We start from the raw sequence: 56,738 nt of genomic DNA on the forward strand, positions 1-56,738 counted from the left end.
GCGTACGCAGCGCTGGCACATCGACATATGGAAAACAACGGCTACGGTGACCGTGTCGAATACCGTATCGGACCCGCAGCGGACAGCTTGAAGGAACTTCAGGAAGAGGGAAGAACTTTCGATTTTTTCTTCATAGATGCAGATAAGGAAAATTACCCGGTGTATCTGGAATATGCGATTGCTCTGGCGAATCCGGGTGCCATTATTGCGGGAGACAACTGTTTCCTTCGCGGACGGACGCTGAATACGGATAAGAACGGCCCTGCCGTCCAAGCCGTGAGACGGTTTAACGAAACGATAGCAACAGATCCGCGGCTGGTCAGCACGCTTTTGCCAGCTTACGATGGATTGGCGCTAGCTCGAGTTAAATAGCATGCATTCCATATGTATAGCTATGTAAAAAAGAACCTCCTTGTCCACAGCAGCGTGAATAAGGAGGTTCTTGTCTGTTAAGGCAGGCTTGTCTTACCCTAAGATTATCTTACCTGAAATCAGGCGTAGCCTTACGATCAAAGAGCTTCATGCGTACCCAGAATATGTTGACGATTAACAGGACACCTGACATGATAAACAATCCTTCGATGCCAATAAACCCGGATAGTACCCCGCCAATGACAGCACCCAGCATATTGCCGAGCGCCAGCGAACTGGTATTGAAGCCGAAAGAACGGCTTTCCATTCCTTCCGGTGTATACGTGCGAATCAGCGCATTTACGCTTGGTAGCAGACCGCCCATAAATACACCCATGAAAAAACGGATAATGACAAGTTGCCATACTTCATTGACAAAAGCCTGCGGAATAAGCATAACCGCCGTTCCAAGCAGTGCAATGGTCAAGATCTTGTGTGCTCCTATCTTGTCACTCAGTCTTCCAAGGAGCGGTGCAGCAACCATATTGGATACACCTGTAATAGCCGTAACAAACCCGGCAATCAGCGCAATTCCTTCTGCCGATCCATACAGCTTTTGCACATACAACGGCAGCAGAGACACCGTACTGATCATGGCAAACTGGAGCAGAAACGTTACGGTGAACAAAGCCGGAAGCTGGGGCGTATGGCTTAACTCCTTTAATCCGGCAAGAACCGAAATTTGTGGTATGCGTGCAGCTTCCGTTTTGCTGAAATTTTCTTTAACCAGAAACATTGCGATAAGCGAGGCTATAAAAATTAGAGTGCCTGTAATATAAAAGATCGGTCTGAAACCGACCCAGTCAGCCAAAAATCCGCCTAGCAGAGGGCCGAGAATCGTGCCAGCCATCTGACCGGATTGCATAATTCCCATAGCGAATCCGGTTCGCTCTTTGGGAGTGGTACCCGACACTAAGGAAATCGATGCCGGATTGAAACCCGAAATCGTACCGTTCAGCAGGCGAAGCGCCAGCAGTTGCCACGGGTGGGTGACCAAACCCATACATCCGATGACCAAAGCCATACCAAAGCCTGAGCGAAGCAGCATGACTTTACGTCCATATCGGTCAGCCAGCTTCCCCCACAAAGGCTGGAACATAAATGAGGTCAAAAAGTTAGCGGCAAAAATAACTCCGGCCCATAGACCAATATCGTGCTCTCCCTTCACATGAAGGTCCTGAGCCAGATACAGGGCGAGGAACGGAGTAATCATCGTAATACCCGCATTGACCAGAAACTGACCGAACCAAAGCACAATGAGATTGATTTTCCATGTCTCCCACGTTTTCAATGTGCTTTCACTTCCTTTCTGCCCATTCTCATCCTGTTGTAAATTCCTACTTATCAAAGCATAACTTCTCCCGAGCTTTAAAAAAGCCATTTCTCTAGTATAGCACACTTCATTGAAACTTTATCCAAATGTCATGGGTTTGTCATGGTTTGTTCGAGAGCTGCGGTTGTTACGACTCTTGAAAAAGGGCATAATAAATATAGTATTTATGATTCGAACTGGAGGCTGAAGTCATGACCTACAATGATACTTTTATCCGCGCTTGCCGCAAGCAAGCTGTGGATCATATTCCCGTATGGTACATGCGGCAGGCCGGAAGGTATGACCCTGAGTATCGCAAAATTAAAGAAAAATACACGTTGCTTGAAATATGCCGCCAGCCCGAGCTGGCCGCAGAAGTGACTTTAATGCCCGTGCGCAAGCTTGGGGTAGACGCTGCAATTTTATATTCTGATATTATGAATCCGGTAGCCTCGCTAGGGGTTGATTTTGATATTGTCAAAAATATTGGTCCGGTTATTGATAATCCGATCCGGTCAGCTGCAGACGTAGACAAGTTGCGTCCGATTGATGTGGAACGCGATTTGGGTCATATTTTGGAAACGATTCGTATTTTGGACCGTGAACTGAACGTGCCATTAATTACATTCGCTGGAGCGCCTTTTACCATTGCAAGCTATTTAATAGAAGGAAGACCCTCCAAAGGATATATTCGCACCAAAGCGATGATGTATGGAGAGCCTGAGTTGTGGCATCGCCTGATGGATAAGCTAGGGGACATGGTTATTACATACGTGCGAGCTCATATCGCTAATGGCGGTAAGGCTTTTCAATTGTTTGATAGCTGGGTAGGTGCGCTCTCGCCTTATGATTTTCAAACTTTTGTGCTGCCGACTATCACACGTATTTTCCATGAATTATCTGATCTGGATGTACCTAAAATTTATTTCCCGGGCGTAAGCTCTGGTGAATTGCTTCCACACTTGAATGGGTTAAAAGCCGATGTGATTGGACTGGACTGGCGGGTAAGTATACCTGAAGGACGTCGTCGCTTGGGGAACAGTTTTGGTGTACAGGGAAATCTGGATCCTTATGTGCTTACTGCGCCAATCGATGTGATCAAGCAGTATGCGAAAACCATTGTAGATGAAGGCATCTTGGAGCCGGGTTACATTTTCAATCTCGGTCACGGCTTATTTCCCGAGGCCTCGCTAGATAAGCTAAGAGAGCTTACTAATTATGTACATGAGTATTCCCGCTCGGTTTTGTCAAAAAATTAATACATTAGAAATGTTAAGAGGTGATCTGCTAATGAAAACCAAAGTGGGTGTACTGGTCATGTCCTACGGGACGCCGGAGAGTCTGGATCAGGTGGAAGCCTATTATACACATATTCGTCGCGGTAATGCTCCTTCGCCGGAGCAGTTAAAGGAATTAAAGGATCGTTATGAAGCTATTGTGGGCGGTGTGTTTCCGCTGCGTCAGAATACGGATCGGCAGGTTCAAAACCTGCAGGAAACCTTAAATCGGGAAAATCGCAACCCGGACATTGAATTTGTCTGTTATCAGGGACTCAAACATGCCAAACCGTTTATTGAGGACGGTGTGGAAGCCATGGTGCAAGATGGCATCCGTGCAGCGGTAGGTGTCGTGCTGGCTCCGCATTATTCTGTTATGAGTGTAGGCACTTATATTAAGCGCGCGCAGGCTAAGGCACAGGAACTGGATCTGGCCATATCATTTGTGGAGAGCTATTATCTTCATCCTAAGTTGATTAAGACGCTGACTGAGCGTGTGAACGCCAAACTGGCGCTTTTTGAAGAAGCTGGAGCCAAGCGGGATGAGGTTCGTGTTCTGTTTAGTGCGCACAGCTTGCCTGAACGGATTTTGGCTATGGGTGATCCTTATGTGGAGCAATTAATGGCGACTTCGCAGGCTGTTGCGGAGAAAGCGGGAATTACCAACTGGCAGTTTACGTGGCAAAGCGCTGGTCGTACAGCCGAGCCATGGTTGGGGCCAGACATTTTGGATACCATGCACAGCCTTAATGAGGAGCAAGTGGAGTATGTGCTGGCTGCGCCAGTTGGCTTTGTTTCTGATCACTTAGAGGTGTTATACGACCTGGATATTGAAGCACAGGCGTTGGCGAAGGAATTGGATATGCGTTTTCAGCGTATTGATTCACTCAATAGTGATCCACTGTATATGGAGACGCTTAGTGATGTCATCATAGACCAATGGAAAAAGGGATGAGGACATAATGGAGCAAAAGTTACGTAATATTGTGATTGTAGGCGGAGGCTTGACCGGGCTTAGCACTGCTTTTTATACACGAAAAATGTACAAAGAAGCTGGCTACACACCTCGAATCACGCTGGTGGAGAAAGCTTCCGTGCTGGGCGGGAAAATTGAAACGCTGCATAAAGATGGTTTTGTAATTGAAAAGGGGCCAGATTCCTTTCTGGCCCGTAAAACGGCCATGATAGACCTAGCAAAAGAGCTGGAGCTGGATCATGAGCTAGTGAGCACAAATCCTGAGGCTAAAAAGACATACATTTTGCATGAAGGACAGCTTCATCCGATGCCTCCTGGCCTGGTGCTGGGGATTCCAACGGAGCTGAAACCCTTTTTGCGCAGCGGATTGATCTCTTTAGGCGGGAAAATGCGGGCTATGATGGATTTTGTCATTCCGCCTCGCCGTGTACCGGGAGATGAGGCGTTGGGTGATTTTATTGAACGCCGACTGGGCAAAGAAGTGCTAGAGAATGTAACCGAGCCACTGCTGGCAGGGATTTATGCTGCCAACATGAAGACGCTAAGTTTGCAAGCGACCTTCCCACAATTTGCTGAGGTAGAGCAGCAATACGGAAGCCTCATTCACGGGATGATGACAGGTCGAAAACCAGCTGAAACACATACGGGGACGAAAAAAAGCGCCTTTTTGACCTTCCGTCAAGGCTTGCAAAGTTTGGTGCATGCGTTGCTGAATGATTTGTATGATTGTGATTTACGCACCGGAATTGCTGTTACTGAATTCACAAAGACAACGGAAAGTGAAGGCAGCCCATATCGCGTTATGCTGGACAATGGAGAGACGCTGGAGGCGGATGATATTTTTGTAACGACTCCCAACTTTGCTGCTGCGCCGCTATTGCGAGATCATGTCAATGTGGCTGCACTGGAAGCCGTTAATTACGTCTCCGTAGCAAACGTGGTCATGGCCTTTGATAAAACAGATATTGAGAACGTCTTTGACGGCTCTGGTTTTCTGGTTCCTCGCAAAGAAGGACGCAGCGTGACCGCTTGTACATGGACGTCTGCCAAGTGGCTACATACTAGCCCGGACGATAAGGTGCTGTTGCGCTGTTATGTAGGGCGAGCAGGAGCTGAAGAAACTGTAGAGTTACCGGATGATGAGCTGACTGCACTGGTACGTAAGGATTTGAAAGAGATGATGGGAGTTAAAGCAACTCCGCTGTTCACGGAAATTACACGTCTTCGCAATTCCATGCCGCAATATCCGGTAGGGCACCCGCAGGCTATAGCTGATTTGCGGGAAGAGTTACGCACTGCCATGCCGGGAGTATATGTTTTGGGCGCTGGCTATGATGCGATTGGTTTACCGGACTGCATCCGTCAGGCTAAGGAATGGGCCTCTAATGCCGTCCAAACGACACAGCAGGAAGCGGTTAAGGTAGAGGTGTAAATGTTTGATGATGAACCCTTCGCGATCCATGCGAGGGGTTCTATTTATATTGAAATTTGATATATAATGGAGAAGGTGTAAAATTCGCCAGCTAATAAAGAAGTTATGCAAATGCAATAGCATAGAAGGAGTGAAGAATGTACCCTCCCAGATCACAGCGAAATGAAGGTCGCAAGAAAGCAAGAAAACCAAAAATAGGCAAGGCTTGGATCATTACGAATCTGGTCCTACTGCTTATGATCGTAGGTCTTTTCGGTTATTATTACATATTTGAACACGACAACAGTGGCTCTCTTGCGGAAAATGGCGGGTATTCGCAAACGGAGAAGAAAATCCAAACGGGATCTGCTAGTGAAGAGAGGTCTACTCCCTCGGTCAGTGAAAGTGATACAGCCTTGTCAAATAAACAGCTGGACGAAGGCCCACATGCAGATAAGCAATTTGCTGACGATGAAACGAAGCATTCTGCTGCTTCAGACACAAGCCATCGTCCCGCGACAACGTCTGACACAAATGCTCCCGAAGGCAGCTCTTCAGGAGCAAAATTATCCTCGGGGAAAGACGGGCAGGCAGGGAACGATATGTCCAAGGATGTATACGACGGTAATCCATCCGCCGATAAGGGAGGAACGGAGGATGTAAAAAAATCAAAAACAGACGATGCAGATTCTCCGACAGTTACGCTTCACTTTGTAGGGGATGTGCAATTTTCCGGTAAAGTTGAGCAGCGATTGGAGCAGAATGGGTTTGATTTTCCATATCAATATCTCGGAAACTTGTTTCATAAAGACGATCTGACGATGGCCAATCTGGAAACGCCCGTGACAACGAATGGTGTGGGTGCGTTAAATAAAACGTATGTGTATAAATCTTCGCCCAAGGCGTTAACTGCGTTGGCTGAGGCAGGGATAGACGCTGTCAATTTGGCCAACAATCACATTTTGGATCAGGGCACAGGCGGATTACTGGATACACTGAAATATCTGGATGAAAAAGGTATTGCCCATGCTGGAGCTGGACGTAATGCAAAAGAAGCGTATGCGCCGCATTATTTTGAACGTAAAGGGATTAAAATTGCGTTGTTGGGGACTACACGTGTCATGCCTGAAGCCAACTGGAATGCGGGCGCCAAACTGCCCGGTGTAGCAGGAGCCTATGATTCGACCGCTATCGTAAAGTCCATCCGTGAGGCACGAATGCAGGCCGATCTGGTGATTGTCATTGCCCATTGGGGGAAGGAGCGCGCTACTGCACTTGAGCCTCATCAAACCGAGTTATCGCACGCTTTTATTGATGCTGGAGCTGATCTTGTCATTGGCGGTCATCCACATGTGCTTCAAGGGATGGAACAATATAAAGGTAAATGGATCGCATACAGCACAGGCAATTTTATTTTTTCTAAATCAACGGTGCCAGCCACTTGGGATACAGCGATATTTCAGGCAACCTGTACCCGAAAAGGGGCTTGCGAAATGAAGCTGACCCCTTACCGGGCGGAGCTAGGTCAACCAATCCCATTGAAGGATACGGAGGCCAGCAAAATTTTGCAAAGAGTGGCGGCACTGTCACCGGGAAATGTCTCGATAGGGACGGATGGTACAGTAAGCGCTCAATAGAAATTCGAAAAGAAATTTTTTATATGGGAATTGACGGAACGATCGTATGAGGGACTCCTTTGTGGATGGAGGTCATAACAAGATGAATCATTTGTGCGTGGCTCACCGCGGTTTTTCGGGGATTGCTCCCGAGAACACGATGGCAGCCTTTAAGCTTGCGTTGAAGCAGCCATTTGTACACTGGATTGAGCTGGATGTACAGCTGTCAAAGGACGGTGTTCCGGTGGTAATTCATGATTTTACGCTGGAGCGAACGACGAATGGTACAGGGAGAGTAAAGGATTCGGACTGGAAAGCATTGCAACAACTTGATGCTGGTAGCTGGAAAAGTGCAGAATACCGTGGAGAAATGATCCCTTCCCTCGCACAAGTACTGGATTTATGTCGTGGCCGCGTATCGCTCAATATTGAGCTTAAAACAGCGGGAGATATGTATCCAGGATTGGAGAAAGCCGTACTCCGTGAAATTGTGATGAGAGGGATGGAGGGAGAGGTGGTATTAACCTCTTTTGAGCGTGCCGCATTCCGCCGGGCTAAGGAGCTGTCTCCTGAGATCCGGACCGGATTGATTATCGATGCGCGCCCAGATGATTTGGCAATGCAACTGGAGCAGCTACAATGCACTTTTTTATCCATGGGCTATCCGCGTTTGGATCGAAACCTGATGAAAGATCTCACCGCACGCGGTATTACTGTTATGGCGTGGACGGTGGATGACCGCCGTATAATGCGAAGATTGTCCTCATTGCATCCTGAATTGATGATTTGCACCAATTGGCCGGATCGCTGGGAGCAGGTTTTTTTGCTTTCCAAGCACCGGATGTGGCACTATATACGTAAACTTATTCGTTAATCAATTGAACTACATACGCGGGAAGGGTGACGGATCGTGATGAACGTGGATATTCGTAATGTTTACTGTGTCGGACGCAATTATAAGCTGCATGCGGAGGAGCTGGGTAATGAGGTTCCCGCAGAACCGATGATTTTTTTGAAGCCGTCTCATGCAGTCGTGCCGCTGGATGGCGCCACGCTGGAGCTTCCTCAGGGGCAAGGAGATATTCATTTTGAGACTGAGCTGGTTGTGGCTGTAGGACGTAAATACGAACCAGGCATGTCCGCAGATACATGTCTGAACGCATTTGCATTCGGGATTGATTTTACCCTGCGTGATGTACAAAGTGTGCTCAAGAAAAAAGGCCACCCATGGACCGCCGCCAAAGGCTTTAAATCGTCTGCACCCGTGACACCATTCCTGCCTTTAGAAAAATTGGACATGCTGGAGCAGCAGGATTTTTCCTTGCTCAAAAATGGACAGGAAGTGCAGCGTGGACATGTTAAGGATATGATTTTTTCTATTCAGCATATCGTTGAATATATAGCGACTCATTATGGACTGGGCGAGGGAGATATTATTTTCACAGGTACTCCAGCAGGAGTAGGGCCTACAGCAAGTGGGGATCGCTTTGAGCTTTTCTGGGGAAGTGATCGTCAGGGAAGCTTCACCATCGCATAAATTTGTGAATGGCATCCATGAAGAGGATTAAAAAAGGGAAGTTCTTGGTGGATGAGAGTAAAGAGAGATTCCCGTAGATAAGCATTGTGAAGGCCGTGTCCTGTGCCAAAGCATGGGACACGGCTTTTATATAAGCGTAGAGCGTTGTACAATAATATCAGAACGAAAAAAGAAAAACGGAGATTCATTTCAAAAGCGGGGGTATATCATGGACTGGATCATCGGATTGCTTTGTGCTGCTGTGGTGGCCGGAGCTGCATTTTATAAAAAATCCTTAACCTTATCTGGCTTTGCCGCGGCTGTACTGATGGGAACTGTATATTATGGGGCGGGTAACCTGTTCTGGTTCGGCACATTGCTCTTGTTCTTTATCACGTCGACCCTTCTGTCGAGGTTCAAAAAGGAGCGCAAGGCTGAACTGGAAAAATCGTATGCCAAAACCGGAAACCGGGATGCAGGCCAAGTATGGGCCAATGGTGGATTAGGTATGCTGTTATGCCTGGGTTATGCGATATGGCCTCATGTTACGTGGCAGCTGGCTTTTGTCGGTGTCATGGCTACGGTCACATCCGATACGTGGGCAACGGAATTTGGCAGCCTGAGTCGTAGGCCACCTCGCTCGGTGCTTAACGGGAAGGTGCTGGCACCCGGAACCTCAGGTGGAGTCTCTGTATTGGGAACGGCTGCGGCCTTGGCTGGGGGTGTACTGATCGGCATAGGTGCATGGGGCTTTGGACACGCCATAGGAACGCCGAGCTTGCCGTTATGGCTGTGGGCACTGGTTGGAGGTATATCCGGTAGCGCGGGGGCCTTTGCTGATTCCTATCTAGGTGCTACAGTGCAAATGATGCGTTCCTGCACGGTTTGCGGACGAGAAGTAGAAGTAGACTCACATTGTGGACAAACGACGGTCTATGTACGAGGCTGGCGTTGGATGAGCAATGATCGGGTGAATAGCATTAGTTCTATTTTCGGAGGATTGGTCGCTCTTGCAGGTATTTTTTTAATACTCTGAACACAGGGCTGGAGATCGTTACAAGGAATTAACTGTTATAAGAATTGACCATGTTTCAATCCTTGTATAAGGAGGTGCTAAGATGGGCGATATACACAGAGATAAATATGAAGCTATTTTGGACGCAGCTTACGCCGTCTTTGGCACCAAAGGCTTCTATGAAAGCAAAATTTCCGAGATTGCAGAACAAGCGGGAGTTGCCAAAGGCACAGTATACTTGTACTTTAAAAGCAAAGAGCAGCTATTTACAGCAGTCACACGTAGAGATTGCGAGCAATACCTAGCCGAAATGCAAGGTGCATTAATCAATCGTACTTTGGGAGAAGGACTGCTGCGGATGGCAAATTTGCATCTGCACTACTATTTCAAGCGTAAGCAGCACACTAAATTATTTTTTATGACCCCTAACAGTGACCCCGATCTAATGGAGTTTATGCGGGGATTTATTCAGGACTATACTGATTTGGTCAACAATAAACTGTCGTCAGAGGGTGTACAGCAGTCCGAGTTTCATGCGAAGGCATTCATTGGTATGTTGGAACGCCTAAAAATGGATATTTTATTGAATCAAGATTTCCGCGAATGTGACGTGGATCAGACGGCTGAATTAGCGGCGAACTTATTTATGCATGGCTGTAAAGCCGGAATACAAAAATCCTGACACGTCTTGTTGCTAAAAAACCGTACTGACTTCGTTCAGGTAACGGTTTTTTTAATCATTGGCTGTGTCTGTGTTAAAATAAACAGGATGCATCACAAAATTGGGGAAGAGTAGGGAATCCGTATGAATATTATGACCGTTGAACATATAACGAAAAGCTATGGCGAGAAAATGTTGTTTGAGGATGCTTCCTTTGGTATGGATGAACGTGACAAAATAGGAGTCGTCGGTGTAAATGGTACCGGTAAATCAACGTTTTTACGGGTAATTTCAGGATTAGAGCCGCCAGATGATGGCAATATTGCAGTGAACAACGATGTGCGAATTCAGTATCTAGCACAAAATCCGGAGTTTGATCCCGAAATGAGGGTACTCCAGCATATTTTTCATGGCAACCAGCCTGAGATGAAAGCGGTCCGTGAATATACGGAAACCATGGAGTTGTTGGAATTAAATCCAGGTAGCGAGGAGCTTCAAAACCGTCTATTGCGAGCAAGTCAGCAAATGGATACGTTCCAGGCATGGCAGCTGGAGAGTGAGGCCAAAAATATACTTACCCGACTGGGGATCACCCAGTTTGAGTCTCCTATGGGCGTTCTATCCGGCGGGCAGCGCAAGCGGGTGGCTTTGGCGGCGGCTTTGATCCAACCCTGCGAGCTGCTCATTCTGGACGAGCCTACAAACCACATTGATAATGAGTCCGTTGAATGGTTGGAGCAATATTTGCAAAAAAGACGCTGTGCGTTGTTAATGATCACGCATGATCGCTATTTTCTGGATAGAGTTGCAAATGTCATGTTGGAGCTGGATCATGGCCGCCTTTTCCGTTATGAGGCTAACTATACCCGTTTTCTGGAGCTGAAGGCAGAACGTGAGGAGCGGGAAGCGTCTACGGAACAAAAAAGGAAGAACCTGCTGCGTAATGAACTGGCCTGGATTCGCCGTGGAGCAAAGGCTCGTTCCACCAAGCAGAAAGCGCGTATTGACCGATATGAGCAGCTTAGGGATCAGCAACCGGAAGCTCGTTCTGGATCTGTAGATATGTCCGTCGCCTCCACACGTCTGGGTAAAAAGATCTTAGAGATCGAGCATCTGTCCAAATCGGTAGATTCTCGTAAGCTGATACAGGATTTGAGCTACATTGCGGTTCCTGGTGATCGTGTTGGTATCCTAGGTCCTAACGGTAGTGGGAAATCCACTCTGCTCCAAATGATTGCGCAGCATATAGAACCTGATTCCGGCAACGTTGTGCTGGGACCGACGGTGAAGCTTGGCTATTTTACTCAGGAACATCAGGAAATGAACGAATCATTACGTGTCATTGAATATATTAAGGAAGAAGCCGAAGTGATTCGTACAGCAGACGGTTCGACGATTACAGCTGCACAAATGCTGGAACGTTTCCTGTTCGCACCAAGCGCGCAATGGACGGTTATTTCGAGGCTGTCCGGAGGCGAAAAACGGCGCTTGTATCTGCTTCGTGTTCTGATGTCGGCACCGAATGTGCTATTACTGGATGAACCAACAAATGATCTGGATATTCAGACCCTTTCCGTTTTGGAAGATTATCTGGATGAATTCCCAGGCGTGGTTTTTATTGTTTCTCATGATCGCTATTTTCTGGATCGCACAGTGGACAAAATACTGGCGTTTGAAGGGGATGGACAGGTACGAGTACATGTAGGGGACTATAGCGAGTATGCAGAATGGATCAGTAAAAATGCTCAATCTTCTGTGAATACGTCTGTCTCTACGAGTACGGCTTCCTCGAATCGCTCTTCCGCGCCTAAGTCTGCGGGTCCTTCTGATTCAGTCAAGGAGACAAGTAAAACCAAGCTCAAATTCACCTTCAAGGAACAGCGGGAATATGAGCAAATTGATGAGCTGATTGAACAAGCCGAACAGAAGTTGGCCGACATTCAGCGACAGATGGAAGAGTCTTTCAGTGATTCAGCACGACTACAGGAGCTCATGGCTGAGCAAGTGAAGGCCGAACAGCATCTGGAGCATCAAATGGAACGCTGGACCTACCTGAATGAGCTGGCCGAGCAGATTGAACAAAGTAAATCTTAAAAATACAGAAGCAAGTCACCATTGAGAGTGGAGGCTTGCTTTTTTTATCGAATTATTAATATGTTTTTCATATTAAAAGTGTGTGAATTATATATTTCTAATATTAAATTACGGTGGGTATAATGGATTGCATATGGGAGGGAGGAATTGAAAATGGAATATCGTAAACTTGGAAAAAGTGGATTAATGGTAAGTGAGATCGCATTGGGAAACTGGGTCACCCACGGTGCTCAAGTGGATGATACTATAGCGCAAGCCTGTGTAAACGCTGCACTAGACTCAGGGATTACCACGTTTGATACTGCTGATGTGTATTCGGATACCATGGCGGAAACGGTTTTAGGTCATTCTTTAAAGGGAATACGCCGTGAAAGTATTGAATTATGTACTAAGGTTTTTCATCCCACAGGTACCGGACAGAATGATAAAGGGCTGTCTCGCAAACATATCATGGAGGCCTGCCATGCTTCTCTTCGACGCCTGCAAACGGATTATATTGATGTATATTATGCACACCGTTTTGATCCAACCGTATCGCTTGAAGAAACTTTTTTGGCCTTATCCGACTTGGTGCGGCAAGGGAAGGTTTTGTATGTAGGAGTAAGCGAGTGGACAGCAGAGCAGATAAAGCAAGGAGCCGCTCTGGCTAAGGAATTAAAGGTCCCTTTCGTGGCAAGTCAGCCCCAATATTCCATGCTGTGGCGTGTCATTGAAGCTGAAGTGATTCCCGCTTGTGAGCAGGAAGGGATTGGGCAGGTGGTTTGGTCACCTCTGGCACAAGGTATTCTTTCTGGTAAATATGCAGCAGACAAGCCGTTACCCGAGGGATCACGAGCTTCTACGACAGCAGGGTCACCATTTTTCGAACGTTTGGCTGGACAATGGTTACGTAAAGAAGTCCTTTTGGCAGTAAAGAAAATTCAGCCGATTGCAGAAGAATGCGGACTGACGCTACCTCAGCTTGCAGTCGCATGGGTTTTACAAAACCCGCAAGTGTCCTCAGCTATTATCGGTGCTTCCAAGCCCGAGCAGGTTAAAGAGAACGTAAAAGCCGCGGGTGTCCGTCTAGATGAGCAGGTCATGAGACAATTGGATAGCATTTTAAATGGTATTGTTGAACGTGATCCGAGAAAAACAGGTTAAGATATACGATCAAGGAGATTTACATGTCTAACTCTTCGCTACAAGCTGTTTCTTCAACCACTTCCAGAAAATGAGTCAGAACAGTTTCGTGTGTACCTGTTTTCCATGCAGCATAAAGTGGGATGGACGGAGACTCTTCTTGAAAGGAACGAAATACGACATCACTGCGTTGAAAGACAGAAACGGAAGAGGGGACAATGGAGATACCTATACCTGCCGCTACCAAGTTAACGATCGTATACATTTGAACGGCTTCCTGTACGATTTGAGGCTGAAATCCGTGTTGTCCGCAAAAGTCCAGTATGAGGTTATGAAAAGAAGCTCCCATATGAGGCGGAGACAGGATAAAAGATTCGTCCGCTAAAGAACGTAAAGACAAGGTTGAATGGTGGGCTAACGGATGTGTTTGAGGAAGAACGGCCATGAGCGATTCGTTGGTGTAAAGACGAGAAGTGATATGTATAGATGGATCTGCACAGCGCAGGAAGCCCACGTGAACTTTGCCATCGTGTATAGCTTTCAGTTGTTGGACAGATGTCATTTCAAATAACGTAAGCTTCACATCTGGAAAACGCTCTCGGAATTTCTTCAAGGCATTAACCATCAGACTGCCAGAGGCTGAATCTACAAAAGCGATGGATAATTGTCCGAATTTCCCCTGACTTGCAAGCTGTGTGATCTTGATGGATCTTTCCAATTGAGCAACCACGTTTCTGGATTCTTCTAAAAATATCGCTCCTGCTGATGTAAGTCGAACTTGCCTCTTGGTTCGTTCCAAAAGCTTCACGCCAAGTTCTTCTTCAAGGCTTTGAATTTGTTGGCTCAAGGGAGGTTGGGTAATATTCAGTTTTTTCGCAGCACGGTTAAAATGCAGTTCTTCCGCTACTGCGATAAAGTAACGTAGTTTTTTCAGATCCATAGCTGTGATTTCCTTTCACTAAGCCTTCACCGACCTATTCTCCAGTGGAACAGGTCGGTTTTTATCGTTCGCATTAAACCATCACATAAGCTGCAAGCAGACGTGCAGTGTTCACCACGGCCTGCTTGTGCGTGCGCTCCATGGCATGGGAGGCGTGTACGCCAGGGCCGATCAACGCAGCACGGATGTTATTACCGGCTCTTAGTGCAGCCGAAGCGTCCGAACCGTAGTGCGGATAAATATCTACCGCATACGGAATATTCAGCTCTTTGGCCAGCTCAATCAGACGGGTCGTCATAGTATAGTCATAAGGTCCGGAGGAATCCTTGGCACAGATAGAAACATCCGTTTCCTTGCAGCTCAGATCTTCACCCATACAGCCCATGTCGACAGCTATCATCTCACTGATTCCTTCGGGTATGTAAGCCGCTCCGTGCCCCACTTCCTCGTAGTTGGAAATGAGCAATTTAACGGTATGTCGAGGCTTCCAGTTTCCATGTACAGCAGATTCCAGTAAACCAAACAGTGCAGCTACACTAGCTTTATCATCTAGATGGCGTGACTTGATAAATCCACTTGGTGTTACGACTGGACGCGCATCGAACGAAATAAAATCGCCCACCGCAATACCGAGCTGAAGCACGTCTTCTTTTGACCCGACAAGCTCGTCAATCCGTACCTCCATATGGCTCTCTTTGCGCTCAAAGCTTCGTGCATCATCATAGACGTGCACGGATGGATGGCTGGACAGAATAGTGCCTGTATACGTTTGTCCGCTTCGGGTATGAATAAGGCAGTATTCGTTCTCAATGCTGTTCATCATGAAGCCGCCGACGGATGTCAGACGTAGGGTGCCTTGTGCTGTAATGGAACGCACCATTGCGCCCAATGTATCCACATGTGCGCTCAGCGCCACCGTATGGTCCGTTTCCTGACCTTTCAGAGTCAAGATGGCACCGCCTTTTGCATTCCATTCGATTTGCACCCCGAGGCTTTCCGCTTCTTTACGAATCAGCTCCATCACATGGTGTGTATACCCACTGGGACTGGGTGTGTTCAGTAGCTGATTTAAAAAGTTCATCATATAATCTTCATTTAATTGAATCGTCATTTGTTGCTCCTCCTCATTTGGACAACCGATCAGGGTTAGAGGACGGTTGCTCTATATCTTGGTCGAATGTAGACCCTGTGCTGGAAGAACCCGTCGCGTTATAGGTCACATCCGCGTTTGCTTCCACCGTGGATGTGTGCTCTTCTTGTAGTGTATGAAGCTGAGTAGTCAGACGTTTAATCTCTCTCTGAAGCCTATATTGGCGGAAAATACCGAAAGAACCGACAATAAGTCCACCTAGAAGAGTGCAACCAAGAATAAGCAAAATCAAAGGAATGCTAACCATACTGAATAGAAGGTTCACTTGAACCGAATTCACATTAATAACAGCAAATACAGCTGTTAACAAAGCAATAACAAGAGCTGCGATCAAAGACCATTGTGTTTTCAAAATGCCACCTCCTCCCGTTACATTATAAAATCCCTTGCCCGCCATGGACAAGGGATTTATCCGTGCATTATTTCAATGCTGGATTTTAAGTGCGCACGGTTTTACTTTCCTTCAGTTAGCTTTTCCATTTCTGTAATGACTTCTTCGAATACGCTCATCGCTTCGCGGATCGGCTGCGGAGAGGACATGTCAACGCCAGCTTTTTTCAAAATATTGATTGAATAATCACTGCCACCGCTCTTCAAGAAGCCCAAGTAACGGTCAACGGCTGGCTGGCCTTCTTCCAGAATCTGTTTCGAGAAACTGGTTGCTGCCGAGAAGCCAGTAGCATACTTGTAGACGTAAAAACTGTTATAAAAATGAGGGATCCGTGCCCATTCCATTTCAATGTCTTTGTCTACCTTCATACCAGGCCCGTGATATTTCACATTCAGATCATAGTAAATCTCTGATAAGAGCTGCGGTGTAAGGGATTCCCCCTGTTCAGCGCGTTCATGTACAATTTTCTCAAATTCCGCAAACATGGTTTGACGGAATACCGTTGTGCGGAATTGATCTGCATAGTAGGTGAGAAGGTACATTTTCTCTTTCGGATCGGTTGATTTGTTCAGCAGGTAGTCCATTAGCAACGCTTCATTGGTTGTGGATGCCACTTCAGCCAGGAAAATGGTGTACTGTGCATCTCTATACTTCAATGCGTTGTCTGAATAGTACGAATGCAACGCATGCCCCATTTCATGAGCAAGTGTGAACATGCTGTTCAGGTTATCTTTATGGTTCAGCAGCACATATGGGTGGGTACCATAAGCTCCCCAACTGTATGCACCAGTACGTTTGTTTTCGTTTTCGTATACATCAATCCAGCGCTCATCATAGCCTTTTTGCAACGAAGCCAGATAGTCTGCGCCCAGTGGCTTAAGGCCTTCCTTTGTTTGCTTTTTGGCGTCTTCATACGTAATGTCCATCTTGTATTCGTCCACAAGTGGAGCGAACAAATCATACATATGGAGCTCATCCACACCTAACAACTTTTTACGCAGCTTGATGTAGCGATGGAGCAGGGGCAAGCTTTCATGAATGGTATCAATGAGATTCGTATACACTTCCTTCGGAATATTGTCACCGTACAGTGACATTTCCAGTACAGAAGGGTATTTGCGAACACGAGAATAAAAAATATTTTTGTTTACATTGGCACTTAGTGTAGAAGCAATTGTATTTTTATTTTTGGCATATGTGTCATATACCGCTTTAAAAGCACGTTCGCGAACTTCGCGGTGCGGACTTTCGAGGAATTGAATGTAGCTGCCATGAGTCAGCTCAACCTCTTTGCCGTTTTCATCCTTGATTTTTGGAAACTTCAGATCGGCATTGTTGAGCATGCCAAAAATCGTTTGCGGGGCTTGAGCCAGATTGCCAACCTGAGCGAGCAACGCTTCTTCTGTCTTGCCCAGAATATGTGCTTTTTCCCGCTTCATTTCTTGAAGTGTAAACCGATAATCTGCAAGCTTCGGATCTTCAATGAAGGCATCGAGCTGATGATCCGGCAATGCCAAAATTTCAGGCGTCACGAAAGAAAGAGACTCGCTAACCTCAACGCCTAATTTTTTGGCTTTTTGCGAAAGACCCTGGTATGTAGGTTCAGCTGTATCCTCATCATGATGCAGATGTGCGTACACATATACACGCTCGGTTTTAAGCGACAATTCATCTTCCAATTTAAAGCAGCTGCCAATCGACTCTGCTGAATTGAGCTTGCCTTGGAATTGTTCAGCCTTTTTGGCTAGTTGTTTGACTTCTTCGTATTCTTGATCCCATGCTTTGCGGTTGGGAAACAAATCTTCCAGTTTCCATGTATTTTCCACTGGCGCATTAGCGCGTTTTACAATTTCACTCATGGAGAGCCTCCTCTGATCGAACGTAATGTGGGGTAGGGCTGCGGCAGTAAGGGACGGATGCCAAAACGAAGAAACCGCCACGCTTACCGTAAGCAGCAGGGCAAGAGGTTTTACAGGATGCATGTAACGGCAGATCCTCCTTATACCATGGCTTATTATGCCATAGTATGACCTCTTACGCCCGAAAGTATAATTTTCCTTACTGTGGGTTGGAACCTATATTTAATAAGCTGTATACAATGAGATAAAAGGCAAGGCAAACCATGATTACAGCAGTGAGGGCCATCCACTTTTTGAGAGGAGTCGGTATCGTATCACGCTTCATGATCAGCACTCCGCCCAGCGTAAAGGCCAGAATAATGAAGATGAGATAGCTGTTGGACACCATGAATAGGCTAGACCTGTTTGAAAGCGTTCATGATCCGCTGCCACTCTTCCTCATTATCTTGAAAGGACTGCTTGGGAAACCGATTTTGAGCCCAATGCATTAGCGCCGGACGGCTTAAAAACGTGTGGGCTTCCTCGCCCCAATCATCGGATATTTCCCGTAGAACGATGTAACGGCCCTGCACCTCGACAGTCATCATGTTCCAATTGTCTTTTTTGTATATTTCGTGTTTTTTCATCATATGCATGTCTCCGATTTTATAGATGTTTTGGTTCATGATACCGCAGTTTCCGCCGCAAAAGCAAATCATTCCAGCCCGAAAAACCCGGAAAAACATCAATTGCATTGTGAAAAAGCATGAAGTATAATATGGATATTCGCCATAGATGGCGGTATTTTTAGGAGGTTGTTCACTTGAAAGGTACAGTTAAATGGTTTAACGCAGAAAAAGGTTATGGCTTCATTCAAATGGATGGTGGCGAGGACGTATTCGTACATTTCTCCGCAATCCAAGGCGACGGCTTTAAAACTTTGGAAGAAGGTCAAGCGGTTGAATTCGAAATTACTGAAGGTAACCGTGGACCCCAAGCAGCTAACGTAATCAAACTGTAAGTGTAACTGAATTGTAAGAATGGTTCCGTTTCTACGGATGTCTTATATATTACGGTTAAACTATGAATTGAGAGCGCAGTTCCTTTAATTTAAGGGACTGCGCTTTTTTGCATAAATACGCTTATGAGATGAGAAGATTGAGCAGGAATAGGGTATTATACGTAATAAAACTAGGCAGAAGACATTTCAAATTGAAGGAGTTGAGAAAATGAGTGCAGCAGAGGCTAGTCGTAAGCCTTCCCTGATTGAAGGTCCTATTGCCAAAACGCTGTTTATGTTCTCTTTGCCGATGCTGTTCGGAAACATTCTGCAATCCCTGAATGGAACGATCAATTCGATCTGGGTGGGGAAGTTTCTGGGAGAAGCCGCATTGACTGCCGCTTCAACGGAAATATTATAAACGGCTACGGGACAGTGGCAGCAGCAGCTTATACAGCAGCCAATAATTTGTCGAGCTATGTGCAGATGCCAGCAATGGCGTTAGGTGCAGCTGTATCTTCCTTTGCCGCTCAAAATATCGGAGCCGGACGTTGGGATCGAGTGCGCATGACAACCTGGATTGGGATTGTGTATAATTTTGTATTAACAGGTGGAGCTGTGGTATTAATTTACGTGTTTAACCGTCAGGCCTTACTCATGTTCCTTCCTTCTACAGGGGGGGGCATTGGAATTGGGTATGCGGATTAATCTGATCACCTTGTGGTCTTTTGTTATATTCGGTGTTACCAATGTCATTACAGGTGTTGTTCGATCGACGGGTTCCGTCATGATACCGCTTTTAATTACCATTATTTCATTATGGGGCATTCGTATACCTTTGGCCTATGCATTTGTCGATGAGTATGGTCTAGATGCTGTATGGTGGAGCTTTCCTGTTGGTTTTGCTATCTCTGCCGTGGCAGTCATTTTCTATTATGCTTTCGGGAAATGGAAGCAGGCAAGCATGGGAGAGGGAATCCAAGCCATGAAGCCCGCAGAGGACAAGGGATAGATAGGCCATTTATACTATTTGCGATTAAAGTCTTATAAGGATAGATTTTGTGTAACTCCTATTTTTGACTAATAAAACATTACAGGTATAAAATTCTTTTTGTAAGAATAGCTCATTTTCTTGCATTTTAAAGAAAAAAGTGAGGTTGTTCATTTGTACTAAAAGGACGATCATATTATAATGGATATGGTTTGGATAGGTATAATTACGTAGACAACAATGTGGAGGCACCGTCATTTGAGTTATGTTGAGCAAGGACGTTATCAAGTACCGAGAGGCCCCATAGGTCTAATGAGCCGAATGTACAAGCACATTCTCCCTGAAACGAAACTAGAATTGAGTAACTGGAAGAGCAAGGCCGAACAAATTCCGGACCCTGAGCTGCGAAGCCAGGCGCTTGCGAGCATAGCGGATAAGACATTTCACTGCGTGGGTGGAGCGGTTTATGCCGCTGCCAATATGTCTGCCCGGCAGACGCTAATTCCGCTGATCGTAGCGTATCAGACCATTAGTGATTATCTGGACAACCTGTGTGATCGCAGTACGTCCATGGACCCGGATGATTTCAGGCTACTGCATCAGGCTATGCTGGATGCGGTTAATCCGACGGCTAGGCCAGTGAATTATTATGAGTTGCGTCGTGAGCAGGAGGATGGCGGTTATTTGACCAGGCTGGTGACAACCTGTCAGTCTTGTGTAAGCAGGCTTCCGGGCTATGAGGCGGCCATGCCTTACGTTCAGGATTTGGCGCGATTATACACGGATTTGCAAGTATACAAGCATATTAAACCCGAGCTGCGGGAACAAGCGCTTTTGGATTGGTGGTCGCTTCATAAAGACCGTACACCAGAGTTGCGCTGGAATGAGTTTGCTGCGGCTACCGGTTCAACTCTGGGGGTCTTTATGCTGTTTCTTGCTGCCAGCGACCAGCATCTGACAGATGCAGGGGCTGCCTCAATACATGCATCGTATTTTCCACATGTGTGCAGTCTTCATATTTTGCTGGATTATCTAATCGATCAAGACGAAGACCGGAAGGGCGGAGATCTTAACTTTTGCAATTACTATGAAGATACCGACATGATGCTAGACCGGATCGCCTACGTTGTGAATCGGGCGCGGGCTGATATTGCAGATGTCCCTGCCAGCTCCTTTCACCGGATGATTATCGAGGGATTGCTGGCTTTATATTTATCCGACCCTAAAGTTAGCGAGCAGCAGGACGTTCGCGCTGTTTCGAGACGTTTAATGAAAAATAGTCCGCTCATGCGTTTGTTTTTCTTATTAAACAGTCGATGGATAAGAAGGCTTATATGATTATTTTGAGGAGGTCATAAATCATGACAGCAGTTAAGAAAATTGCAGTATTAACAAGTGGTGGAGATTCACAAGGGATGAACGCGGCAGTTCGCGCCGTCGTACGTAGCGGATTGTATTTTGGACTGGAAGTATTCGGGATTCAACGTGGTTATCAAGGCCTTTTGAACGACGATATTTTTCCAATGGATCTGAGAAGCGTCGGAGATATTATCCAACGTGGGGGTACTGTACTTCAATCTGCAAGATGCCTGGAATTTACGACTGAAGAAGGGCAGAAAAAAGGCGCTCAAATTTTGCGTAACCGTGGAATTGACGGCGTAGTTGTGATTGGTGGCGACGGTTCCTACCAAGGAGCTAACAAACTGACCAAGCAAGGCATTAAAACGATGTGTCTTCCGGGTACGATTGACAACGACATTTCCTTCACGGACTACACTATTGGTTTTGATACGGCGGTTAGTATCGTAGTGGACGCAATCAACAAGCTGCGTGATACGATGTCATCCCATGAACGTTCTTCTATCGTGGAAGTTATGGGACGTCATTGTGGTGATATTGCTCTGCATGCGGGTCTGGCTTCTGGCGCAGAAACGATTTTGGTGCCTGAGGTAGAATTTGACCTGAACGAAGTATCCGACCGGATGAAACAAAACTTTAAGCATGGTAAACGCCACAGTATCATTATCGTTGCTGAGGGTGTAGGCAAAGGCGAAACAGTAGCACAAGTTATCCAAGAAAACTGTCCGGATTATGAGCCTCGTGTTACAGTGCTTGGACACATCCAACGTGGAGGCACACCAACAGCGTTTGACCGCAACCTGGCGAGCCGTTTGGGTGACTTTGCTGTTCGCCAATTGATCGAGGGCATATCTGACAAGGCTTGCGGAATGATCGACGGTAAGTTGGTAGCTACAGATATTGACAAGGTTGTAAATACAAAAAAAGATTTCAATATGGAGCTTTATGAGCTGGCCTTGCGTTTGTCCCAATAATAAGAGCCTTTATGTAAAATAGATCGGCTCTGATATTGGAAATGATCAAAATTATGCGGATGACCCGAGTCATCCGCTATTTTTTTAGCTTTGAGTCCTATCAGGAGGTAGTCATATATGTACCTATTCAAAATCGAAGTGGACAGTTCGGAAGGAGCGCTGACCGTCATTCTCGCTGCTGAAAATGAAGAACAGGCATTTGAAGAGATTGAACAACATGTGGAGAGACACTTTCTATATCCTCCCAAGCTGAACGAAGTGGCTATTGTGGAGAAAAAACGAATAACTTTAGGCGCAGCATATGTAATCGAGACACGCAAAGGCTAAATAGCCTCTGCGTGTTGTTTTTTTTCGGCGAAACGACGTTGTACTCTCACCAGACGCCAGAGAAGTAAAATAGCGCCTACTGCCAACCCTGTTATCAAACCGATCCAGTAGCCGTAGGGCCCCAATGAAGTCCAGCGTGCCAGTATATATCCTACAGGAAGCCCAATGACCCAATAGGAGAGGAATGTGAGCAAAAAGGCTGGATTGACGTCTTTATACCCGCGTAGCGCTCCTTGTGTAGGTGTAGCGACAGCATCAGATATCTGAAAGAAAATCGCATAGATTAGAAAATGCTGTGCCAATTGAATGACCTGCGGATCGGTGGAGTAAAGTCGAGCGACCTGTTCACCCCAGATAAGCAGTACAATAGCTGTAATCAGTGATAGACCTACTGCGCTGCTAATCCCCATTACACTATAAGCTTTGGCATCCCGCGGACGAGCAGCCCCTGTTTCATAGCCAACTAGAATCGTAAGTGCCATGCAAATGCTGAGTGGAATCATATACAGCGTAGATGCAAAGTTCATGGCGGCCTGATGTGCGGCTATGGTAGCTGTATTATAGCTACTCATGAAGAGAGTGACGGCTGAAAAGACGGCAGTCTCAAAAAATATAGCAAATCCAATCGGTACGCCAATCTTGATGAGCTCTTTCAAAGCACCAGCGGCAATCCCGTATATTTTGCTGAAGATTCGGTATTCGGCAAATATTCTTCCACGATGCGTAGTGATACCGGCGACCAGCATGATGATCCAGTAGGTGGTTGCCGTTGCCACCCCGGAGCCTACACCCCCCAGACGCGGAAAACCCCAGTTTCCATAAATAAGTAGATAGTTCAACAATACATTAATGGGTAACGACATGAGCGTGATGAACATCGTAAAACGGGTTTGTCCCAATGCATCCATAAAGCTTCGGAGCACAGTGTAGGCAAATAGAGGAACAATCCCGAAAGCCATCGCACAAAGATAGTACAGGGCCACATTATGAACTCTCAATTCCAAATTCATACCGTTCAAAATAGGCTTGACCAAAATGATGCCAGCAATCAATACGACCATAGACAGGGCGAGAGAGAGCCAAAGTGCTTGAATGACATAGTAGGAGACTTTATCTTTGCGCTGTGCTCCTACCAATTGAGATACAATGGGCGTGATAGCCATAAGTATTCCGTTAAGGCCTGTTTGTACAGGAACCCATAGGCTTACTCCAATGGCTACTCCAGCCAGATCGGCAGGGGAAAAGTGTCCCGACATATTCGTATCAAAAAAAGTCATGGCAGATAGTGCAAGCTGGGTAATCAGGATAGGGAGTAAAATGTAGAAAAGCTGCTTCCATTTCTGTCCCGTTGTTAGAGTCAATTGCATTTTTGTTTTCCTCATTTACTAGGGATTGATTATTCGTATGTATCATAACATGTAAGTATTTATTGTAAGGGATACCGATACATTTGAACAGTAATAAAAAAGACTGCTCCCGTTCGCCAAACAACGGGACAGCCTTCGAAATGATTATATAATTTCTAGATTTTATATAAAATAATAAAAAGTCCCGAGAGATAAATTATTTGTATGTTACTCCGCTAGTATAGCGGTTTGTGGCATTCCAAAGTAGATATTCATCCACTTTCATATCCTTAAGCGCTCGAATTTGGTCCTCTACTTGAGTTTTTCCATACTTAGCATAATGTCCGCTCCCCAACCAACTTGCGGTAAAATCCTGGATCCAAGGACGAATAATTGGCTTTAGCTTGCCCGTCGGATCGAGCTTTTTGTGTGTATCGGCCATGGAGCCTTTAATCGTCTGGTATGGATTCTTATCGGGGTCTTTTACACCGAACCAGCCTGTGGTGTAGTGACTTGGATAAACCATGGGCGAAATGACATCCACATTTTCGGAGATTTTAGTGAAATCCTGTCCGATCCCCTCCGCAGCAGGAACGGATGCGGCATATCCGAAAATATCTACCGATACTCGTACACCTAATGGAGCAAGCTCTTTACGGGCATATTGTACGAATTCAGCGACTGCATCCGAGCGGGATTGATCTGATTTGGTATATTTCAGCTTGTCTGCTCTTTTCTCAAAGCCTTCGGGGAAACGTACATAGTCAAATTGAATTTCCTTAAAACCAAGTTTGGCTGCTTCCTTAGCGATGGCGATATTATAATCCCATACTTCTTTATTATAGGGATTGACGAACCCGTCTCCTTTGCCGTTTTTCCAGACAGAGCCGTCAGGGTTACGGAAAGACATCTCGGGATTTTTGTTAGCTAGTACCGTATCTTTAAATACGACAATACGAGCAATCGGGTAAACATTATGCTTTTTCAATCGGTCCATCAAACCGGAAATATCCCGAATGAATTTTTGCGGCTTGCCCAATTTGAGCAGCTCGGGATTGGTCGTTGGATAAGTGATGTAACCTGCATCGTCTTTTATATCAATAACCATGGAATTGAGCTCTGTCTTGTCAAGCAGTTCAAGCAGCTGAGTCATACGCGAACCGCCTGCGCTATAAGCCGTGACATAGATGCCCTTGATAGTAGGAGTCGTCGGTTGTGGGTCAATTTTAACTGGGGGATTGGAGGCATCCACCTTCATATTATTGTGCTGAGCCTGGATCATGGCGCTACTAATTGTTGTTGCCACCGTATCTTTTACATTTGGAGCGTTGGCTGACTGATCGCCGTTTCCGCCTATCCCCATCGCCAATAGCATAATTGCCCAAATCATATTCATTTCCTAACTCTCTCCCTTATGTATGTCGCTTAACTGATTATACGTAAAGTTATGTATCGAAAAACAACACGCTTGTAACCAATACTGGAATCATCAGGCACAGTCTTACATGATTAACCCAACCTGTGTTCATTGAATCCATAAAAATGCATAAATAATGCCGCTCTCTTCGCGGTTGTAGATGTAACCGGAAGAAGCGGCACTTAGTAAAGAAATTTATTGAAGATAATTATTGTCTTGATGCTCGCAAATACTGTACTGAATAATTTCTAGCGCATCCGTTGGCTTGAGTATGGCCATCCCGTCCCGAAGCACAATCATCGAGTTCAGCTCATCCTTTTTGAGAGAAGGGAGCATTTCCGGGTACCATCTTAAGACAATGTCGGACAGTTTTACCGTTTCCATTTCCACAAAAATCACCCTTTCCTGCTCGGAATCATTCCAAAAGAATCATTCAATACGATTCGGAAAAGCAAAGTGCCTGTGAAATAGCAGGTAAAGCTGGTCTTTATATACTATGGGAACAGCGCACATATAGTGTACCACAGAAACTGTATTTTGACACTTGGGTTTGTGCTTATCTTCGGCGAAATGAACCCATCACCCCAACCGTTTCCACAATATTGACAAAAGCTGAAGGGTCCACTTCTTTAATGATCCGTTTTAATTCAACTAGCTCGTAGCGTGTCGTGACAGTCATCAGCATGTCCTTTTCGGTATGTGAAAATGCGCCTTCAATTTTTATTTTGCTAACACCGCGTGGTGTGGTTAACATCCGCTCCAGTAGCTTGTCGGTGTGTTCTGTAATAATGTAGACGGTAATCTTCGTGTGACTGACATAGATTTGATCCAATACCTTGCCAGTCACAAAAATAGATAGCATGGACGCAAGTGCAATATTCCAATCATCGTTCAAATATCCTGCTGCAAGAATGACCAGTCCATTCATGCCAACAAGTACAGTTCCTACGGGGAAGTCACGATAACGAGTGACGATGGAACCGATAATGTCAAAACCGCCCGTAGAACCCCCTACCCGAAAGGAAATTCCTGCTCCAACGCCGATCATCACCCCACCAAAAACGGAGGCTAGTAGGGGGTCCGACACGACAGATTGCACCGGCACCCAGGCCAAAATCCACGTTGTAACGACAACGGATAAAATGCTCAGGCTAATAAAACGCTTGCCTAAAATAAACCAGCCTGCAATAAGCATCGGAATATTGATAATAAAATACATCGCGCTGATATCAAATTTTGTGAAGTAGCCAATTAACATGGAAAGACCAGCTACTCCCCCGCTCAGCAAGTGGTGTGGCACGAGAAACAGATTAAAACCGCATGCAATGGCAGCGGCTCCAAGAATGACAGTTAAGCAGTTTAACACTATTTTTAACAACTTATTTTCACCTCATTTAAATTATACGGGAAGCAACTTGCTGGTATTCATGAATTGTTCTGTGCTATAATGCGATGTGGATATTCTTGAGTAGGGACCTATGTCCAGAGAAACACTTAAAATTTAAACTGTTTTAAAAAGGATAAATTCGTTTAAGATGTATCGGATAGGTTCCCCAAATTCATTACAGAAAGATACAGTTATAGGTCTAAATAAACTGTCACTGTATTGGGGAAAACTTATACAATAATATCGCTACTTAAGAATACAGACAACATTGTGGATTGTCCACCACATCCACCATTATGAAGGAGTTTGAATAAATTTGACGACATTTGCAGAATTTGATCTTGAACCGAAAGTAATTCAGGCGATTACAGAACTGGGCTTTGAAGAAGCAACACCAATTCAATCCCAATCCATCCCGATTGCACTGCAAGGCAGAGACATGATTGGCCAAGCCCAAACAGGTACTGGTAAAACCGCTGCGTTTGGTATTCCGCTGATTAACAAAATTTCTAGAAGCGACGAAAAAATCAGAGCCCTGATCATGGCACCAACACGTGAGCTTGCTATCCAGGTAGCTGAAGAAATCGAAAAACTCTCTCGTTTCAAAGGTCTTCGTACTTTGCCAATCTATGGTGGACAAGATATCGTACGCCAGATTCGTGCTTTGAAAAAGAAACCTCAAATTATTATTGGTACGCCAGGACGCTTGCTTGACCATATTAATCGCAAAACCATCAAGCTGGAAGATGTAAACACAGTTGTTTTGGATGAAGCAGATGAAATGTTGGATATGGGCTTCATGGAAGATATTCAATCCATTCTGAAGCAAGTTCCAGACGAGCGTCAAACGATGCTTTTCTCGGCTACAATGCCTCCTAATATTAAAAGATTGGCTGAGCAATTCCTCAAAAATCCTGAGCATGTTTCAGTTATTCCTAAACAAGTTAGTGCTCCACTGATTGATCAGGCCTATATCGAAGTTCCTGAGCGTCAAAAATTCGAAGCATTGAGCCGTTTGATCGACATGGAATCCCCAGAACTTGCTATCGTATTTGGTCGTACCAAGCGTCGGGTAGACGAGCTGGCTGAAGCTCTGCAAAAACGCGGATATTCTGCAGACGGTTTACACGGTGACTTGTCTCAAAACCAACGTGATGCTGTAATGCGTAAATTCCGTGACGGAAGCATCGACGTGCTCGTAGCGACTGACGTAGCTGCCCGTGGTTTGGACGTTTCCGGCGTAACTCACGTTGTGAACTTTGACCTTCCGCAAGATCCAGAAAGCTATGTTCACCGTATTGGACGTACTGGACGTGCAGGTAAAGAAGGGGAAGCTTGGTCTTTCGTAACGCCTCGTGAAATTGACCATTTGCACTTTATCGAACGTGTAACTCGTCACCGCATTCCACGCAAGCCGCTTCCAACGTTGGCTGAAGCTCTGGAAGGTAAACAACGTATCATTGCTGAACGTCTCCTAGAGGCTGTAGAAAGCGGTGAGCTGAACGAGTATAAAGGTTTGGCTATTCAAATGCTGGAGCAATATGATTCTGTACAACTTCTCTCTGCAGCTCTGAAGCTGATGACTGGTGAGAAGAGAGAAGCATCGATTGAACTGACTCCAGAAGATCCAATCCGTGCAAAACGTCGTAAACCAGACGTGCGTTCTGGCGGTCGCAAGCCTTCTAACTATAGCGGTCGCAGCAACGGTGGTTACAATTCCAACCGTTCTGGTGGTAGCGGCGGTAGTGGAAGCAAAGGTGGATATGGCGGTTACAACCGTGGCAAAGAAGGCGGTGGCTACAACCGTGATTCCGGAAGCCGCTACAGTGGAGATCGCAAACCACGCCCGAGCAGCAATGGAGAAACTCGTCGTCCTGCAAGACGTGAAGATTCCTCTTCCGAATAAGAAATGAAATAATGAAAAGTCGAAGCAGATGAAGCTTCGGCTTTTTTGTTATGATTAATCAGTATGTATGAACCTTTTAGAGATCTGCTTTAATGGGTCACGTATTGATTTCACTGGCGTATTAGGGCTGAAATACGGTATGATATAGTCAAGAGCCGGAATTTATAGGCATAGCAACATGAGTCTTGGAACTGCCAAGGCTTGCGGAGGGAGAGACTGACATTGGAGTTTAAAGGAGCTATGGGTGGTATTTACCGCCTGACCGAGTGGATTACCCGACTGGCGGCTACAAATTTGTTATGGGTGTTATGTTCGTCGCCTTTTGTGTTCTGCCTCATACTGAAACTACTTGTAATGAATCAGAATTTGGCTAATGAGTCTTTACAAATGAATTGGGCGATGGCTATTTTGGCACCGCTTACTTTATTTCCAGCCACATCGGCTATGTTCACAGTGGTTCGCAAATGGGTAATGGGCGATACCGATACGGGCGTGTTTCGTACCTTTTTTAAAGGGTATAAAGAGAATTATAAGCAAAGTTTGATCGGGGGTATCTTTTACACGTTGCTGTTTGTCATCATGTATGTGGATTATACCGTATATATGACACAACTCAGCAACTTGCAAATCGTCGGCGTAATTATGCTTATTCTTATCATTATTTTGCTTGTGTCTATGTTTAACTTCTTTTCGATGGTGGCTCATTATCATATGTCTACCGGACAAATTATTAAAAATGCGGTGTTACTGACGCTGATTCGACCATTTCGTGTATTTTCTACCCTGCTCGGCAGCGCTGTTGTTATATTTATCGGAGTCAAATATCCTGTGCTTTTCCTATTCTTCATTGGCAGCGTGGTTGCCTGGTTCGCTTTCTTTAATTTTTACGGAACGTTCCTCAAAATGCAGGATCAAATGGAAAAGATGAAGCAGAAAGATGAAGATACGGCAAGCATTGAAGACAAAAAAAGTGATAACCCCTAAAAATAAAACATATTTCTCCTAGCATTTACTTTCTGAGTGAGAAGCGCTATAATAAGGTCACATCCTGCGATGCACGTTACGGTCATTTGTTGTTTTGAACCAATGACAATGTCTAGGGAGATCTATACGGATGAATAGCTGAAAAGCCCTGTCAATTCCTGACAAGGGGACTTCAAAAGTTTATTCTGCGGTCACCCACCTGCTAAAGCAGGTTCAGAAGACGCTATGGTCGGACGGCATCGGCGGGTACTCCAAAGATAATGAATACACTCTGTTCATGCTTCGTGCAGAAACAGGGTGTTTTTTGTATGCAACAATGTTAAACTAAGACATGAGGTACTAAGGTCGCATACCACAGGTATGGTCGGTTAACTTTTTGTTGTTTAACGTTTTTATAAAGCGCTTGCAGCAAAAAAACCGATGTGCTGCATTTCGGCAACGATTATCGTGAAGGAGGAAATGTCTTGTCGTTGAAGAGGACTCTGGTAGGGATTGTGCGCAGCCAAGAAGGTACAAGCGACCGGGTCAAGGACCCCCAAATGAAGACACGCTATTATAACTTATCGAGAGACAAGGCTTGGGAAGAAGTATCATCTATTTTGAAAAAAATTCCTGGCTACAAGGTACTCCATGAGGTAGCATCTGTAGGTGAGATTACGTTAGAGAAGCGAACGGCGTTCGGTAGAACCGTCGACATTACCGTTTCCATATTGTCCGTCTCGCCAGTTCGGAGTGCGGTGGATATTTATTCTGCTTCACGCGGATCGCTAGGGGACTTGGGCGCGAATTACCGCATCATTTTGCAACTGTTCGCTGTGATTGATAAGAAGCTGTCCGCTCATAAGGTCGTGCAGTAATTGTAGATGCGTGAGCAGTGATGTGGCAGACAAACGTCAAAAAAGCGAGGAAGGCAACCCTTCACTCGCTTTTTTAATATTCAGTCTGATTTAGACGAGTTTTTTCACTGCTGCAATCGCTTGGTCATAGTCAGGATGTTCGGACATTTCGCTCAAGTATTCTACGTAAGCGATTTTGTCATTTTGATCAATTACAAAAATAGCTCTATGATCCAAATGGAATTCCTTGATGAACACACCATAAGCTTCGCCGAAGGAATGATCCTTATAGTCGGACAGTGTCAATACGCGGTCGATACCAGCAGCACCGCACCAACGAGCTTGAGCGAAAGGCAGATCGACGCTGACAGTTAGCACCACGACTTGATCCCCAAGGGAATCAGCTTCTTGGTTAAAACGTCGAGTCTGTGCGTCACACACGCCTGTATCCAAAGAAGGAACAACACTGATCAATTTGACTTTGCCCGCAAAGTCTTGGAGAGTAGCTGCTTCTAGCAGGTTTTTCTGTAATTTGAAATCAGGTGCCTGATCTCCAACCTTCAGTTCAGGACCTAAGAGTGTCAAAGGATTGCCTTTAAAAGTAGCAGCTCCTGTACGTTCTTGTGCCATATGTAATAGCCTCCTTGGTTTTTAGCATTGGTTATCGTTGCCGAAATCTATTATAATCTTTTATAAAAGACATTGTCCAATTTGAATAAGGTGGAGACACCCATGAAGGAAGGATTGCCTTGATTTTTTTACGTTATGAGAACTGGAAAAGTTATTTGCGGTTTTACCCAGTGACCTGTCTGATTTTGCTCATTAATATTGTGATGTTTATTGTACTCACCGTACAGGGTGGATCGGAAAATAGTTTGACGCTGATCCGATATGGAGCTTTGATTAATGAAGCGCCATTCACTGATCAGCTGTGGCGATATGTATCAGCCATGTTTTTACATGCAGGGTTTGATCATCTTCTGTTCAATTCCTTCGCCATACTCGTATTCGCTCCTCCGCTGGAGCGTTTGCTGGGGTCCTTCCGCTATGTGTTATTGTATCTGGTCACGGGCATTGTAGGGAACATACTGTCCATCGCGCATTACAACATGATGGCGGAAACGACAGTCTCTGTAGGGGCCTCAGGAGCGATTTATGGCATCTATGGAGCATTCCTATACGTTGCCCTGTTCCAGCGGTCACTGATGGATGACGCCTCGCGCAAAACGCTGTACACGCTGCTTGGGTTTGGTATCCTGTTTTCTTTCGCTGTAGCGAACATTAACTGGACGGCTCACTTCGGGGGATTACTCAGTGGGTTTTTCCTTTATGGATTAATGATCAGATTGACTGGCCAACGCAAACGTCACTAAAGACAGTTTTACCGTAAGTTAGCAGGGTAAGAAAGAGGATGATGTTCGATTGACGTCTTCTTCCGGATGTTGAAAAACAGATTGGAGCGAATATCGGAGTGGAATTACGACAGTTGCAATACTTCATGAAGGTAGCGCAAAAAGAACATGTCACTCAGGCAGCCGAGGAGCTACATGTGGCGCAATCTGCGGTAAGTCGGCAAATTCATCAGCTTGAAGAGGAGCTGGGAGTTAATCTTTTTATGCAAAAGGGTCGCAATTTGCAGCTAACGCCAGTGGGACAGCTATTTTGCAAACGGGTTGAGACGATTATAAAAGATTTAGAGCGAGCTGTTTTGGAGGTTCATGAGTTTTTGGACCCTGAAGGGGGCGAAATCCGCATCGGTTTTCCGCACAGTTTGGGGATTCATCTTATTCCTACGGTGGTGGCTGAATTCCGAAAGCGGTATCCCAATGTTAAATTCAGATTTAAACAGGGGATGTACCCGAGTTTAATTCGTGATGTGTTAGCGGGTGAGGTGGATTTGGCTTTTGTATCTCCTTTTCCGGATCGTCATGATCATGTAGAGGGGGATGTGGTGCTGACCGAGGAGTTGTTTGCTGTTCTCCCGCCCAATCATCCTTTAGCCACGGCCAAACACATCACGCTGAGTCAGCTTAAAGGAGAAAAATTCATCCTGTTCAGAGATGGATATTCGTTACGCCCGATTGTCTGGCAGGCTTGTCTGGAGGCAGGATTTACGCCAGATATTGCTTTTGAAGGTGAAGAGACAGATACGATTCGCGGATTAGTTGCGGCAGGTATGGGAGTCAGTCTTTTGCCTGAAATGGCGTTGTTTCAGACCAACCCGCTTCAACCTGCAAGAGTGTCAATTGTTGATCCAGAGGTCACGCGAACTATAGGCTTGATTCATCGCAAAGATGACAAGCTACCATTAGTTGCAAAGTCATTCCGGACTTTTTTGTTGCAATATTTTGGTCTTAAAGGTAGTGTTGCTACTCCGAATGGAAGTGCAAAAGCGGATTTAGGGCAGTGAGTATAGCTGGTTGGTTTTAGATAAAGAAAAAAAAGGTTGTTCCTCTACCGTTAACTTGGTGGAGGAACAACCTTTTTTGCAACACAAGCAATTAATCCCGGCTGTTAAAGATACCGATTAAGCGAATTAGTTCCAGCAAGGAAACGAGAGCAGCAGCCACATAAGTTAATGCAGCAGCATTTAATACTTTGGCGATACCCCGTTCTTCATCACTACGGATAAACCCTTCGGAAACCATAATTTCCCGGGCGCGGTTGGAAGCATTAAATTCAACCGGTAATGTAATTAATTGAAAAGCGACAGTAGCCGAGAAAAAGATAATACCCAAGCCAATCAGGTTCGTGTAGCTGAATAAGAAACCGGCAATCAGCAGAAATGGTGCAATCCCGGAAGCGAAGTTTACGATCGGAAAGATCCGATGACGGAGTGCTAGCATGGGATAATGCTCTTTATGTTGAATGGCATGACCGACCTCGTGACAAGCTACGGCAACTGCAGAAATCGATTTTTCATAATAAACGGGCTCGGACAGCCGTACGACTCTTTGCATCGGATCATAATGGTCAGATAACGCACCAGGTACTGGTTCAATAGGTACATCATGCAAACCATTGCGATCCAGCATATGCCGAGCTGCATCATAACCGGTCAACCCATTTTCATTTGGGACATCAGACCATTTATTAAAAGTACCTTTTACACGGAATTGCGCCCATAAGGATAATCCGAACGCAAGAATAATCAATATATACATACCCATCATAAAGCAACCCTCCATTATTGTTCGTCATAGCCCGGGCATCTACATCATAGAACTATGCTCCAGCAGATACTTCAGAGCTTCGATACAAGCGGCGCTTTGTGGTAGTAGACCAGTAAGCAACTTGCGCGCTTGAACGGGCTTGAGCTGCCCCAAAAGAGGCTGTAGTTCATTGACTTCACGTTCTAGACGCTGCATGTGCATCTCTAGACTCGTTAGTTTGTCAGTGACGTGCTCTTCCCCCGCGACCGAGTTCCATTTAATCAGTGTCTGTCTGATTTCCTCAAGGCTATACTTCTCTTGTTTCATTTGGTTAATACGTTCAAGCCTGTTTAAGGTTTCATCATTATAAAGCCGATAATTTTTCAATGATCGTTCTTCAGGTGTGATCAAACCAAGCTTTGTGTAATAATCAATAGTTCGTTCGCTGACACCAGCCGCCTTGGCTAGCTCACCAATTCGATACAGCTTCATATCCCCATCTGTCTTCACCTCGCGCTCTTCGTTCAACCTTCAATATTAGCATTTGCAAACGGAGTGTATATAAAGAATATTTTACATGATTCCCAACCATACAGTCAAACGTCATGCTTTTTTCTGGACAGAAACAAGCTACTTTTATAGTTAGTAAATGTGACATGAAGTGTTTGGAACCATATTTTTTTAACATAATAAAAAAAATCTTGTCAACTTTCATGTATTCTGATTATAATGACAATAAGAATTTCACGAAATGTAAAGAAACTTAACATTCGAGGGAGTGGGCTTCATGAGAAAAAAGTGGTTAGTTGTATTATTGGCCATGCTGACAGTATTAGCTTTTCCGGTAGGTGCGTTTGCTGCTGACGGTCCGACAAATATTCAACTTCAAGCCGGGCTAAACACGGCCTTTACGTTCTTGGCATTTATACTTGTATTTTTTATGCAAGCGGGATTTGCATTGCTGGAGGCAGGCTCGACACGAATGAAGAATGCAGGCCATGTCGCTGGTAAAACGATTCTCACCACGGGTGTTGCGGCTTTGTCCTTCTGGGCACTTGGATTTGGATTCGGCTTTGGTAATGATGGCGGTAACGGATTTATGGGACTGACAGGTTTCTTCATGAGTGGTACGGATGCTGCTGCATCGTTTGATGCTCTTTCAGGTCTGGATGTTCCGATTACAATTATGTTTTTGTTCCACTTTGCTTTCGCTGCGGTATCACTTTCTATCGCATGTGGGGGAATGGCAGAGCGTGCAAAATTAAGTGTATACATTATCTTCGGTATTTTGTTCTCTATCGTGATCTATCCGGTTGTAGCTCACTGGGTGTGGGGCGGCGGATGGCTTGGTAAGTTAGGCATGCAGGATTATGCCGGTTCGACGGTAGTCCATTTGACAGGCGCTACGGCGGCACTCGTCGCTACACTGCTGCTCAAACCGCGTCTGGGCAAGTTCAATAAAGATGGCAAGCCGAACATTATCCCTGGTCATAATCAGGTGTACTCTATCTTGGGTGTTATTATTCTCTGGTTTGGTTGGTTTGGGTTTAACCCAGGTAGTGCGGTATCGGCTATGAACGACGGATTCTTTGGATATGTGGCCTTGACTACCAATATTGCTGCTGCGGCAGGTGGGGTTTTCGCTTTGCTCGTATCCTGGATGGTATATGGAAAAGCAGATATTCCTGCTATGCTAAACGGTGTGCTGGCGGCTTTGGTTGCTATTACTGGTTCTTGTGCCTTTGTAGCCCCTTGGGCGGCACTGGTCATTGGTGCAGTAGCAGGGATCGTCACTTTCTTCACAGCGCAATGGTTCGAGCGTGCAAGAGTAGATGACCCGGTATATGCTTTCTCCGTGCATGGTGTTGCAGGGATGTGGGGTGCAGTGTCCACAGGGTTCTTCGCTACTCCTGAGCTTGTAAAAATAACAGGTGTAGGTCAAGCGGGTCTGTTCTATGGTGGTGGATTTACCCAATTAGGAGTACAGCTGCTTGGACTGATTGGCACCTTGGCTTTCGTGTTCGTCATTTCCTTCATTATTCTGGGTGCGATGAAAGCGATTATGGGTATCCGCGTTACGGAAGAGGAAGAAACGATGGGACTGGATATCAGTGAACACGGTACGTACGGCTATCCTGAGCAAATGAAGTTGGTTGCCGAGGCTGAAAAGCGTTCTGGAATTGTGAACTAATATGTAAAATATAAAGAACCAGTATGGATGAGCGGAGGAGATGGAAGTATGGAACTGCAAAATATGGCCTCTTGGGTGAGTTCCGCTGAAGCGATGGATCAAGCAGATACGCCTGAATCGCTAAGGCAGGCCAGGGTCGACTCTCAAAAATGGCTGCTGGCTTCCCAAGCCTCCGCTCCGTTATCAGATTGGTTACGAACGGCGAATGAAATGCATGACCGCATCGCGGCCAGAGCTGTACAAATGTGTGAAAAAGGGATGGTTGAGGATGGCTTCGGCCCTCCTCCCGTCCCTTACGCATTTATAGCCTTCGGAAGCATGGGGCGCTCGGAATCGACGCTGTGGAGTGACCAGGATAACGGTATGATTATCAGTGACACAATATCTGCTGATAAAGAATTGTATTTTAGAGAGTTCGGTCGCAGAGTGTCTGCGATGTTAGAGTATTTGGGATATCCCAAATGTGAGGGGAAAGTAATGTGCTCGGAGCCGTTGTGGCGCCAAACATTGTCTGGATGGCAAGAACAGCTAACAAAATGGTCGGACGATTTTGCTTGGGAGCCGATCCGTTATCTGATTATCTCGTCTGATATGAGGCATATCGCTGGGGATGAGCAATTATCTGCAAACTGGAAACGAAGTTTTTATGAGTTGTTCCGAAAACATCCTGATTTACCCTCGGCGGTACTTCGGAACACGGTGAGGCATAAAGCGACACTTAATATTTTAGGTCAGATTGTTACCGAGCGCTTCGGTGAGCATGCGGGCGATTTTGATGTGAAATACGGATTGTACATTCCGCTGGTGAACGCAGTCCGTTTTTTGGCGTTACAACATGGTGTAGAGGAAACCTCCACCCTCAAAAGGCTCAGTCGTCTCGCATCATTGGAAGCGGCGCCGTTGCCTTTACTCGATGCTTGCGAGCGAGCCTTTCGGATCGCGCTTCAGCTTCGAATGGCTACTCCGGTGAAGAAGAATGATGGATTGCTGGTCAGCAATGGCTACCTGGCTGTAAAGCCGCTCAAACAAAGTAAAGGCTGGCATGAGTTGCGCGAGGCGCTTTCGACAGTACGACGGCTGCATCGTGCGTTGCAAAGGCAGTTGCGATTTATGGAAGGGAGAAGGTCATGAAGGAACCAGCGCAGGGAAGTGGCTTCTGGAGCGCTCTCCGCAGAGGAGGAGTGCCGTCTGCGATCGCATCTGTAATGGGGGCTCCTACGGCTCAGCAGATGGCGTTTATTCGCTCCTTAACCCGGGAGCAACGGCGCTCTGAAGTATTGCGGACCCCGCTGGATCGTTTGGAGACGGTAGTTTTTGATCTGGAGACAACGGGATTTTCAGCACAGCATGGAGATGAGATTTTATCGTTCGGGGCGATTCGGGTTGTCGGGGACATGATTATGGAAAAAGAGCAGTTTTATACGCTTGTTAATCCACGGACTGTGATTCCTGAGCATATTACCGAGCTAACTGGGATTACCCGGGAAATGACGGATGAAGCTCCACCGCTTATGAACGGACTGCACGACTTTATGTCCTTTGTAGGTGGGCGAGTACTTGTGGCACATGCTAGCGCTCATGACAAGGCCTTTTTGAATGCTGCGTTATGGAAAACATCTAAAGTTCAATTGACTCACCGTGTTCTGGATACGATGATGCTTGCCAAATGGCTTGAGCCACAGCAACATCAAACCTACAGTTTGGATGAATTGTTGACCTATCAATCCATTCCGATTGAAGGACGGCACCATGCGTTAGAGGATGCGAAAATGACGGCTAAGCTGTGGGTTGCTTATGTTCAGGAAATGTTGAAGCGTAATGTGACCAATTTGGCAGATGTCTACGCGCATTTAAGTCATGCCTGATTCAGTACAAGGCATAGCATAAAAACAGCAAGTTCGCGATTTCGTGGGTTTGCTGTTTTTTTTTTGCGTCCTGTTCAGATTTAGAAGGTTAGAGGTGGGAACAGTATGGGCATCCTATGAAGAAGGTAAGGGTTATTTAGACGAAAGACAGGTGATAAGACTGTGAAAAGATTTCTTTTCATCAGAGCGATGGTTATGCTGGTTGTGGTTGGGGCTTCGTGGGGAGTTATTGAAAACACAACTTATGCAGCAATCCTGTCCATGGAAAATGCACCATTAAAAGAGGAATACGGTAGAGAAAGACTTAAAGCTGAGAAAGAGGTAGAGGATGAAACAGCAGATGCGGTAGAGGTAATGAAAAAGATAAAGCCTGGGCAGCGGCTTCCTTCTATGATTTTAAAGGGGTTAAACGGCAAGACCTACGATGTAGGGGCCACGCGCAATAAAGCTTTGGTTATTAGCTTTTGGGCTTCGTGGTGCGATCCGTGCCGATTAGAAGCGCCTATGCTGAATGAGTTGTATAGTAAGTACAAAGATGATGTGGATGTGTATGGTATCAATGTAACTCGCTATGATCGATTGGAGGATGTACAGAAGTTTTCCCGCTCTTTGGATCTCAAATTTCCCATTTTACTTGATGAGCAAGGAGCATTGTTTGAACGATTTGGAGGGGTAGCTTTTCCAACCCATGTAATGGTTGATCATCATGGACAGGTCCGCGAAATCATAATCGGCATGCTCAGTGAGCAGGAGTTGGAACGCAAAATAGAAACTCTTGAAAAAAAGAAGGTGTCTTTGGGAGCCGAGTAGACCCCCAAAGACACCTTAAAAGCTCATGCGAGCACCTGATTAGTGATTAACTAATCCATGATGAGTAAGCTCTGCCTGATCGTTTTTTGGAGTCGGTGCTTCCAATAATGCGTAACGGAAACTGTCCAAGAGAGCTTCCCAGCTGGCTTCAATTACATTTTCGGATACACCTACGTTACTCCAGACGTCCTCGTAATTTTTAGACTCAATGAGCACACGTACCTTGGCGGCGGTGGCATCCTTTTCGTCAAGCACACGTACCTTGTAGTCAGCCAAATGCATGTCCCGCAAGGCAGGGAAATATTGAGAAAGAGCCTTGCGGAGTGCGTTATCGAGCGCGTTGACAGGACCGTTACCTTCAGCTGCGGTATAGACACTCGTCCCTGCGACATTCAGTTTCAAAAATGCCTCGGATACGACCGGGCGGCCGGCAGTTTTCTCTACCAGCACTTTGAAGGATTCAAAAGAGAACATTTCCTTCACTTCACCACCTGCTTCACGAATGAGCAGTTCCAACGAAGCATCCGCGCCTTCAAACTGGTACCCCTGATGCTCCAGTTCCTTGATGCGGCTAATTACGCCACGTGCCTCATCACTAGATGGGTCAAGGGTGATGCCCAGCTCTTGCGCTTTGGATACCACGTTGCTTTGCCCGGCCAGTTCGGAGACCAAGACCCGTTGCTTGTTCCCCACGAGTTCAGGAGCGATGTGCTCATAAGTTCGCGAGTCGCGCAGAATGGCTGACACGTGGATGCCCCCCTTATGGGCAAAAGCTGCATTGCCTACATAAGGCTGGTTCACAGGCATATTGACGTTGGCGACTTCGCTCACAAAGCGGGCTGTATTGTGGAGTTGATTTAACTTCTCAGTATCTAGACAGTCGTAGCCCAGCTTGAGCTGCAAATTAGGAATGACGGAGCACAGGTTAGCATTACCACACCGTTCACCGTAACCGTTGATGGTACCCTGAACCTGCCTTGCGCCTGCTTGTACAGCACTTAAAGAGTTCGCTACTGCCAATTCGCAGTCATTGTGTGTATGAATACCCAACTGCGACCTCGTTATCTGGCTTTGCAGCATAGTGACAATTTCCTGAATCTCATGCGGTAGGGTACCGCCGTTTGTATCGCACATCACGAGCCAATCCGCGCCTGCTTCTTCTGCTTTTTTCATAACGGCCATTGCATACTCGGGATTGTTTTTATATCCGTCAAAAAAATGTTCGGCATCAAAAATAACCTCCATGCCCCCTTGCTTTAAAAAGGCGATGGAGTCGTAAATCATAGACAGATTTTCCTCCAGTGTCGTCTGTAGGGCGGTGTGTACATGAAAATCCCATGATTTACCCACAAGTGTAGCAGCCTGAGCGCCGGATTCCAGAATTCGTTGTAGATTGACATCCTGTGCTGCGATGCTATCTTTGCGGCGCGTGCTGCCGAAGGCGACAATCTTTGCCTGAAGGCCTAGCTCTTGTACCCGTTTGAAAAATTCGATATCCTTGCTGTTGCTTCCGGGAATCCCGCCTTCAATATAATGAACACCGAGATCATCGAGTTTTTTGGCGATTTTCAATTTGTCATCAGCAGACAAGCTAATTCCTTCTCCTTGAGTGCCGTCTCGCAGCGTTGTGTCAAAGATAGAAATAGCGGTGGACATGAGGGACTCCTCCTTTGCGGATTGCTCAGATTGGTGATGCTCTGCTTTTTTTAAGCACATTAATTTAGTTGTTTAACGCTTAAAAACAGGAAAGCGTTAGTTGGTCGTGTTTGTATGTTAGTCGATTATATCAACTTATGACTTCAATTGTAATATATAATTATCATTTTTAGCCGCAAAACCTTTATTTTTAATGTAAAATAGAAATAGCATTTAAGGGTATTTCAAGTATAAAATCAAAACACATATTCCGCGATGACGGGTGAATTTACAGTTAAAAAGAAGGGTTGAGCATGAAAGATGTCAGTGCTTATTATCCGGCTGGTGGACGAGTTATTCTGCATGTGGATATGAATGCATTTTATTGTTCCGTTCATGCAGCGGAGGAGCCGGAGAAATATAAGGGACTGCCTACCGCGGTGGCAGGCAGTAGTGAGCTGCGCAAAGGTGTAATTGTAACCTGCTCTTATGAAGCTCGACGATTGGGCATTTCAACAGGGATGGTCGTTCAGCAGGCTCGTCGGATCTGTCCGCAGCTCATCGTAATACAGCCTGATTTTCACTTGTATCGTCGTTATTCCAAGGCATTTATGAGTATTGCCTATTCATATACGCCTATGCTGGAAGCAACTTCAATCGATGAGTGCTATCTGGATATTTCTGGCTCCAAACAGTTTGGAACACCTATGGAAATTGCTGAGGAAATCCAGCGCAGAGTAGAGGACGAACTGGGTCTGCCCTGTTCAATTGGAGTTGCTCCCAACAAGTTGCTGGCCAAAATGGCCTCTGATCTGAAAAAACCACGCGGGATATCTATTCTACGTTTGCGTGATGTACCCAACATTTTGTGGAACCTTCCTTGTGGTCAATTGTTTGGTGTGGGCCGCAAAACGGCAGATAAGCTTCTACAAATGAACATTCGCACCATTGGACAACTAGCTAAGGCTGATGAGCATATGCTGGTTGGCGTATTTGGTGTGACGGGTTCGTGGTTAAAATTGGCCGCTAATGGGATTAACCATTCTCCAGTCAGCACTGAACGGGAGCCAAACAAGTCCATTGGTCACACGACTACCCTGCCTATGGATGTGGTAAAGCTGGAAGAAGCCCAACGGGTACTTCTTAACATTAGTGATCAGGTAGCCCGGCGGCTTCGACGACACGGTATGCTGGCAGGAGGTATACAACTGACGATTCGGACGCCGGATATGAAGACCTTTACGCGTTCTCAAGTAAGGAGCACTCCTACGGAAAGTGCAGAGGACATATATAAGGAAGCTTGTGCGTTGTATCGTCGCCATTGGGGAGAAGATAAGCCTGTGCGCTTGCTGGGGATTACGCTACAGCAGCTCATTCCAAAGGAGGAAGCGGCCGTTCAAATGGATCTATTTGAATACCAGGATCAGCCTAAGAAAGAAAGCTTATTGAAGACGATGGATGCACTGCGCGATAAGTTTGGTGAAAATGCAATTTTGACCGCTGGGATGCTGGGAGATGATCCTTCGGTACTTCTTCGCAACTCCAAGTTGCGCGGAACTTCGCTGCAAAAAGACAATCTACCAACTCCGGAGTGAACTTCTGGGTGATTTATTGCAAACATCAGAAGCTTACGTTATAAGTGTTTTTTGCATGAAGGATAAAGGAAAATAATTTGTAATAATATTGGGTTTGTATTAATATGTGAATAGAATGCAAAAGCTGGTTTGTTTGATTGTATAGGAGGAAGAGAAAAGTTATGGCTAAATACACTTGGGTAGAAAAAGATACATGCATTGCTTGCGGAGCCTGTGGCGCTACAGCACCAGACATTTATGATTATGATGATGAAGGTTTGGCAGAAGTGATCTTTGAAGGGGATGCAAACCAAGGCATCAAGGCGATCTCAGAAGATTTGTTTGATGATATGCAGGATGCTTGTGACGGTTGCCCTACAGATTCCATCAAAGTAGCAGACGAGCCGTTCAATAAAGAAGGTTAAGCGTAGGCTTCTTCGATAGGCACAGCACTGACAGCTCCCTTCGCCGTATAACGGTGAAAGTAAGCTGTTGGTGCTGTTTTTTTTAGATTATAGAATGGTTCAGCGGAGGTGAACTATTCTATAATCGCAAGAAAAACTTCTGCCAAGCGCGGTCTAGCTTCCGTGAAAGTGCGTCGATAGGCGTTTTTCTTATGTGCTGTCCATCGAGTCTATTTTTGCCGATATACATAATAGGAAGTATGCAAGATTACACGATCAGGAGGATCCGATGAACCATTCGCCTCATCTTAAATCGTATGTAAAAAAACACCCTGATAATAAAATGGCCTGGTATTTACTCGGCAAAGAGTATGAGAGCAGCGGTCAGGAGGGCAAAGCAAATTATTGCTTTAATCGTGCAGGAGAAGTGTTCGAAGCCTTCGAGCATAAACAGATTCCGGCAGACGTATGGATGGAATATCAGGATAAACTGGTTCAAATGTCCAAGGAGAAGGAGCGAAGGACGGCTCGAACACGCCACCTGTTAACTGCGTTAATGGTACTACTGCTCGTATGGGTTCCTTCAGCCAATTCACCGAGACCTTCAAATGAAAATGCATCAGTTCCATCTGGAACTGAGCAGGTAGCAATTGATAATATTGAAGTTACGAAAGTGGCCACTGCTGATCCGAAGGAAATGGCCCAGATCGGTGTGGTTGGTGGTGTGTTTACGGCTCAAGCTCGAAAAGGGAGTGGAGCTGGAACGGGGCTTACTGATTTGTTGGCTAAGACTAGCCGACTGCCGTCCAAGACTACAGTGTTGGGTATGGAGCAAGGGGGCTCATGGCTGCTCTGGAGAGAGGGTATGAAGCCCTTACTTAGTGTACAGAACAAAGGAAACGGTGGATTAGCTGTTCAGTCTTACGACGCCGCTGCGTGTGCTTGCAAGCCGTCAGACAGTGAAAATCTTCGCAAAGCAGGTCTAAAATGGGCTGCTGGACAGGAGGAATTAGCTGTGTTGAATAGCTCCATGCGTGCTTTTCGCTCACAGCATCAACGTCTTCCCCAGAGTCTTGATGAATTGACTCGAGACTTTCCCGCTAACACGATGTACGGTACGACAGACGGGATGAAGAAGGCTTTTACACCTATGCGTAATTTACTTGCTTCATCAGGACAGGGAACAGGGAAGGCAGTAGATTTAGACGCTGACTCGTCGGCCGAAAGCAGTCCATTACTGGCATCGTCATTGCACGGACGACCTTTTCTGGGGCAACCGCTGCGAATTGTGGTGGACAAATCCAAGCACAGGCTCGCCCTGGTAAGTGGCAATGTACTTATTCGAAATTATCCTATCGGTTTGGGCGGAGAAAGAACACCAGAAGGGAAGTTTGTGATTACCGATAAAGTAGTAAATCCGAACGGCAAATCCAACGGTGAGTTTGGCAGCCGTGGAATGCAACTGTCTGCAACGAATTATGCCATTCATGGCACGAACGAGCCGGACAGCATTGGCAAAAATGAGTCGTTGGGTTGCGTCCGAATGGGTAAAGAGGATGTGGAGGAATTGTTTGCACTCGTACCTTCGGGTACGGAGGTAGTTATTGGTAACGGGGGATTGCCTGATCAAGTGCTTGTGCCTGGTTCTCGATTTACAAGTGAGCCGCAGCATGACCAGACGAATCCCCGCAAAACCTATCACTGGCTAAATTAACGTTTTGATGCTATTGCTACTTGGTGTTTAACGATTTCCTGCTTGTGCTAAAACAATGACCAGAATAATCACAATGATGAGGAGAACAAAGCTGACGGCGGTCCATACAATCGCTTTCTTGTTCACCTCATCCTTTTTCTTTTGCAGACTAGGCGGCTTGCGCTTGGTCTTCATATCAGCAATCCCTCTTTTCTAACGGGCTAAGGTCTTGTCTTACTATGTCCATTGTAAATGGTTTGATTATACATTTTCAATGACATCTCTATGACAACTGAATTGTTCTGGAGCTACACCTCGCAAATTACTTTCTTTTTGGTATGGAAAAAGCTAAACTATTTTGTAGAGATGTTTTTTTAGGATTGTGCAAGGGCATAGAACGGAGTGGATGAATCGTGTTGTATCGAAGGATTGCGAAACCTGTTTTTTTTAAAATGAGTCCAGAGACGGCCCATCATGTAGTCATTGACGGCTTAAAACATGCGGGCTCATTCCCTGGTGGAGCAGCGACACTGCGAGGGATGTACGGAGTCAAGGAAACGGAGGATCTTGCCGTTGATCTGTTTGGCATTCATTTTCCCAACCCGATTGGACTGGCTGCAGGACTGGATAAAAATGCAGAAGCGGTTACTGGTTTTTCTTCCATCGGGTTTGGATTTATGGAAGTGGGAACGGTGACACCTGTGGGACAGCCCGGCAATGATCGGCCCCGGTTGTTCCGACTGCCTCCCGATGAGGCGTTAGTCAATCGGATGGGCTTTAACAATCTGGGTGCTGAGAGCATGGCCAAACGTCTGGCTGCACTCAAACATCGACCTGTTCCGGTCGCAGTTAATATCGGCAAAAATAAAATCACGCCCAATGAGGATGCTCATAAGGACTATGAAAAGTGTATTTCCGCACTGTATCCGTATGCGGACTTCTTTGTAGTGAATATTAGCTCGCCGAATACGCCGGATTTACGAAAGCTCCAGCATGGTAATGAACTGAAGTCGCTATTGGAAGCGGTTCGGGCAGAGATGGGAGTTCAGGCGAAAAAGTATGGCAATGCCAAGTCTGTACTGGTTAAAATTGCGCCAGATGTATCGGATGAGGAATTGGAATATATGACAGATGCGATTGCTGCCAGTGGAGTAGACGGCATTATTGCGACCAATACAACAATATCCAGAGCTGGTCTGACGCACCGAAATGCGAGTGAAACAGGAGGGCTGAGTGGTAAGCCGCTGCGTGACCGTTCCACAGAGGTCATCGGACGGGTGTACCGCCAGACGGAAGGTAAGCTGCCTATTATCGGATCAGGCGGCATCTTCACGAGTCGTGATGCCTATGACAAAATTAAAGCAGGCGCAAGCCTGATTGAAATTTATACAGCATTGATCTACGAAGGGCCGGAAGTAAATAGGGCTATACATGCTGGCCTGCGTGAGCTGCTTCGAAAGGACGGCTTTAGACACATTACCGAGGCTGTTGGTGCAGATCACAGATAAAAAAGTGTTGTCGGAAGAGACAGGAGGTACGGGGATGGACGGAAGAGACTGGGGAACATTTTTACTGCCATACGATCAGGCGGTGGAAGAGCTTAAGGTCAAGTTCAAAACAATGCGTGCGGAGCTGAAAAAGCGCGAGGAATACGCTCCTATCGAATTCGTAACCGGACGGGTTAAAAAAATATCAAGCATCCTCGATAAGGCAAAGAGATTACAGGTTCCTTCTGATCAGCTGGAGACGGGAATCGAGGATATTGCAGGCATTCGCATTATGTGTCAATTTGTAGAGGATATTCGGCGGGTGGCCGAATATATCAGAAGACGTAAGGATTTGACCGTACTGTATGAAAAGGACTATATCACCAATTATAAAGACAGCGGCTATCGCAGCTTTCATATGATTGTGGAGTATCCGGTTCAAACAGCAGTGGGGCTGAAGATTGTGCTGGCAGAAATTCAAATCCGTACTTTGGCTATGAATTTTTGGGCAACCATAGAGCATTCTCTTAGCTATAAGTATCGTGAAAGCTTGCCTGATAATATGCGCACACGATTGAAAAAGGCAGCTGAGGCAGCCTTTGTATTGGATAATGAGATGTCTTCTATGCGTCTTGAAATATTGGAAGCGCAGAAAAAGTTCGAGGATGAAGCCAATATCGTTTCTAAAGTGCTAACAGGTATGCACCGGCTGTATTTCTACCATAAGATCAGTGAAACGATTGATGCGCAGCGCAGATTTAATGAACTGTGGGAACGGCACGACATGGAAGGAATCAAGCTGCTTCACGATGAGGTCAAAGAGATGCTAGAAGCCTCTACCAAGGAAGAAGACAGGGATGAGTATTAAATGGAAAACCTTTCCTACGAACCGCTGTACGTGACTTATTTGGTATACTTCAATCGGGATCGGGATTACTTTGAATGTCATGAGGTACTGGAAGAGCTGTGGCTTAAGCTGGACCGTGACCCTGTATATAAAGGCTTGCTGCAAGTTGCTGTAGGACTGTATCATTTCCGGAATGGTAACTATCGTGGTGGACATATGATGCTGAATAGTGCGGTCCACAGGCTGAAGCATGCTCCTTCGCAGGCGCTGGGCATTAATATGGCGAAGCTGGTGGACGAGGCGCGCGTTTGCGCCCGTCAGCTTGCTGAAGCAGTTATGACCGGTACGGAAGAGCTTCAGCACCAACCGCCGGTTTATCGGGATTTGACGATAGAAATCGTCGAGCCCGGGCTGCGCCGGGCCGTGGAGAAGGCATCGTCGTCCATTCCAGTCAACATCCCGCAGCAGAGAGGTCCTCGGCGTGGGGAAAAGCATGAGCAGCGTCAGCAGGCGCTGGCAGCTTCAATTAGGCGAAGACAGGCAGCTGGCGGCTCAGGCTCTGTCTCGGCGGAAACGAAGGATGCGCCTTGAGTTTGAAGCACACGATAAGCAAGCAGCCCGATCCGTTTCATGGGGATCGGGCTGCTTTATCGTTTCAGGTGTGTGAACGTTTGACTAGGAGGTTACGTTCTTTTTATATTTCTCAAAGAAGGCTTTGAAATCGTCGAGTGTGTACCCATTGTCCGAAGGACTTTCCTTCAACCCGCCTACCATACGTTCCTTTTCCACGCCTTTTTCGTAATAAATGAGCGTAGGGGTATACTCAATCTTATACTTGTCCCAGCCATCCTCATACTCACGCAGGTTAAATTCGTGCATCGTAATGTTCTCCTGCTTGCTCAAAGGCAAGAGCTTAGGAGTAGTGGCGCGGCAATGCACACAGTCGGACGCGAAATGATAGACGAAGAAGTTTTCCTTTTTGTCAATTTTACTCTGTAGATCTTCCGGCTTAATAATTTGCTGATAGTTCGGGTCATTTAGCAGCTCTTGAGTAGCAGGATTTAACGAGGCTGTGGAAACGCCATACAGCTTGTTTTTAGTGCCTGAATTTAAAGCGAGCAGCACTCCAAGCAAAATGACCAGCACAACAAAAAAGCCGATGACAGGTATAAGCTTTTTTTTGTTGGATTTTTGTGCGTTCAATGCAATCTCTCCTATCAAAATTCAAAATATGTAGCTATGAATCTCATTATTATACAACATTACAGATTGTAGTGAAAGTTCGTAAATCACACCGATATTGCAGGATAACAGGTTGAATATGGTACAATAAAATTTATTTTAAAAGGACAGGATGATTACGATTATGGGTGTACAGCTCCCCACAGCATTTGTAAAGCGCATGGAGCAACTGCTCGGCGACGAATTTGAAGCATTTATGACCGCCTATGACCACACGCCCCATGCCGGGATTCGCGTCAATACGTTAAAAATTCCGGTGGAGGACTTTAAGGAACGTTCTCCGTTCGAACTGCGGCCAATTCCATGGTGTGCCACGGGTTTTTACATTCCGCACGGTACGAAGCCGGGGTTACATCCTTACTACCATGCGGGACTGTACTATATACAGGAACCGAGTGCAATGTCTCCGGTTGAACTGCTCAATGTAGCTCAAGATGAAGCTGTATTGGACTTGTGCGCTGCACCGGGCGGGAAATCGACCCAAATAGCTGCCAAACTACAAGGAAGCGGCGTATTGGTGACCAATGATATTAGCGCGGACCGAACCAAAGCGTTGGCTAAAAATGTGGAATTGTACGGTGTGCGTAATGCCGTGGTACTGAATGAAAGCCCGGATCGAATCGCCGATGCCTTTCCTCATTTTTTTGACAAGATACTAATTGACGCACCTTGCTCGGGAGAAGGTATGTTCCGCAAAGATGAGGATATGGCAAAACAATGGGAAACGCATTCGGTGGATAAATGTGTAGTCATGCAACGGGACATTTTGCGTGTAGCGGCCTCGATGCTGAGCACAGGAGGGAGAATTGTCTATTCGACCTGCACCTTTGCGCCAGAAGAAAATGAAGGAATGATCGCAGAATTTCTGGAGGCTCATCCCGATTTTGACGTAGTCCCTGTTCCATCGGAAGCAGGTTTTGCACCAGGCCACCCGGAATGGATGAGTGAAGAGGTCGCGGCATCACACCCCGAACTGCGGGGAACAGCACGCCTTTGGCCGCATCTCGTAGAGGGAGAAGGCCATTTTATCGCTGTGTTGCAACACCAGGGTGGTCGTGTCACTGGGACTGAAGATCACACTGAATCCGGGGATTTGACTCCATTTGAGGGCAAGAATGACAGGGCATTGAACATAGATGCAGCGTATCCACGGAAGAAGCAGTTTTTGTCCGTCAAGGAAGCACTGATGCCAAGCGGTCAAGGAAGACATGCGACTGGTGAGCCTAAACGAAGTGGAAAAGGAATGGATGTGAAGTCCGGTAAAGGAAAGTCCGCGCGCGGCTTGGGTGGCAATAAGTCTCGTTCTGGCAAAGAGAATGTAAAATCCGCTGCACGCTCCCCACAAGATGTGCTGGAGTCCTATCACCAATTTGTGAAGGATCAGCTGGAGGTGTCCTTTACAGGCTATACGGTGGTCTATGGAGATCGTATTTATCAGTCGCCATTGGCATCCCATCGTTTGGACGGCCTTAAGGTGGTGCGACCAGGCTGGTTTATGGGTACCGACAAGAATGGTCGCTTTGTGCCTTCACACCCGCTGGCGGTGGCATTACGCCCTTCAGAGGCGGCTAGAAGCATCAATCTCTCCAGTTCAGATGCTGAGGCCATCCGGTATTTAAAAGGGGAGACCTTGTCCATCCCCGTTGAGAGAATGGCACTGCGGAACGAAGTCCAGTCCAAAGGCTATACTCTCGTGTGCATTGATGGTTATTCGGCTGGGTGGGGCAAATGGCAGGACGGCATGCTCAAAAATGAATACCCTACAGGTTGGAGGTGGACATCGGTATGAGTGGAAAAGGGAGACAAACGCAACGTTTGGATAAAGTTTTAACCCATATGGGATATGGCTCCCGTAGTGATATCAAGCGACAGGTGAAGCAAGGGATGATCACAGTAAACGGGAGGATCACCAAGGATAGCGGTTTACAGGTTCATCCATACCAGGATCAGATTGAAGTGAACGGGGAACGTGTTGTTTTTCGGGAGTATATTTACATCATGCTGCACAAGCCACCGGGCGTTATATCTGCAACTGAAGATACGAGGGAGCGGACGGTGCTGGATTTGCTGAGCGCGGAGGAACGACACTTTGAGCCTTTTCCAGTAGGACGCTTAGACAAAGATACAGAAGGGCTATTGTTGTTGACCAACGATGGTAAGCTAGCGCACGAACTACTTTCTCCACGGCGGCATGTCCCTAAAACATATGAGGCTACCGTATCGGGTCATGTCACGGAGCAGGACATTCATCAATTTACAGCAGGAGTGGAACTGGATGATGGGTATGTTACCCTTCCTGCACAGTTGACCATTCTTCGCCACGAACATCCGCACCAGGCAGATGGAGAAGTCATTTCCTATATTTCGCTTGTAATCCATGAGGGGAAGTTTCATCAAGTGAAGCGTATGTTCGAAGCGGTTGGTAAAAAGGTGACCTATTTAAAAAGAATAGCTATGGGCCCATTGAAGCTGGATGAACAGCTTCCACTGGGCAGCTATCGAGAGCTGACTAGTGAAGAACTGGCATGGATCGGCCGGGATATAGCATCTGCAACGTCAGAAGTTTGATGGGCAGATTAAATATAAATGACGCACAGGCTCTTATGAAATTCCTGTGCGTCATTTTATGATACAGACAACCAGACAGAGAATTATTCAACACTGGATCGCAGTTTACGAATTATTGTGCGCGTGCTGCCCGACTCTTTTTCACTTCGGCTGCTGTATAAGCTGTAACCTTGTTTTTACCTGTCGTTTTGGATATGTACATCGCTTGATCGGCCTGCTTGACCAGTTCATCCGGGTTCATTTCCTTCTTCACTGTACTGTGTCCGACACTGATGGTGACAATGCTTTCTTCCGCGACCCGCTCGCGGATACGTTCTGCGACATGTCCAACCTTGGCACGTCGATCCACAACCATTGCGACCAGTTCCTCGCCACCGTATCGTCCGGTCAGTCCGATTTCATCCAGTTCATCCTCCATAATCTGTGCCACCTGTTTGAGTACTTCATCCGCACGAGCATGGCCCTGCGTATCATTCAGCTTTTTGAAATTGTCAATATCGCAAAAAATGACCGACACGCGGATTCCTTGATCCATATATCGCCGTAGTCGTCCCGAAAAATATTTACGGTTATATAGCCCTGTCAGGCCATCGGTGATGGAAGAACGGTAAATCCTTTGGAGCAGCTCCACAATCCGTTCAAACAGGATGAGGAATAACGTAGTGTAGTACAGCAATGGTAAAAATGACATATATAGGACTGTGTTTGATCTTCCAGCTTCTTCAGGGATCTCATTTCGCAGCCACAAATAGCCAAGCCAGAGCAAATACATGAATAAGCCCGCTACATACTTCTTTGGCTGTCCGATTCGTGGGGTGATGAACACAAGGCTCAGTATAAGTACCAGTACTCGATAAAACAGAGTGAACCCAACCAGTTTCGCTGCGCTAATCCAAGCGGGCAACAAACCTGCAGTCCAGGCAATAACCGGCAATATCAATAACGCACCCAGCAGCAGCAAGGTCCATGTCTGCATGCGTTTCAACTTCCGGTAGAGTTGAAATACGGCGGCATTGATGAGCACGAAGGCAGACGCCTCCAGCACATTTTTCCACACGATTCCTTGGAGTTGCATCTTGCCTCCACCTGCTGAATAGAGATTCATGGCTTCATATGTCATAATAATAATAGCGGCAACCGAAAAAAGGATATAGGCTTTTTTTCGTTGTCTGCTATATATGATCACGCACATCAGTGCCATCATGAGTATAATATACAAACCGCAGGCTGCACTTACGGCCCCGGCCAGAGATGGGAAACCCAAGGTTCCCGATAAGGACAACAACGTCAACATCACCGACTCCATTTGCAAAAATAGTCAATCTATTGAACGGTTGATATCGTTCCGATACAATAGACAGGATTTATCCTATTTAAAATGTTATAATTTTCTTTTGTGACTAACATTTATTCTCAATATATCATCTTTCAGAAAATCCGGAAACCTATACATACAATCTGTGATCCGGGCAGTTTAATGCTTGAAAGGGGAAGCACGTCATGAAATTGCTACAGGCTCTCTTTTTCCCACCCGAGCAACCGGGAGGCGTTTCATCCATGATTCCATATCTGCAAGAGCGATTTACATCCCCCCGTTGGGAAATGGAGCTATTTTCAATCCCTAAACGGATTCGTAACAAGGGTAGGGACGAAGTAACTTTTGACACCTTTGACTGGACGAAATATGAACAATACTCAATCGTTCAAAAATATATTCAGACGTACCGTGACTATTTGTGGTGGACCCGGCTTCGTATTCAGAAGCCCTATGACCTCATTCATGCTCATCATCCGATTGCGGGAATCGCCATGAAAACTGTTTTTCCTGACATTCCGCTCGTACAGACGATTCACTCTTCCTATGAGAAGGAGTTAATTCTAAACGGGAAAATAGAGGAGAACGGGCCTGAACACCAATTCTTGGTGTCACTGTATGGGGAAATGGAGCAGAAGGCGGATCGCCTGATAGCGGTATCTCATTCTTTTCAGCATTACTTAACTCCTTACGTTCAGAATCCGCAAGACATTGCAGTCATTCCGAATGGATATGATGAGAAGCGCTTCAAACCCATTCCACACGAAAATGAAGTGACACAGCTCATAACCGTTTGTCGCCTTGTTCCGGCGAAAGGACTGGATATTTTATTGCGGGCCTGTGCTGAACTTAAAAAAAGAAATCTGGATTTTGTGCTTCATATTATTGGAGACGGCCCGGTTCGCCCTGAGCTGGAAGAGATGGCGCGACAGCTCGATATATACCATGAGACGATTTTTTATGGATATACCCTTCATCCAGAAGAGTTTATGCCTTTCTTTGATGTATTTGTCTTGCCTTCTCGGGCGGAGGCCTTTGGTTCGGTATTTGCGGAAGCAGCGTTGAGTTGTCTGGCATTGGTAGGTACAGAAGTGGGAGGAATACCGGAGCAGATTGAAGATGGGGTAAATGGTCTGCTCGTGCCACCCGACAATCCGAGGGCACTGGCAGACGCATTAGAAAAGGTCATTGCTGACCCTGCCTATCGTTATGAGCTGGCTAGATCTGCCTGCGATAAAGCTAAATCAAGCTATTCTTTAAGTCGGGCGGTTAACGAGTTGAAGAAAATGTATTTGAAATTTCCACATTAACCATGACGAGTACCACCTGGTTTGGAATCGGAATGCCGAAAGCTGGAGCGAGGACGTGAGGAACGGAAAGGTCTCCTGCGTCCTGCTATGATCAGTTTACTAACCCACATCAGACTGAGCATTCCGAAAATAGGATAAAGGACAGATAACAGTGAACTAAAGCCGAACTGACTGATTAAAAAACAGGTGAGCATAATGAATAGTGTGATGAGCTTGGGCGAAATTTGGACATGCTGACGAATTTGCAGACTGACTCCATAAATGTCGGCTACAAAGGTACTGAAGATTTCCATGAAAATGAGTAGAATGTATATGATTTCGACAAAGGCACCCAGACGGTAAGCAATGCTTCCCATAGGGATTTCAAATTGCTGAATACCCGGCATATGTGCTGACATGGCAAAGTGTGCAGCCATTAGCATAAACCCGACACCAACTCCGCCCAAAACTCCGCCCCAGCGGATGGTTCTTCGGGAAAAGGTTTGGCTGCCAAGTGGTACAAGCACGGCTTGGGCCATAGTTAGGTTAAAGGACGTGTACAGCAGTGGAGAGAGCAAGGTTCGAAATGTACTGTGATCTGTCGTATTCGTAATAAAACTCTGAGGATTGGGCATGGAGAGCGTGCTGTGAACGAGCAGAAGAGACATGATGATCATCAGAGGGACAACCACGGTGTTCATGTGCAAGATGGCCTTAATGCCTTTACTTAGCAGCAAATAAGTACCAATCAGTGTAATAAGCAGTCCGGTTTGGTAATGCAAGTGAAGGTGCTCTACAAAAACAGAGCCGGCTCCTGCCAGCATGACGCTGTTTACGCCAATCAACACGATGAGTGTGAACCAGCTAATCCATTTCCCGGCATTGGCACCAAAAAGATGTTTGTTCAGGTCCTCGTAGGATTTGGCTGAAATATCATGAGCGATCAGCATCATTTTCGTACCCAACCATACAAATATGATTGTGGATAGCATAATAGTGAGTGTAGCCCAACGACCATACTGCGTAAAAAATTGCAGAATTTCTTGTCCGGTAGCAAATCCGGCACCGACGATTGTACCGATGTATGTAAAAGCAATTTGAAAAACATGAATATTACGTTTCATCCCCAGTCCCTCCTTGCCTGCTTGAATAACGCTGCAGAGAGCATATAATACAAACTATGTTCAACTGAAATAGGACATGACTGGATGAGACTGAAAATAATTAAAGTGAATTAATGAATAGCTTGACGGGAGCGTAATTTATGGGTCAAATCCTTGCATGGATACTGGAATACGGATATTTGGCAATGTTCGGCTTGCTTGCACTTGGAGTAGCGGGTATGCCGATACCCGACGAAGTGCTAATGATCGCCTTCGGCGGGCTCGTGTCTCAAGGGCACTACAACTTCATTGCTGCACTGGCAGTCACATTTTTCGGTAGTATGACGGGTATGATGCTTAGCTACACACTGGGGCGTCTGCTGGGCAAACCACTTTTGCATCGATACGGAAAATGGGTGAGGCTTACGCCTTCTAGGATTGCCTCTTCTGAAAATTGGTTTGGGCGCTATGGTACCTGGGGAATCCTGTTCGGATATTTTGTCCCCGGCTTGAGACATGTATCCTCATATCTAGCAGGTACAACCCGTCTAGGCGTTTTTCGCTATATCAGTTATGCATCAGCAGGAGCTTTGCTGTGGTGCGGTACATTTTTGGGGATTGGACATGCGGTGGGCATGCATTGGGAGCAGGTGGCGAAGCTAATGGAGAAGGTAACGCATCGGGTAGGGCTGGTTGTTATTCTTTTAATCGTTGTGGGAGGAATCACCGCATGGTTCTGGAACAAGCGTAAAAAAAATGTCACATGACCGCATGGAAAGCAGCTATAGCTTGAAAGCGGCGGGTGAAGTATGGTACTTTTACCGCATAGGATTGCCGTGGGAGGTCATGTAATGGAAGTATTAAAGAAACGAATTTTAAATGAAGGCGTGATTGCATCAGATCAGGTGCTGAAGCTGGATGGTTTGCTTAATCACCAGGTTGATCCAGAACTGACAATGGCAATGGGACGAGAGTTCGCAGCACGTTTCCGAGAAGAGAAGATTACCAGAGTAGTGACCGTGGAGTCCTCAGGCATTGCCATCGGGTTTGCGACAGCATTGGAATTGGGTGTACCGTTGGTATTTGCTCGTCGTAAAAAGACCCTATTAGCTGATCCAGACGCGCTGTGTGAACGCGTACCTTCGTTTACAAAAGGTATTGTTACGGATATTATGCTGTCTCGTCAATTTATTCACGAAGATGACCGTGTTCTGTTCATTGATGATATTATTGCTAATGGTGATGCGGCGCGAGGTATGGTTAAAATCATTCAACGCTCTGGAGCGGAGTTGGTTGGATTTGGTGTCGCGGTGGAAAAAAGCTTTCAGGCCGGAGCGAGAACCATCCGTGAGCAGGGTATTCGTGTAGAGTCATTGGTCAAAATTTCGTCGTTAGCTGACGGCAAGATTGAGTTTGCTGAATAGTAACAATTCAAAACTCCTGATCCTTATTTCTAATAATAACCTTTGCATGAGCTTCAATTTCGCTTATAATATAGATAAGGTTTTGGAGAGGAGGCAGCAACATGGGGAAAGAACAATTGACCGAACAGTTTTTTCTGGAAAAACTGGCAGCGGCTAAAGTACACTTTGAGCGTGCCTTGGATTGTAAGCATACGGAATTCGACGATTTGTATCCCTATATGATTGAACATCCTCAGTTTTTTTGGTATAAACGCTATGTGGCCTGGTCTGAGTTGTTGACGTTGGTTAACCTATGCGAAGAATTGTCCTTCTCTTGGAAAGAAGAATTTACTGCTCACCAAGTGGAGTATGTAGATCAGCGAGTGTTGTCTGCACAAGTGCTGGACTTCTGGTATGAGAAGAACGATACAAAAGAACATGATCACAGTGTGAATCAGTCGGGATAATTTGTCGCTCTGTTGGCAATCCATATAAGTAGTAAGAGAGAAGAGACCTAAATGATTCGTTTAGGTCTCTTTTTAAACTTTTTTCATGTATATAGAACCATGATCGTTATGTTAAAAAAGTGAATAAGGAGGGGACAAGGATGATTATGGACGAAGAATTGGATGCTTATCGACTCTCCGGTGAAAAGGTGCGTGTCGTACGCGATGGATTGGAGTCCAACGATGTTGTGGGCATTGTACTGGCATGGGATGAGGAACAGGTGCTTATTCGTCGCCAGAATCGACGTGTGGTCAAATTGGATCGCAGCTATACATACCAGTCGTTCAGCGAGCCGCGTCACAATCCGATAGATCTGGATTAGGAATGGGTTCTCAAATGGGTGTTGGATAAAAATAACTGGGTGATTCATTAGGCATACAGAAACTCTAAATCGGACACAGTAATGAAGGAAAATCCAACAGAGAGGACGTGCTGTGTCAATGACGGTTATGGACGAAAAAGTACATGCATACAAGGATCAAATCAGCCATTTGGAAGATCAGTTGCCCGAGGTAGTTCATGCATATCATCGCTTTACCGGAGAGTGCTTTCAAGCCGGCAGTCTAGATGAGAAAACCAAGCAACTGATTGCGCTAGGCATTGGCTTATTTGCCAACAATGAAGTATGCACGTTTTATCACGTGGACGAGGCGCGGTCCAAAGGAGCCAGTGATCAGGAAATTATGGAGACCATTGCTGTAGCCGCAGCAGTAGGTGGAGGACATGCTCTAAGCCAAGGGGTAACGCGTGTACAGAAGGCGTTGCAATAAGGCGAATCATTAATTGATGAGCTTATACTTCGTCATAGCGGTTATAGATCGATTTGGATATATGATGAATATGGAAAGGAGCTTCCGCGCACAGTTGGTGTCTGCGGAAGCTTTTTTCTTTTGCGTGTTGGTTGTGCGGGGATTATGCAAAAGCAGCAGGGCGAGACGTTTTACGCTTATAAGCCAAAGAGGATGTAACCAAACTTCGTTCAACGATGCGTAGAGGTTTGGATGTTGAATTGTTTGGTAATTCGGAGCGATGTTTCTCTAGTAAAGGAAGGGCAGCTGTATGGGGCATAGAGGTTGAGAGCCCGAGATATGCTCGCATCCGCTCATACATTTCTTTGCGGAACGCTGGCATTGCCATACTGAACTGCTCTTTATTGCCTTTACTTATATAGGTGGCGTGAACGCCGGAGTGGTTTTGTTGTATGTCCAGAACATGAATGTGATATTTATTAAATTCATGTTTTATTTCAGACAGCAGGATCCCGGTACGATCTACACCTGCATTAACCATTTCGACATAAAGACCAGGGGTTTTCAGCATACCGCTTTCTTCAAGAATTAGGCTGTCCCGCTCAAATACTTTTTGAATAAAGGTAAGGAGTAGATAACTTTTCACA

General features: G+C 45.9%; 61 protein-coding genes and 1 other RNA gene (2 of these 62 cut by a window edge). 42 read left to right on the forward strand and 20 right to left on the reverse strand.

Annotated features, from left to right (window positions below):
• Positions 1–372, forward strand: the 3' portion of a protein-coding gene (locus AOU00_RS21590; RefSeq protein WP_023987995.1) for an O-methyltransferase. 273 nt of this gene lie to the left of the window's left edge; only the last 372 of its 645 coding nucleotides appear in the window; the start codon falls outside the window, past its left edge; it ends in the stop codon at positions 370–372.
• A gap of 109 nt (positions 373–481) precedes the next feature.
• On the opposite strand, the gene AOU00_RS21595 is transcribed toward AOU00_RS21590, so the two are convergent.
• The gene (locus AOU00_RS21595) at positions 482–1,702 is read right to left on the reverse strand and encodes an MFS transporter (RefSeq protein ID WP_025722314.1); all 1,221 of its coding nucleotides are present in this window, start codon (positions 1,700–1,702) and stop codon (positions 482–484) included.
• A gap of 233 nt (positions 1,703–1,935) precedes the next feature.
• Here AOU00_RS21595 and hemE point away from each other — a divergent pair, with 233 nt between their 5' ends.
• The 10 genes from hemE to AOU00_RS21645 all read left to right on the forward strand — a co-directional run bounded on the left by hemE (position 1,936) and on the right by AOU00_RS21645 (position 13,432).
• Positions 1,936–2,982, forward strand: coding sequence for a uroporphyrinogen decarboxylase (gene hemE / locus AOU00_RS21600; RefSeq protein ID WP_069291620.1), 1,047 nt, complete (start codon positions 1,936–1,938; stop codon positions 2,980–2,982).
• A gap of 31 nt (positions 2,983–3,013) precedes the next feature.
• The gene (hemH, locus tag AOU00_RS21605) at positions 3,014–3,955 is read left to right on the forward strand and encodes a ferrochelatase (protein WP_069291621.1); all 942 of its coding nucleotides are present in this window, start codon (positions 3,014–3,016) and stop codon (positions 3,953–3,955) included.
• Between the two features lie 7 nt (positions 3,956–3,962).
• Positions 3,963–5,408 carry a protoporphyrinogen oxidase gene (gene hemG, locus AOU00_RS21610; protein ID WP_069291622.1) on the forward strand — a complete coding sequence of 482 codons (1,446 nt, stop codon included), beginning with the start codon at positions 3,963–3,965 and terminating at the stop codon, positions 5,406–5,408.
• A gap of 137 nt (positions 5,409–5,545) precedes the next feature.
• Entirely contained in the window at positions 5,546–7,024 is a 1,479-nt protein-coding gene (locus tag AOU00_RS21615) for a CapA family protein (protein WP_069291623.1), read from the forward strand.
• A gap of 82 nt (positions 7,025–7,106) precedes the next feature.
• Positions 7,107–7,877 carry a glycerophosphodiester phosphodiesterase gene (locus AOU00_RS21620; RefSeq protein WP_069291624.1) on the forward strand — a complete coding sequence of 257 codons (771 nt, stop codon included), beginning with the start codon at positions 7,107–7,109 and terminating at the stop codon, positions 7,875–7,877.
• 39 nt (positions 7,878–7,916) lie between these two features.
• Positions 7,917–8,540: a fumarylacetoacetate hydrolase family protein gene (locus AOU00_RS21625; protein ID WP_069291625.1), complete on the forward strand. Its 624-nt coding sequence runs from the start codon at positions 7,917–7,919 to the stop codon at positions 8,538–8,540.
• Between the two features lie 208 nt (positions 8,541–8,748).
• The gene (locus AOU00_RS21630; RefSeq protein WP_025722307.1) at positions 8,749–9,555 is read left to right on the forward strand and encodes a DUF92 domain-containing protein; all 807 of its coding nucleotides are present in this window, start codon (positions 8,749–8,751) and stop codon (positions 9,553–9,555) included.
• An 82-nt stretch (positions 9,556–9,637) separates the two neighbouring features.
• Positions 9,638–10,216, forward strand: a complete 579-nt coding sequence (locus AOU00_RS21635) for a TetR/AcrR family transcriptional regulator (protein ID WP_069291626.1) — start codon at positions 9,638–9,640, stop codon at positions 10,214–10,216.
• 123 nt (positions 10,217–10,339) lie between these two features.
• On the forward strand, positions 10,340–12,289 hold the full coding sequence (locus tag AOU00_RS21640) for an ABC-F family ATP-binding cassette domain-containing protein (RefSeq protein ID WP_069291627.1): 1,950 nt from the start codon (positions 10,340–10,342) through the stop codon (positions 12,287–12,289).
• Between the two features lie 153 nt (positions 12,290–12,442).
• Positions 12,443–13,432: an aldo/keto reductase family protein gene (locus AOU00_RS21645; RefSeq protein ID WP_069291628.1), complete on the forward strand. Its 990-nt coding sequence runs from the start codon at positions 12,443–12,445 to the stop codon at positions 13,430–13,432.
• A 19-nt stretch (positions 13,433–13,451) separates the two neighbouring features.
• Here the strand turns inward: AOU00_RS21645 and AOU00_RS21650 are convergent, their stop codons facing one another.
• The 6 genes from AOU00_RS21650 to AOU00_RS21670 all read right to left on the reverse strand — a co-directional run bounded on the left by AOU00_RS21650 (position 13,452) and on the right by AOU00_RS21670 (position 18,380).
• Positions 13,452–14,351, reverse strand: coding sequence for a LysR substrate-binding domain-containing protein (locus AOU00_RS21650; protein ID WP_069291629.1), 900 nt, complete (start codon positions 14,349–14,351; stop codon positions 13,452–13,454).
• A 73-nt stretch (positions 14,352–14,424) separates the two neighbouring features.
• Positions 14,425–15,462, reverse strand: coding sequence for a M42 family metallopeptidase (locus AOU00_RS21655; RefSeq protein WP_069291630.1), 1,038 nt, complete (start codon positions 15,460–15,462; stop codon positions 14,425–14,427).
• Positions 15,463–15,475: 13 nt separating this feature from the next.
• Entirely contained in the window at positions 15,476–15,898 is a 423-nt protein-coding gene (locus AOU00_RS21660) for a LapA family protein (protein WP_069291631.1), read from the reverse strand.
• A gap of 56 nt (positions 15,899–15,954) precedes the next feature.
• Entirely contained in the window at positions 15,955–17,751 is a 1,797-nt protein-coding gene (gene pepF / locus AOU00_RS21665; RefSeq protein WP_069291632.1) for an oligoendopeptidase F, read from the reverse strand.
• Between the two features lie 199 nt (positions 17,752–17,950).
• Positions 17,951–18,139: a hypothetical protein gene (locus AOU00_RS25965; protein WP_025715827.1), complete on the reverse strand. Its 189-nt coding sequence runs from the start codon at positions 18,137–18,139 to the stop codon at positions 17,951–17,953.
• Between the two features lie 7 nt (positions 18,140–18,146).
• Positions 18,147–18,380 carry a hypothetical protein gene (locus AOU00_RS21670; protein ID WP_013309704.1) on the reverse strand — a complete coding sequence of 78 codons (234 nt, stop codon included), beginning with the start codon at positions 18,378–18,380 and terminating at the stop codon, positions 18,147–18,149.
• Positions 18,381–18,553: 173 nt separating this feature from the next.
• Here AOU00_RS21670 and AOU00_RS21675 point away from each other — a divergent pair, with 173 nt between their 5' ends.
• The 7 genes from AOU00_RS21675 to AOU00_RS21695 all read left to right on the forward strand — a co-directional run bounded on the left by AOU00_RS21675 (position 18,554) and on the right by AOU00_RS21695 (position 22,381).
• On the forward strand, positions 18,554–18,751 hold the full coding sequence (locus AOU00_RS21675; protein WP_013309706.1) for a cold shock domain-containing protein: 198 nt from the start codon (positions 18,554–18,556) through the stop codon (positions 18,749–18,751).
• Positions 18,752–18,959: 208 nt separating this feature from the next.
• Positions 18,960–19,151 (forward strand): oligosaccharide flippase family protein, encoded by a 192-nt coding sequence (locus tag AOU00_RS27750; RefSeq protein ID WP_231109379.1) that lies wholly within the window; start codon positions 18,960–18,962, stop codon positions 19,149–19,151.
• A gap of 14 nt (positions 19,152–19,165) precedes the next feature.
• The gene (locus tag AOU00_RS27755; protein ID WP_250637523.1) at positions 19,166–19,438 is read left to right on the forward strand and encodes an MATE family efflux transporter; all 273 of its coding nucleotides are present in this window, start codon (positions 19,166–19,168) and stop codon (positions 19,436–19,438) included.
• Positions 19,416–19,742, forward strand: a complete 327-nt coding sequence (locus AOU00_RS27760; protein WP_250637524.1) for an MATE family efflux transporter — start codon at positions 19,416–19,418, stop codon at positions 19,740–19,742. The genes AOU00_RS27755 and AOU00_RS27760 overlap by 23 nt, the downstream gene beginning before the upstream one ends.
• A gap of 237 nt (positions 19,743–19,979) precedes the next feature.
• On the forward strand, positions 19,980–21,059 hold the full coding sequence (locus AOU00_RS21685) for a tetraprenyl-beta-curcumene synthase family protein (protein ID WP_069291633.1): 1,080 nt from the start codon (positions 19,980–19,982) through the stop codon (positions 21,057–21,059).
• A gap of 23 nt (positions 21,060–21,082) precedes the next feature.
• A complete protein-coding gene (gene pfkA, locus AOU00_RS21690) occupies positions 21,083–22,054 on the forward strand; it encodes a 6-phosphofructokinase (protein ID WP_061828603.1) in 972 nt (323 codons plus the stop codon).
• Positions 22,055–22,171: 117 nt separating this feature from the next.
• Entirely contained in the window at positions 22,172–22,381 is a 210-nt protein-coding gene (locus AOU00_RS21695) for a DUF3906 family protein (RefSeq protein ID WP_013309710.1), read from the forward strand.
• On the opposite strand, the gene AOU00_RS21700 is transcribed toward AOU00_RS21695, so the two are convergent.
• The 4 genes from AOU00_RS21700 to AOU00_RS21715 all read right to left on the reverse strand — a co-directional run bounded on the left by AOU00_RS21700 (position 22,378) and on the right by AOU00_RS21715 (position 26,522).
• A complete protein-coding gene (locus AOU00_RS21700; protein WP_069291634.1) occupies positions 22,378–23,748 on the reverse strand; it encodes an MATE family efflux transporter in 1,371 nt (456 codons plus the stop codon). The two genes, AOU00_RS21695 and AOU00_RS21700, sit on opposite strands and share 4 nt — an antisense overlap.
• A 196-nt stretch (positions 23,749–23,944) precedes the next feature.
• Positions 23,945–25,123, reverse strand: a complete 1,179-nt coding sequence (locus AOU00_RS21705) for a putative glycoside hydrolase (RefSeq protein ID WP_069291635.1) — start codon at positions 25,121–25,123, stop codon at positions 23,945–23,947.
• 216 nt (positions 25,124–25,339) lie between these two features.
• The gene (locus AOU00_RS21710; protein ID WP_080683009.1) at positions 25,340–25,528 is read right to left on the reverse strand and encodes a hypothetical protein; all 189 of its coding nucleotides are present in this window, start codon (positions 25,526–25,528) and stop codon (positions 25,340–25,342) included.
• Between the two features lie 172 nt (positions 25,529–25,700).
• The gene (locus AOU00_RS21715; RefSeq protein WP_025722295.1) at positions 25,701–26,522 is read right to left on the reverse strand and encodes a YitT family protein; all 822 of its coding nucleotides are present in this window, start codon (positions 26,520–26,522) and stop codon (positions 25,701–25,703) included.
• A gap of 325 nt (positions 26,523–26,847) precedes the next feature.
• Between AOU00_RS21715 and AOU00_RS21720 the strand changes: the two genes are divergently transcribed.
• From AOU00_RS21720 to AOU00_RS21735, 4 genes are all read left to right on the forward strand, one after another.
• A complete protein-coding gene (locus tag AOU00_RS21720; protein WP_029516709.1) occupies positions 26,848–28,437 on the forward strand; it encodes a degradosome RNA helicase CshA in 1,590 nt (529 codons plus the stop codon).
• Between the two features lie 222 nt (positions 28,438–28,659).
• Positions 28,660–29,421 (forward strand): YesL family protein, encoded by a 762-nt coding sequence (locus tag AOU00_RS21725; protein ID WP_061828600.1) that lies wholly within the window; start codon positions 28,660–28,662, stop codon positions 29,419–29,421.
• A gap of 58 nt (positions 29,422–29,479) precedes the next feature.
• A non-coding RNA gene (gene ssrS / locus AOU00_RS21730) (6S RNA) lies at positions 29,480–29,674 on the forward strand.
• Between the two features lie 211 nt (positions 29,675–29,885).
• Positions 29,886–30,278 carry a DUF1499 domain-containing protein gene (locus AOU00_RS21735; RefSeq protein WP_013309718.1) on the forward strand — a complete coding sequence of 131 codons (393 nt, stop codon included), beginning with the start codon at positions 29,886–29,888 and terminating at the stop codon, positions 30,276–30,278.
• Positions 30,279–30,368: 90 nt separating this feature from the next.
• Here the strand turns inward: AOU00_RS21735 and tpx are convergent, their stop codons facing one another.
• Positions 30,369–30,887 (reverse strand): thiol peroxidase, encoded by a 519-nt coding sequence (gene tpx, locus AOU00_RS21740; RefSeq protein ID WP_023988020.1) that lies wholly within the window; start codon positions 30,885–30,887, stop codon positions 30,369–30,371.
• A 119-nt stretch (positions 30,888–31,006) separates the two neighbouring features.
• On the opposite strand from tpx, the gene AOU00_RS21745 reads away from it, so the two are divergent.
• Together AOU00_RS21745 and AOU00_RS21750 are read left to right on the forward strand one after the other, a co-directional pair.
• Positions 31,007–31,630: a rhomboid family intramembrane serine protease gene (locus AOU00_RS21745; protein WP_061828599.1), complete on the forward strand. Its 624-nt coding sequence runs from the start codon at positions 31,007–31,009 to the stop codon at positions 31,628–31,630.
• A gap of 98 nt (positions 31,631–31,728) precedes the next feature.
• Positions 31,729–32,667, forward strand: a complete 939-nt coding sequence (locus tag AOU00_RS21750; RefSeq protein ID WP_039270004.1) for a glutamate biosynthesis transcriptional regulator GltC — start codon at positions 31,729–31,731, stop codon at positions 32,665–32,667.
• A 91-nt stretch (positions 32,668–32,758) separates the two neighbouring features.
• Here the strand turns inward: AOU00_RS21750 and AOU00_RS21755 are convergent, their stop codons facing one another.
• The gene (locus AOU00_RS21755) at positions 32,759–33,430 is read right to left on the reverse strand and encodes a zinc metallopeptidase (RefSeq protein WP_023988023.1); all 672 of its coding nucleotides are present in this window, start codon (positions 33,428–33,430) and stop codon (positions 32,759–32,761) included.
• A gap of 39 nt (positions 33,431–33,469) precedes the next feature.
• Entirely contained in the window at positions 33,470–33,901 is a 432-nt protein-coding gene (locus AOU00_RS21760) for a MerR family transcriptional regulator (protein ID WP_023988024.1), read from the reverse strand.
• Between the two features lie 295 nt (positions 33,902–34,196).
• Here AOU00_RS21760 and AOU00_RS21765 point away from each other — a divergent pair, with 295 nt between their 5' ends.
• From AOU00_RS21765 to AOU00_RS21780, 4 genes are all read left to right on the forward strand, one after another.
• Positions 34,197–35,600: an ammonium transporter gene (locus AOU00_RS21765; RefSeq protein ID WP_029516714.1), complete on the forward strand. Its 1,404-nt coding sequence runs from the start codon at positions 34,197–34,199 to the stop codon at positions 35,598–35,600.
• 48 nt (positions 35,601–35,648) lie between these two features.
• Positions 35,649–36,731 (forward strand): DUF294 nucleotidyltransferase-like domain-containing protein, encoded by a 1,083-nt coding sequence (locus AOU00_RS21770; protein ID WP_061828598.1) that lies wholly within the window; start codon positions 35,649–35,651, stop codon positions 36,729–36,731.
• Entirely contained in the window at positions 36,728–37,465 is a 738-nt protein-coding gene (locus tag AOU00_RS21775) for an exonuclease domain-containing protein (protein WP_061828597.1), read from the forward strand. Before AOU00_RS21770 ends, AOU00_RS21775 begins: the two co-directional genes overlap by 4 nt.
• Before the next feature lie 162 nt (positions 37,466–37,627).
• The gene (locus AOU00_RS21780; RefSeq protein ID WP_069291636.1) at positions 37,628–38,275 is read left to right on the forward strand and encodes a TlpA family protein disulfide reductase; all 648 of its coding nucleotides are present in this window, start codon (positions 37,628–37,630) and stop codon (positions 38,273–38,275) included.
• A 39-nt stretch (positions 38,276–38,314) separates the two neighbouring features.
• Here the strand turns inward: AOU00_RS21780 and cimA are convergent, their stop codons facing one another.
• Positions 38,315–39,931 carry a citramalate synthase gene (gene cimA / locus AOU00_RS21785; protein ID WP_069291637.1) on the reverse strand — a complete coding sequence of 539 codons (1,617 nt, stop codon included), beginning with the start codon at positions 39,929–39,931 and terminating at the stop codon, positions 38,315–38,317.
• A 293-nt stretch (positions 39,932–40,224) separates the two neighbouring features.
• Between cimA and AOU00_RS21790 the strand changes: the two genes are divergently transcribed.
• The 3 genes from AOU00_RS21790 to AOU00_RS21800 all read left to right on the forward strand — a co-directional run bounded on the left by AOU00_RS21790 (position 40,225) and on the right by AOU00_RS21800 (position 43,602).
• Positions 40,225–41,505, forward strand: a complete 1,281-nt coding sequence (locus AOU00_RS21790; protein ID WP_023988030.1) for a DNA polymerase IV — start codon at positions 40,225–40,227, stop codon at positions 41,503–41,505.
• A 161-nt stretch (positions 41,506–41,666) separates the two neighbouring features.
• Positions 41,667–41,909, forward strand: coding sequence for a ferredoxin (locus AOU00_RS21795; protein ID WP_013309730.1), 243 nt, complete (start codon positions 41,667–41,669; stop codon positions 41,907–41,909).
• A gap of 268 nt (positions 41,910–42,177) precedes the next feature.
• Positions 42,178–43,602 carry a L,D-transpeptidase gene (locus AOU00_RS21800; RefSeq protein ID WP_039270017.1) on the forward strand — a complete coding sequence of 475 codons (1,425 nt, stop codon included), beginning with the start codon at positions 42,178–42,180 and terminating at the stop codon, positions 43,600–43,602.
• A gap of 27 nt (positions 43,603–43,629) precedes the next feature.
• Here the strand turns inward: AOU00_RS21800 and AOU00_RS26720 are convergent, their stop codons facing one another.
• Positions 43,630–43,776 (reverse strand): hypothetical protein, encoded by a 147-nt coding sequence (locus AOU00_RS26720; protein WP_023988033.1) that lies wholly within the window; start codon positions 43,774–43,776, stop codon positions 43,630–43,632.
• Positions 43,777–43,994: 218 nt separating this feature from the next.
• On the opposite strand from AOU00_RS26720, the gene AOU00_RS21805 reads away from it, so the two are divergent.
• The 3 genes from AOU00_RS21805 to AOU00_RS21815 are packed head-to-tail and all read left to right on the forward strand — an operon-like array spanning position 43,995 to position 46,506.
• Positions 43,995–45,089 (forward strand): quinone-dependent dihydroorotate dehydrogenase, encoded by a 1,095-nt coding sequence (locus AOU00_RS21805; protein ID WP_061828594.1) that lies wholly within the window; start codon positions 43,995–43,997, stop codon positions 45,087–45,089.
• Positions 45,090–45,123: 34 nt separating this feature from the next.
• Positions 45,124–45,936 carry a GTP diphosphokinase gene (locus tag AOU00_RS21810; protein ID WP_023988035.1) on the forward strand — a complete coding sequence of 271 codons (813 nt, stop codon included), beginning with the start codon at positions 45,124–45,126 and terminating at the stop codon, positions 45,934–45,936.
• A complete protein-coding gene (locus tag AOU00_RS21815; protein ID WP_061828593.1) occupies positions 45,937–46,506 on the forward strand; it encodes a DUF309 domain-containing protein in 570 nt (189 codons plus the stop codon). It abuts the gene before it with no gap.
• Positions 46,507–46,590: 84 nt separating this feature from the next.
• Here AOU00_RS21815 and AOU00_RS21820 read toward each other — a convergent pair whose 3' ends face one another.
• The gene (locus AOU00_RS21820) at positions 46,591–47,118 is read right to left on the reverse strand and encodes a thioredoxin family protein (protein ID WP_013309735.1); all 528 of its coding nucleotides are present in this window, start codon (positions 47,116–47,118) and stop codon (positions 46,591–46,593) included.
• A 163-nt stretch (positions 47,119–47,281) separates the two neighbouring features.
• On the opposite strand from AOU00_RS21820, the gene AOU00_RS21825 reads away from it, so the two are divergent.
• Together AOU00_RS21825 and AOU00_RS21830 are read left to right on the forward strand one after the other, a co-directional pair.
• Positions 47,282–48,946, forward strand: a complete 1,665-nt coding sequence (locus tag AOU00_RS21825) for an RsmB/NOP family class I SAM-dependent RNA methyltransferase (protein ID WP_069291638.1) — start codon at positions 47,282–47,284, stop codon at positions 48,944–48,946.
• On the forward strand, positions 48,943–49,725 hold the full coding sequence (locus tag AOU00_RS21830; RefSeq protein ID WP_061828591.1) for a pseudouridine synthase: 783 nt from the start codon (positions 48,943–48,945) through the stop codon (positions 49,723–49,725). Before AOU00_RS21825 ends, AOU00_RS21830 begins: the two co-directional genes overlap by 4 nt.
• Before the next feature lie 112 nt (positions 49,726–49,837).
• Here the strand turns inward: AOU00_RS21830 and AOU00_RS21835 are convergent, their stop codons facing one another.
• Complete coding sequence (locus AOU00_RS21835; protein ID WP_061828590.1) at positions 49,838–51,019, reverse strand: GGDEF domain-containing protein; 1,182 nt, start codon at positions 51,017–51,019, stop codon at positions 49,838–49,840.
• A 206-nt stretch (positions 51,020–51,225) separates the two neighbouring features.
• On the opposite strand from AOU00_RS21835, the gene AOU00_RS21840 reads away from it, so the two are divergent.
• A complete protein-coding gene (locus tag AOU00_RS21840) occupies positions 51,226–52,350 on the forward strand; it encodes a glycosyltransferase family 4 protein (protein WP_061828589.1) in 1,125 nt (374 codons plus the stop codon).
• Here AOU00_RS21840 and AOU00_RS21845 read toward each other — a convergent pair.
• Positions 52,347–53,453: a YkvI family membrane protein gene (locus tag AOU00_RS21845; RefSeq protein WP_028542811.1), complete on the reverse strand. Its 1,107-nt coding sequence runs from the start codon at positions 53,451–53,453 to the stop codon at positions 52,347–52,349. The genes AOU00_RS21840 and AOU00_RS21845 overlap by 4 nt on opposite strands.
• 140 nt (positions 53,454–53,593) lie before the next feature.
• Between AOU00_RS21845 and AOU00_RS21850 the strand changes: the two genes are divergently transcribed.
• The 5 genes from AOU00_RS21850 (at position 53,594) to AOU00_RS21870 (ending at position 56,112) form a co-directional block, all read left to right on the forward strand.
• Positions 53,594–54,199, forward strand: coding sequence for a DedA family protein (locus AOU00_RS21850; RefSeq protein ID WP_028542810.1), 606 nt, complete (start codon positions 53,594–53,596; stop codon positions 54,197–54,199).
• 84 nt (positions 54,200–54,283) lie between these two features.
• On the forward strand, positions 54,284–54,856 hold the full coding sequence (locus AOU00_RS21855; RefSeq protein ID WP_013309742.1) for a xanthine phosphoribosyltransferase: 573 nt from the start codon (positions 54,284–54,286) through the stop codon (positions 54,854–54,856).
• A gap of 101 nt (positions 54,857–54,957) precedes the next feature.
• Positions 54,958–55,302 carry a hypothetical protein gene (locus AOU00_RS21860; protein WP_007429850.1) on the forward strand — a complete coding sequence of 115 codons (345 nt, stop codon included), beginning with the start codon at positions 54,958–54,960 and terminating at the stop codon, positions 55,300–55,302.
• Positions 55,303–55,442: 140 nt separating this feature from the next.
• Entirely contained in the window at positions 55,443–55,664 is a 222-nt protein-coding gene (locus AOU00_RS21865; RefSeq protein WP_061828588.1) for a hypothetical protein, read from the forward strand.
• Between the two features lie 118 nt (positions 55,665–55,782).
• A complete protein-coding gene (locus AOU00_RS21870; RefSeq protein WP_013309744.1) occupies positions 55,783–56,112 on the forward strand; it encodes a carboxymuconolactone decarboxylase family protein in 330 nt (109 codons plus the stop codon).
• A 142-nt stretch (positions 56,113–56,254) separates the two neighbouring features.
• Here the strand turns inward: AOU00_RS21870 and AOU00_RS21875 are convergent, their stop codons facing one another.
• Positions 56,255–56,738, reverse strand: partial view of a YhjD family protein gene (locus tag AOU00_RS21875; protein WP_061828587.1) — the 3' portion only. Its footprint extends 38 nt past the window's final position; the window shows 484 of its 522 coding nt (coding positions 39–522); its start codon lies off the right edge, out of view — the gene reads right to left on this strand; the stop codon is at positions 56,255–56,257.

This window comes from Paenibacillus polymyxa (genome assembly GCF_001719045.1).
Lineage (GTDB): Bacteria > Bacillota > Bacilli > Paenibacillales > Paenibacillaceae > Paenibacillus > Paenibacillus polymyxa_B.

Excerpts from the sequence above, each read along its gene's own strand:
- hemG (WP_069291622.1), top strand. The coding sequence starts at position 3,963 with ATGGAGCAAAAGTTACGTAATATTGTGATTGTAGGCGGAGGCTTGACC.
- AOU00_RS21770 (WP_061828598.1), top strand. The coding sequence starts at position 35,649 with ATGGAACTGCAAAATATGGCCTCTTGGGTGAGTTCCGCTGAAGCGATG.
- AOU00_RS21765 (WP_029516714.1), top strand. The coding sequence starts at position 34,197 with ATGAGAAAAAAGTGGTTAGTTGTATTATTGGCCATGCTGACAGTATTA.
- AOU00_RS21850 (WP_028542810.1), top strand. The coding sequence starts at position 53,594 with ATGGGTCAAATCCTTGCATGGATACTGGAATACGGATATTTGGCAATG.
- AOU00_RS21650 (WP_069291629.1), bottom strand. The coding sequence starts at position 14,351 with ATGGATCTGAAAAAACTACGTTACTTTATCGCAGTAGCGGAAGAACTG.
- AOU00_RS21655 (WP_069291630.1), bottom strand. The coding sequence starts at position 15,462 with ATGACGATTCAATTAAATGAAGATTATATGATGAACTTTTTAAATCAG.
- AOU00_RS21695 (WP_013309710.1), top strand. The coding sequence starts at position 22,172 with ATGTACCTATTCAAAATCGAAGTGGACAGTTCGGAAGGAGCGCTGACC.
- AOU00_RS21620 (WP_069291624.1), top strand. The coding sequence starts at position 7,107 with ATGAATCATTTGTGCGTGGCTCACCGCGGTTTTTCGGGGATTGCTCCC.
- AOU00_RS21840 (WP_061828589.1), top strand. The coding sequence starts at position 51,226 with ATGAAATTGCTACAGGCTCTCTTTTTCCCACCCGAGCAACCGGGAGGC.
- AOU00_RS21860 (WP_007429850.1), top strand. The coding sequence starts at position 54,958 with ATGGGGAAAGAACAATTGACCGAACAGTTTTTTCTGGAAAAACTGGCA.
- AOU00_RS21825 (WP_069291638.1), top strand. The coding sequence starts at position 47,282 with ATGGGTGTACAGCTCCCCACAGCATTTGTAAAGCGCATGGAGCAACTG.
- AOU00_RS21810 (WP_023988035.1), top strand. The coding sequence starts at position 45,124 with ATGGACGGAAGAGACTGGGGAACATTTTTACTGCCATACGATCAGGCG.
- AOU00_RS21710 (WP_080683009.1), bottom strand. The coding sequence starts at position 25,528 with ATGGAAACGGTAAAACTGTCCGACATTGTCTTAAGATGGTACCCGGAA.
- AOU00_RS25965 (WP_025715827.1), bottom strand. The coding sequence starts at position 18,139 with ATGGTGTCCAACAGCTATCTCATCTTCATTATTCTGGCCTTTACGCTG.
- AOU00_RS21815 (WP_061828593.1), top strand. The coding sequence starts at position 45,937 with ATGGAAAACCTTTCCTACGAACCGCTGTACGTGACTTATTTGGTATAC.
- pepF (WP_069291632.1), bottom strand. The coding sequence starts at position 17,751 with ATGAGTGAAATTGTAAAACGCGCTAATGCGCCAGTGGAAAATACATGG.
- AOU00_RS21870 (WP_013309744.1), top strand. The coding sequence starts at position 55,783 with ATGACGGTTATGGACGAAAAAGTACATGCATACAAGGATCAAATCAGC.
- AOU00_RS21835 (WP_061828590.1), bottom strand. The coding sequence starts at position 51,019 with ATGTTGACGTTGTTGTCCTTATCGGGAACCTTGGGTTTCCCATCTCTG.
- hemE (WP_069291620.1), top strand. The coding sequence starts at position 1,936 with ATGACCTACAATGATACTTTTATCCGCGCTTGCCGCAAGCAAGCTGTG.
- AOU00_RS21755 (WP_023988023.1), bottom strand. The coding sequence starts at position 33,430 with ATGATGGGTATGTATATATTGATTATTCTTGCGTTCGGATTATCCTTA.
- AOU00_RS21615 (WP_069291623.1), top strand. The coding sequence starts at position 5,546 with ATGTACCCTCCCAGATCACAGCGAAATGAAGGTCGCAAGAAAGCAAGA.
- AOU00_RS21760 (WP_023988024.1), bottom strand. The coding sequence starts at position 33,901 with ATGAAGCTGTATCGAATTGGTGAGCTAGCCAAGGCGGCTGGTGTCAGC.
- AOU00_RS21845 (WP_028542811.1), bottom strand. The coding sequence starts at position 53,453 with ATGAAACGTAATATTCATGTTTTTCAAATTGCTTTTACATACATCGGT.
- AOU00_RS21645 (WP_069291628.1), top strand. The coding sequence starts at position 12,443 with ATGGAATATCGTAAACTTGGAAAAAGTGGATTAATGGTAAGTGAGATC.
- AOU00_RS21660 (WP_069291631.1), bottom strand. The coding sequence starts at position 15,898 with ATGGCGGGCAAGGGATTTTATAATGTAACGGGAGGAGGTGGCATTTTG.
- cimA (WP_069291637.1), bottom strand. The coding sequence starts at position 39,931 with ATGTCCACCGCTATTTCTATCTTTGACACAACGCTGCGAGACGGCACT.
- AOU00_RS21790 (WP_023988030.1), top strand. The coding sequence starts at position 40,225 with ATGAAAGATGTCAGTGCTTATTATCCGGCTGGTGGACGAGTTATTCTG.
- AOU00_RS21670 (WP_013309704.1), bottom strand. The coding sequence starts at position 18,380 with ATGATGAAAAAACACGAAATATACAAAAAAGACAATTGGAACATGATG.
- AOU00_RS21705 (WP_069291635.1), bottom strand. The coding sequence starts at position 25,123 with ATGAATATGATTTGGGCAATTATGCTATTGGCGATGGGGATAGGCGGA.
- AOU00_RS21830 (WP_061828591.1), top strand. The coding sequence starts at position 48,943 with ATGAGTGGAAAAGGGAGACAAACGCAACGTTTGGATAAAGTTTTAACC.
- AOU00_RS27750 (WP_231109379.1), top strand. The coding sequence starts at position 18,960 with ATGAGTGCAGCAGAGGCTAGTCGTAAGCCTTCCCTGATTGAAGGTCCT.
- AOU00_RS21625 (WP_069291625.1), top strand. The coding sequence starts at position 7,917 with ATGAACGTGGATATTCGTAATGTTTACTGTGTCGGACGCAATTATAAG.
- AOU00_RS21795 (WP_013309730.1), top strand. The coding sequence starts at position 41,667 with ATGGCTAAATACACTTGGGTAGAAAAAGATACATGCATTGCTTGCGGA.
- AOU00_RS21855 (WP_013309742.1), top strand. The coding sequence starts at position 54,284 with ATGGAAGTATTAAAGAAACGAATTTTAAATGAAGGCGTGATTGCATCA.
- tpx (WP_023988020.1), bottom strand. The coding sequence starts at position 30,887 with ATGGCACAAGAACGTACAGGAGCTGCTACTTTTAAAGGCAATCCTTTG.
- AOU00_RS21630 (WP_025722307.1), top strand. The coding sequence starts at position 8,749 with ATGGACTGGATCATCGGATTGCTTTGTGCTGCTGTGGTGGCCGGAGCT.
- AOU00_RS21635 (WP_069291626.1), top strand. The coding sequence starts at position 9,638 with ATGGGCGATATACACAGAGATAAATATGAAGCTATTTTGGACGCAGCT.
- pfkA (WP_061828603.1), top strand. The coding sequence starts at position 21,083 with ATGACAGCAGTTAAGAAAATTGCAGTATTAACAAGTGGTGGAGATTCA.
- AOU00_RS21640 (WP_069291627.1), top strand. The coding sequence starts at position 10,340 with ATGAATATTATGACCGTTGAACATATAACGAAAAGCTATGGCGAGAAA.
- AOU00_RS21865 (WP_061828588.1), top strand. The coding sequence starts at position 55,443 with ATGATTATGGACGAAGAATTGGATGCTTATCGACTCTCCGGTGAAAAG.
- hemH (WP_069291621.1), top strand. The coding sequence starts at position 3,014 with ATGAAAACCAAAGTGGGTGTACTGGTCATGTCCTACGGGACGCCGGAG.
- AOU00_RS26720 (WP_023988033.1), bottom strand. The coding sequence starts at position 43,776 with ATGAAGACCAAGCGCAAGCCGCCTAGTCTGCAAAAGAAAAAGGATGAG.
- AOU00_RS21800 (WP_039270017.1), top strand. The coding sequence starts at position 42,178 with ATGAACCATTCGCCTCATCTTAAATCGTATGTAAAAAAACACCCTGAT.
- AOU00_RS21700 (WP_069291634.1), bottom strand. The coding sequence starts at position 23,748 with ATGCAATTGACTCTAACAACGGGACAGAAATGGAAGCAGCTTTTCTAC.
- AOU00_RS21775 (WP_061828597.1), top strand. The coding sequence starts at position 36,728 with ATGAAGGAACCAGCGCAGGGAAGTGGCTTCTGGAGCGCTCTCCGCAGA.